The organism is Aeromonas sp. R4-2, assembly GCF_040908295.1.
In the GTDB taxonomy this organism is placed as follows: Bacteria; Pseudomonadota; Gammaproteobacteria; order Enterobacterales; family Aeromonadaceae; genus Aeromonas; species Aeromonas veronii.
Map to the genome: position 1 here is coordinate 114,716 of NZ_JBFODL010000015.1, position 51,040 is coordinate 165,755.

Below are 51,040 nucleotides of genomic sequence, written 5' to 3' on the forward strand. Positions count from 1 at the left end.
GCGATGGGCACCTCTTTGAGCGCCGGAAAGAAGCGGCGCAGGGTGCGGGTGAGGGGGGCAAGATAACGGCTCGGCGCATCGAACTCGGCCAGATGGCGGTTGGCAAAGGCGAAGGTGTTGCCCCCCTTGCCCAGCATCAGCCGCCCTTGCGGGGTGGAGCGGTAGTAGTGGACGAAGGTGCGGCCATCCACCACGGAGCGGCCGTGCTCAAGCTGCTGGGCGGCAAGGGCATCCGGCGCGGGGTCGGTGATCACCATATCGGAGGAGACCAGCACGATACTGCGGCGAAACTCGCGAAAGTGCTGCACCATGGCGCTGTTGAGTGCCAGCACCACCTTGCTGGCACGCACCTCACCCTGCGGTGTTTGCACCCGCACAGGCTGACCCGCCTCAAGGCGCTGCATGGGGGAGTGCTCATAGACCTCGACCCCCAGCTCCCGCGCCACCCGCAGCAGGCCACGCACCAACAGTGCCGGTTGTACCGAACCGGCGTGGGGGCTGTAGAGCCCCTCCAGATGAACGTGGGAGCCGCTCTGGCTCGCCAGTTTATCCTCTTCAATCACTTGCCACTGGTTAAGGTCTGCGCGTTTGAGTTCCTGCAATACCGGCTCCATCAGGCCGCGCTGGGCCTCGCTGGTGGCGGTGTAGCAGGTGCCCTCGACCCTCAGCTGTGCTTCTATGTTGTGCGTTTCGCAGAAGTGGGCGATCTCGTGTACCGCCTGCTCGGATCTTTGTACCAGCCAGGCGGCCTGCTCTTCGCCAAACAGGCGCTTTAAGGTCAGGTATTTGGCCGACCAGGTGAGCAGGCAGCCGCCGTTGCGCCCGGAGGCACCGCTGCCGCAGCGATCTTTTTCCAGCACTATGACGTGCAGGTGGGGCTCGGCCTGTTTAAGGGCGATGGCGCTCCACAGCCCGGTAAAGCCGCCACCGACGATGCAGACATCGGCCTCGTGGTTGCCGACTAGGGGCGTAGGCGGCGCGGGTTGTTCGGCGGCGAGCGCTTCGGCCAGCCAGAAGGGAAGAGTGGACATGATGGCTCCTCGATAAGGTTATGGGTGGCGCCAGCGCTGGGTGCGATCCAGCAGGGCGCGGCTCAAAAAGAGCTGGAGCAGCTTGACGGTAGCGGCGGCCAGCAGGATCAGGGTGGCCATGGCGGCGGCCGCGGCGGTATCGCCGGAATCCTCCATATTGAGCACGGCGATGGAGGCGAGCACGCTGTCGCTCGAATAGAGGAAGATCACCGCCGAGGTGGTGGTCATGGCGTTGACGAACAGATAGATAAAGATCTCCAAGAGCGCTGGCAGGGAGGCGGGCAGGGTGACTCGCCAGAACGCCTTCCAGAGCGGAATGCGCAGAGAAATGGCCACCAGCTCCAGCTCCTTGGGCAATTGCTTGAGGCTGGTCAGCGCCGTCATATGACCCACGGTGTAGTAGTGGATGACGCAGGAGAGCACCATTAATGGCAGGGTGCCGTAGAGGCTGCCAAAGAGCGGATTGCCGTTGAAAAAGAAGATATAGCCGAGACCCAGCACCATGCCGGGTACCGCCAGCGACAGCATGGCGAGCAGATGCAGCAGCTGGCGCAGCGGCGCGAAGTGGCGTCCCTTCTCCTGCGCCCAGGCCAGCACCATCACCAGCACGGTGCCGATCAGCGCGGTATAGAGGGCCAGCTGCAAGGTGTTGGTAAAGGGCTGCCAGCCATAGACGCTGTTGCTGTCAAAGGCATAGTGATCCAGCGTCAGAGCGAGGTTGTAGGGCCAGAACTGTACCAGCGAGCCGTAAACCGCCATCCCCACCAGTGCCAGAAACAGCAGGGCCCAGAGCGTGCACCAACCGAGTGCCAGCAGATCCCGCAGCCGATGGGGTTTGGGTTGATAGGGCACCGCCTTGGTGCTGCTCTGCTCCTGCATCTTGCTGCGCACTCTGTGCTCCAGGGCAAAGCTCAAGAGCGCCGGCAGCAGCAGGGTGACGCTGGCAACGGCGCCCAGCGAGAAGTTCTGCATCCCGATCACCTGTCGATAGATGTCGGTGGCCAGCACGCTGTATTGGCCGCCAATCACCTTGGCCACCCCGAAGTCGCAGATGGTGAGGGTGAAGACAGCGATGGCGGCGCTGAGCAGGCCATAACGGGCGGTAGGCAGGGTGACGGTGACAAAGGTGCGCCAGCCGCTGCTGCCCAGCACTCGGGAGGCTTCATAGAGGCGGGCATCGCTCTGACCCAGTGCCGTGATAAGGATCATCAGGGCGTGGGGGAAGCACCAGAAGCCCAGACCAATGACGATGCCGATGGGGCCGTAGATGCTCTCGCCGCCGAGCAGCCCCTTGGCGATCCCCTGATTGCCAAACCAGTAGACCAGACTGATGGCGGGCAACAGGGAGGGCATCAACAGCGGGATCAAACCGATGAGGCGAAACAGGGGCTTGCCCGGCATACAGGTGCGGGTGAGGGCGTAGGCGTAGCCAAAGGCGATGGTCACCACCAGCGCGGTGATTAGCACCCCGAGCCAGAGGGTGTTGCCGATGGTGCGCCCCAGATGAGGGGAGCCGAAGTAGGCGTTGAAGTTGGCAAGGCCCACCCAGAGGCCGTTCTCATCCTGCAGGCTCTTTTGCAACATGGTGAGCAGCGGCAGCAGCAAGCCGCCGGTGAGCAGGGCGATGCCGAGCACCAGCAGGATCAGTTGCAGCAGCTGATCCCGGCTCCAGCCGCGACAGAGCCGCTGCCAGCGAGAGTCTTGGCGGGCTGTCACTGGTGGCAGCAGGGAGGAGGTCGCGAAGGGGGCTGTCATGGGCGCTCTCCTTCAAACAGCTGCATCGCCCCGGCGGGCCAGTGCAGCGAGCAGCGCATGCCGCTGCGCCAGCCACCCTGTTCGTTGCGGGGCAGCTCATGGGTCGGGCGCTCCACCAGAATTTGCTGTGGGCCCAGATAGGTGTCGGCGGTGCAGATAAGGCACTGGGCGGCGCCGAGAAACTCCACCTGATCGATGGTTGCTTCAACGCCATGTTGGCCAAGATACGGCTCGCTCGGCGCACTCAGGGTGATTGCCTCGGGGCGGATCGCCACCTGCAATTTGCTGCCGGCCGCGGCCTGGTTGGCGAGTTGCAGCGGTTGTTCGTTGAGGCGCACCTGAGTGGGGCTCAGCACCAGGGTGTCGAGGAAGTTCATGGTACCGACAAAGCTTGCCACGAAACGGCTGGCAGGCTGGTGGTAGATCTCCTGCGGGGTGCCCACCTGTACGATGCGGCCGCCCTCCATCACTACGATGCGATCGGCCATGGTCAGCGCCTCTTCCTGATCGTGGGTCACCATGATGGTGGTGATGCCAAGGCGCTGCTGCAGGGCGCGGATCTCGCTGCGAAGGTGGGTGCGCACCAGCGCATCCAGCGCGCTGAGCGGTTCGTCCAGCAACAGCAGGCCGGGGGAGAGGGCGAGCGCCCGGGCCAGCGCCACCCGCTGCTGCTGGCCGCCGGAGATCTGGCTCGGGTATTTGTGGGACTGGGCAGTGAGATCCACCAGCCCCAGCCAGTGGTCCACCCGCTCCTTGATGAGATCCCGCGCCAACCCCTGATTCTCAAGGCCGAAGGCGATGTTCTGGGCCACCGTCAAGTTGGGGAAGAGGGCATAGGACTGAAACACGATGCCAAAATCGCGCTCCTGGGGCGGCAGGCGGGAGATATTGCGCCCCCCTTGCCAGATCTCGCCGCTGTCCGGCAGATCCAGCCCGGCGATGGCTCTGAGCAGGGTGGTTTTGCCGCAGCCGGAGGGGCCGAGAAAGCAGATAAACTCCCCCGGCTCAATGGTCAGAGAGATCCCCTTGAGGGCCTGAAAAGCACCGAACTGCTTGTTGAGATGTTGAATGTCCAGATAGGGCTGGGTCATGGTTCGACTCGCTACTGATTTGGTATATACCAGTTTGCGGGTGAAGTGTGACGGTCAGGTGATCGGGGGATGACAGCTTGATGACAGTCAAATGACATCGGGTCGCCAGCAAGTGGCTGGGCACTGTGCGAATGGACTAAGCATCGCTAATAGAAGGCAATACAAACTCGGGAAGTTAAAACCAAAAAGCGAAGGCCAACAGCTGTTGGCCTTCGACTGGCAGTTTATTGGCGGCGGTGTGTCTGGCGTGAACAAACCGCCGCCCTTCACGCTTACTGTTTGGCTTCGGTCTTGCCGTCGAAGCTGGCGCTCCACTGGGCCAGGATGGCGTTGCGCTCGCGGGCGGCCCAGCTAAAGTCGTTGTCGATCATCTGGCCTTTGATATCTGCCGGATAGCCCGCTCTCGGTTGGGCCACATCGGGAATGGCGACCACGGCGAACGACTTGTTGTAGAGGGCGTTGGCCTGTTCGGTGGCGGCAAAGTCGAGCAGCTGTTTGGCGGCTTCCAGCTTGGGGGTGCCCTTGATGATGGCGGCAGCTTCCATATCCCAGCCCGACCCCTCTTTCGGGAACACCACCTCGATGGGGGCACCCTTGGCCTTGAGGCTGGTAGCCGGGAAGTCGAAGGAGATACCGATCACCGTTTCACCGCTGGCGGCCAGCTTGCAGGGGGCTGAGCCCGAGTGGGTGTAACGGTCGATGTTCTGGTGCAGGCCGTTCATAAATTGCCAGCCCTGCTGCTCGCCCATGGTCTGCAGCCAGCCAGCAACGCTCAGGTAACCGGTGCCGGAGGAGCTGGGGTTGGGCATGATCACCTTGCCCTTGTAGATGGGCTTGGTGAGGTCGGCCCAGCTGGTGGGGGCCGGGATCCCCTGTTTTTCCGCCTCTACCTTGTTGAAGCAGATGGCGCTGAAGAAGGCGTCCAGACCGATCCAGTGCGGCTCGGCCTTGCTGTCGCGAAAGCGGCTGTCGAGTTTATCCAGCCCTTTCGGTGCATAGGCATTGAGCATCTGCTGCTGATCGAGCTGCATCAGGCTGGTGGCGGCCAGTCCCCATACCACATCCGCTTTGGGCTGGGCTTTTTCTGCCAGCAAGCGGGCGGTGACAACGCCGGTGGAGTCACGCACCCACTTGATGTTGATGTCCGGATGCTGGCGTTCGAACGCGGTTTTCAGCTCGTTGAGCTGCTCCGGTTCGAAGGCGGTGTAGACGGTGAGATCGGTCGCGGCCAGTGCCGGGGCGGTCATGGCAGCCAGCACGGCGGCGGCCAGCAGATGGGTTCCCTGTTTCATCCTCTTCTCCAGTTAAATTGGTTTGGTATAAACCAGATTGGTCGAGAGAGAGGCTAGGGGATCATTATGACGTGACCGTGACAGCCCCGTGACGTTTTGCCGTTCCTGATTTATCCGTGACTAATCCTGGGTATCCACTTCGATCTCCAGACTGTCGTGGCGCCAGTACTCCAGATCGAAGTCGAGCACCCGTCCGTGCTGATCGAAGTTGAGTCGCTCGAGGCGCAGGGCGGGCAGACCGGCAGTGGCCCCCAGCGTCTTGGCCACTTCGTCCGGCAGGGCGGTGGGGAAGAAGCGCACCTGCATGCGGGCGTAGTGGAGATCGTAATGGGCCTGGTAGATCTCGGTCAGACTGCCGTTGAGATCCAGTGCCAGCAGGCCGGGCACCCGCTCTGGCAGGCAGTGGTTCTCGCAGTAGCAGATGGCGCGCCCGTTGGCGTAGCGCAGACGTTTTAGCAGAAACAGGCTGTCAAACGGCTTGAGCTGCAGCTGCGCCATCAACGCGGGCGGTACCGCCTGACGGCTTTTCTCCAGTAGTTCGGTGCGCGGCTCGCCCCCTTGCTCCCGGACTATCTGGTGAAAGTTGGAGGTGCGTCTGGGGTTCAAGCGAAAGCGTGGCGGGGTGACGAACCAGCCGCGGCGATCCTCCCGATAGATAAGGCCGTTGGCCTCCAGCTGAACCAGTGCCTCGCGGATGGTAACCCTTGTGGTGCCATAGAGTTCCCCCAGCAGCCGCTCGGAGGGGAGCTTGTCGTTGGGGGCCAGCCCCCCCGCCAGGATCTGGTTGGCGAGGGCATCCTTGATCTGCAGATATTGCGGTTTGCTCATGAAAATCCCTGATTGTGCAATAAGTTGTGCAATGAGTTGGGCAATGGGCTGGGCACAGGGCAGGACACCTGCCCGGTCGTTAAAGGGCAACATCAACATGCATTGGTAGATACCAGCATCGCCCCTGTTGTTCAGGCTTCCTAGATTATCGCGATCCCGGCGCTGAAAATGAATTTTTTGTTGCACGTAGCGCCACCCCTTTGACCTTGGCGGGGGAGTTACCCACAATGCGCTCATTCTGGTATATACCAATAGGAGCGAGATCATGACCCATATTCCTGCGGCCCCCGCCGCCGTCGATTACCTGCTGCTGACCCCTGGCCCCCTCTCGACCACAGCCACGGTGCGCGCCGCCATGCTGCAAGACAGCTGTACCTGGGATGCGGACTACAACCAAGGCGTTGTGGAGCCCATCCGCCGCGAGCTGGTGCGCCTCGCCACCGGCCCTGAATATCAAAGTGACTACAGTGCCGTCTTGCTGCAGGGGAGCGGCAGCTATGTGGTGGAGAGCGTGCTGGGCTCGGCGATAGGCGTCGATGAGTGTCTGCTGATCATCAACAACGGCGCCTACGGTGCCCGCATGGGGGAGATGGCCCGATGCCTTGGCTTGCGTCACCACGAGCTCGACTGCGGCGAGACAACCCGCCCGGAGCCCGCCGCCATCGAGGCGATGCTGGCGCGCCACCCCGAGATCACCCATCTGGCCATGGTGCACTGCGAGACCACCACCGGCATGCTCAATCCGCTCGATGAGGTAGCTGAGCTCTGCCAGCGCCGCGGCATCCGCCTGATCGTCGATGCCATGAGCAGCTTTGGCGGTATACCCATCGACATGGGACACCTTGGCATCGAGTTTCTCATCAGCTCGGCCAACAAGTGCATTCAGGGGGTGCCGGGTTTTGGCTTCGTCATCGCTCGCCGCGCCGCGCTGGCGGCCTGTGCCGGTCGTGCTCGCTCGGTCTCCCTCGACCTGCATGCCCAGTGGCAGACCATGGAGCAGCAGGGGGGCAAGTGGCGCTTTACTTCGCCCACCCATACCGTGCTAGCCTTTGCCCAGGCCCTGCGCGAGCTGGACGAGGAGGGGGGCATTGAAGCCCGTCATCAGCGCTACAGCGAGAATCAGCGCACGCTGGTGGCGGGGATGGCCGCTCTCGGCTTTGCGCCGCTGCTGCCAGAAAAATGGCAATCCCCCATCATCACCGCCTTCTACTCTCCGACCCATCCTGATTACCGCTTCGCCGACTTCTACCAGCGGCTCAAGGCGCAGGGCTTTGTCATCTACCCGGGCAAGGTCTCACAGGCCGACTGCTTCCGTATCGGCAATATCGGCGATGTGACCCCTGAGCGGGTGCGGGATCTGCTCGCCGCCATGGCCAGCGCCTGCTACTGGCAAGGGGATGCGCGATGACCAGCATGGCGCCTCAGGGTTGCGATCTGCGTGGCCGCGATTTGTATGACCATAAGCTGCACGGCAGTGGCCGCGCCGACAGCGAAGGGGATATCAACCTCGGCGAGGGGCGGGCGAGCTGGTGGGCGGGCCAGAGCGAAGATGTACAGGCCGGATTGGTGGAGGATAGCCGCTACTTTCTCCATCAGGCACTCTCCACCCCCTGTCTGGATCTGATTGAGGGGGCGCAGGGGAGCTGGTTGACCAGCGTATCGGGCAAGCGTTACCTCGATTTTCACGGCAACAGCGTCCATCAGCTGGGCCACGGTCACCCCAGGGTGGTGGCCGCGGTGCAGCAGCAACTCGCCGATCTGCCGTTTGCCCCCCGCCGCTACACCCATCAGGTTGCCATCGACTGCGCCCGCACCCTGGCCGAACTGGCTCCCAGCGATCTCAACCGGGTGCTGTTCGCCCCCGGCGGCAGCGAGGTAGTGGGGATTGCCCTGAAGCTCGCCCGTTTCATCACCGGCAACAGCAAGGTTGTGTCCCTGTGGGATGCCTTTCATGGCGCCTCCCTCGATGCCATCTCGGTCGGCGGCGAGGCCTGCTTTCGCGCCGGTATGGGCCCGCTGATGGCCGGAGTGGAGCGCATCCCGCCGCCCACCCGTTATCGCGGCGTCTGGTATCGCGGGGAGGGGGATGATCTGCACTACGCCGATTATCTGGAGTACGTCATCGAGAAGGAGGGAGGGATCGGCGCCTTTATCGCCGAACCTATCCGCAACACCGATGTGCAGGTGCCCTCGAAAGCCTACTGGCAGCGGGTGCGGGAGATCTGCGATCGCCACAAGGTGCTGCTGATTGTCGACGAGATCCCCAATGCCCTGGGGCGCACCGGCCACTGGTTCAGCTTTGAAGAGTTCGGCATCGAGCCCGACATCATCTGCTTGGGCAAGGGGTTGGGGGGCGGGGTGGTGCCGTTTGCGGCGCTCATCACCCGCGACCGTTTCAATCAGGCGGCAGCTATTTCGCTCGGTCACTACACCCACGAGAAGAGCCCTATCGGCTGCGCGGCGGCCCTCGCGAGCATCGCTACCATCCGTGAAGAGGGATTGCTGGCAAAAGCGCAGGAGGATGGCCGCTTTATGGCGGCTGAGCTCGGCAAGTTGGCTAAGCGTCACCCGCTGATCGGGCAGGTGCGCGGTATCGGTATGCTTTGGGCGCTCGATCTGGTGGTCGATCATCAGAGTCGCACCCGCAATAGCCAGGCCGCCGAGCGGCTGCTCTACCGCTGTCTGGAGCTGGGGCTCAGCTTCAAGGTCTCCCAGGGCAACGTTATCCAGCTCTCGCCGCCGCTCAATATCGCCCGCGCCGATCTGGTGCGCGCCATCACCATTCTCGATCGCGCCCTTGGCGAGATCGCACTTTCACCGAAACAGGAACACCACCATGACTGACTTGCAGATTGCTGTAGATCCGATCACCGACGTAGAGGCACTGATCCTCGACTGGGCTGGCACCGTCGTCGATTTCGGCTCCTTCGCCCCCACCTCCATCTTCGTCGAGGCCTTCGCCCGCGCCTATGACTTTGCTGTGACCCTGGACGAAGCGCGCCAGCCCATGGGCCTTGGCAAGTGGGATCATATCGCCGCGCTGGGCCGTCTGCCCTCGGTGGATGCGCGCTGGCAGGCCCGCTTTGGCCACCCCATGAGCCACGCCGAGGTGGACCACATTTATCACACCTTTATGCCGCTGCAGATTGCCGCGGTGACCCGCTTTGCCGCCCCCATCCCCGGTGTGCTGCCGGTGCTGGATGCTCTGCGGGTGCAGGGGATGAAAATCGGCTCCTGCTCCGGTTATCCCCGTCCGGTGATGGAGGCGCTGGTACCTGCTGCGGCCGATCACGGCTATCGCCCGGATCACTGGGTCGCCACCGATGACCTCAAGGCTGGTGGTCGCCCCGGTCCCTGGATGGCGCTGGCCAACGTAATTGAGCTCGGAGTGAGCGCCGTGCATCGCTGCATCAAGGTGGATGACGCCGTGCCGGGTATCAGCGAAGGGCTTAACGCGGGCATGTGGACGGTGGGATTGTCGGTTTCCGGCAACGAATTTGGTGCCACTTGGGAAGAGTTTGCCGCTATGGGCGAGGTGGAGATCGCCGCCCGGCGCGCACCGGCCGAGGCCAAACTGCGGGCGGCGGGGGCACACTATGTGATTGATACCCTGGCCGACATCACCCCGGTTATCGCGGATATCAACCGCCGTCTGGCCGCTGGCGAGCGGCCGTAGGCCATCTGCTTGGTCTAACAAAAGCGCTTGGCTGGCTTTAGATACAACACGCCCCCATCCGGGGGCGTGTTGTATCTACAGGGGGAAGTTGTGCGCGGTCAGCGGATATCGACCCGCATCAGGGGAGAGGGGGCGTTGTCGACAAAGTGGTGCCAGATATGGTCGTAGAGCGCCTTCTGGCCGGGGAAACTCACCAGCGCCTTGGCCTCGGCCAGGGAACACCAGCGATAGTCTGTGTGCTCATCGTTGAGGGTCACCGCCTGATTGGGCGGGCAATAGACCACAAAGACCGGTACCACCTCCACCGTATTCAAGGCGGCATCGTAAAACTGTTCCAGATACTGGCCGTTGTAGAGTTCGGTGACCCTGATCCCCGTCTCTTCGCCAAACTCCCGAATAATGGTCTGCCAGCCGGTTTCACCCGCCTCCACCGTGCCTGCCACATGACACCAGAAGCCCCCCTTGACCCGTTTCATCACCAGCAATCTGGTTTCGCCATCGACAGTGGTGAGGGCAACGCCAGAGACGGCCTTGCAGCGAATGGGGATCATGATCTTCTCTCCGGGTTTGGGCTCTGTGATAGCCATGAACAGTGTGAAGGCGTGTTAATTGAAATACGCCTCGGCGGGTAGGCCCATGACCTCTATTTCATTCAGGCCATTTTTGGCCAGATAGTTGGCCACCAGATTGAACCCCACCCAGTAACCGGCATATTTGGGAAATGGCCGGTTATCACGGCAGTAGAAAAAGTCTAAAAAGTTGAACTGCTTGCTGGATAGATGGGGTGTCATATCTGCCAGGAGCGATTGCCAGTCATGGTGATGAGACTCCTTGAACAGCGAGGGGAGAGTGCCACCATTGAACCTCTGCTCAAAGTAGCAGGCCAGCCCTTCAAAAATCAGGTTTTCGGCCAGTGTTTCTGCTTCCACCTTGTTCTTCTTTTGCACGATATGGTGGACTTCGTGGGCCAGCACGGCAGGCAATTCGGTGATGATCACCTCTTTGATATCAGGCCGTTCCAGATCAAGCTGGAGTTCTATTCGATACATGTTGATGGCCCAGCCACCGATACCCGAGTCGGGAGCATCCCCCTCGGCAAAAGGGCTGAAGGTGACATCCAGTTGGGAGAGATTGAACAAGGCATTCAGTTTGTGCGCCGTCTCGGCAAAAACGTGCCTAATGGTGTCGTCGAGCCCATCGAATTTGCCCGAGTCGTTTAACAGGGTGAGTTGCATCCAGACATCCTTGTCTATTGGAAGAGAGTGCTGAGCCACTTGCGTGGTCGCGGCGCCATATCACCACGATTACCCTCCTTCAATCAAGGGGTTACCCGCCCATTATGCTTGCCGTCTGGATCGCCTCGATCAGCGCGGCCCGATTGATGCGAGGGCGCTCGCCATCGAGCAGTTGCTGCCACAGCGCAATGGCCTGACTGTAGCGACCATGCAGGAAGTGATCGGAGGCGAGCAGCATCAGGGCGCTCACTTCCCCCGCGTCCTGCTTGAGGGCGCTCTCCAGCAGGCGGGTTGCCTCGGGAGTCAGCTGCTGGCCCGCCTGATAGTAGAGCACGGTGGCTTGGGCGGCCTGGGTCGCTGCACTGGCTCCCCCCTCCAACAGGGCGATACGCTGATAGGCGAGCAGGGCGTTGTCATATTCACCCCGATAGAGATAGAGCTGGCCGAGCGCCGCCCAGCTGTCGAGATCGGCGGGGCTGCGTTGAAGCTTCTGATGCAGACTCCCCAGCTCCTTGTCCTGCAGATCCCGCGGGCTCAACCCCGCCAGCGGATCGGGACGGGATGCATAATCCTGCCATGCCTGATAGCGGCCGCTGCCGAGATACACAGCGGCAACGGCCGCGATGGCCAGGAGGCCAAGCAGCAACAAGGCCCGCCCGTGCCGGTTATTGCGGCCGCGATTGTCACGCAGGCTGGCCAGTTGCGCACGCAGGGTCAGCTCAGCCGCCGGGATGACGTTGGCCAGGCGGGCGGCACTCAGCTCCCTGTAGAGTGGCTGGTCGGGGGAGAGGCCTGCTTGCTCCCCTTGCATGATCAGCAAATTCAATTCGCTGCGCGGATCGGCCGCAGGTTGATGAATGGGTTCAATCATTGCTCTAACGACAGGGATGGCTTGTACCTTTGTGCGTGTCAGGCGGCGAAACAGGGTCAACAGCGCCAGCCCCAACAGCAGCAGGGGACCGCCCCACAGCAGCGCCGTGCTGCTCTTGAAGGGGGGATTGTAGCGGACGAAATCGCCGAAGCGCTCCGTCATGCGGGCGATCACCTGCTCATCAGACAGCCCCTCGTCCACCCAGCGGTAGACCTCTAGCCGCAGATCCCGGGCGATGGGGGAGTTGGACTCCGCCAGGTTCTGGTTCTGGCACTGGGGGCAGCGCAGGGCGCGGGCCAGCTCTTGCGCCCGATTTTGCAGCTCGGGGTGGCGAAACTGATAGGTGTCGACCCCGCTGGAGTATGCAGTGGCACTCAGCAGCATGCCGAGGGCCAGCAGGGCGCAAGCAAGAGAACGGCACATCATGGCTGTGTCTCCAGAGCTGATATTGCAATAGACGGCGCAATTGCGGGTGCCGTTGTGGCGGCCTTCATTTGCGCATCCGCTCGCGCCTTGTCGAGCAGAGGGGCAAACTGGCGTTGCCAGATCCCTTTAGTAAGCTCGCCGGTATGGCGGGCTAGCAGGGTGCCATCGGCATCAAACAGATAGGTTTCCGGCGTGCCGTAGACGCCGAGCTCAAGGGCCAGTTTGCCGTTGGGGTCGGCCAGCACGGCGCGATAGGGGTTGCCCGCCTGGATAAGCCAGGCGCGGGCCGCATCCCCCTTGTCCCGGTAGTTGAGACCGTAGAGGGGCACTGTTGCCGCGAGCTCGCTGAGCAGCGGATGTTCAGCGCGGCAGTTGGCGCACCAGCTGGCCCAGACGTTAAGGACAAAGGGCTCCCCCTTGAGGCTGGCGGTCTGGATCCGACTCCCATCCAGCAGATTGTCGCTCTGCCACGCAGGCAGGGTACGCCCGAGCGTTGCCTCATCCTGGCTGTAGGGATTGTTGCCAAGGCCGAGCCAGAGCAGGGTGCCGAGGCTCAGGGTCAGCAGCAGTGGAACAAAGAGGCTCAGGCGGGATCTCATAACGCCTCCTGTTCGAGCGGGTGATGGGAGGCGCTAACCGCAACGGGGCGGGAGGCAAGCAAGGGGCGATGGGCGAGCAGACGCAGGGTGCCGCCCGCCATCATCAACAGGCCGCCGAACCAGATCCAGCGTACCAGCGGCTTGTAGTGCAGCCGCATGGCATAGGCATCTGGTCCCATCTTCTCACCCAGCACCACGTAGAGATCGCCAAAAAGTCCCCACGCGATGCCGGGTTCATTCATGTTCATGGTGCGCACGCTGTAGTGGCGCCGCTCCGGCGTCAGCCGAGCCACCTCTTTACCGTTCTTGCGCACGCTAAGCGTGATGCGCTCCGCGGTATAGTTGGGGCCGATCACAGGCTCGCGCCCCTCATAGCGAAACTCGAAGGCACCGAGCTGGTAGGGTTGGTTGGCACTTAGCACAGTGCCTCCTTCCTGACTTTGGTGACTCACCTGCGCGATGCCAAGGGCGCACACCGCCACCCCGAGGTGGGCCAGCAAACTGCCGAACCGATTGAGGGTGAACTCGCGCAGCGACGTCGGTTGCAAGAGCGGGAGCAGCAGGCTGGCCATCAGCCAGAGGCTCACCATATTGGCGAGGATGCCAATCCAGCTACCGGAAAACGATCCCTGTTCCAAATAGGCAAGGCTAAGCAGCCCGCCGCCAAGCAGGCCAAACAGCGGTGGCAACAGCGCGTTTAGTCTGGAATATGCCGCAAGCTGCTGCCAGCGCAGGCGCGGCAGTTGGGTCATCAGCCCCATCAGGCAGAGGGCCAGCGGCACGAAGATGGTATTGAAATAGGGGGCCCCCACCGAGAGCGAGCCCAGATGGAGCGACTGGAACACCATGGGGTAGAAGGTGCCGAGCAGCACGCTGGCGCAGGCCACGCAGAGCAGCAGGATGGCGGCGCCGAGCAGCCCCTCTTTTGACAGCAAGCCAAAGCGGGCATAGGGGGCGCGAATGTCCGCCCGCAGGGCAAACAGGGTGAGGGCGCAGGTCAATAGCAAGCCGAGCAGTAACAAGAGGGTGAGGCCGCGGCTGGGGTCGACTGCAAAGGCGTGCACCGAGGTGAGCACTCCGGAGCGCACCACGAAGGTGCCGAGCAGGCTCAAGGCAAAGGTAAAGATGGAGAGCAGCAGCACGGCGTGGCCGTAAGCGCCGCGCTTCTCGCAGACAATCAGGGCGTGCAGCAGAGCGGTGCCGAGCAGCCAGGGCAAGAGGGAGGCATTTTCCACCGGATCCCAGAACCACCAGCCGCCCCAGCCCAGTTCGTAATAGGCCCACCAGGAGCCCAGCACGATGCCGGCGGTGAGAAAGACCCAGGAGCCGAGCGCCCAAGGGCGACTCCAGTGGGCCACGGCGCCATCCAGTCTACCTGAATGGAGCGCAGCCATGGCGAAGGCGAAGTTGACCGCAAAGCCGACGTAGCCGAGATAGAGCAGGGGCGGGTGGATGATGAGGCCGATGTCCTGCAGCATGGGGTTGAGATCGCGCCCCTCCAGTGGCCCCGGGAATTGGCGGTCAAACGGGCTGGAGAAGATCAGGGTATAGAGACCGAACAGCCCGACGATCAGCCCCATGATGGCCAATACCCGGGTGCGGATGAGCGGATCGACCCGCTGGGAGCAAAGAGCCACCAGGGCTCCCCACAGCCCCAGCGCAAAGACGAAGAACAGCATGGAGCCCTCGTGGCCGCCCCACACGGCCGCCAGCTTGAAGCCCAGCGGCAGGGCACTGTTGGCGTGCTGGGCCACATAGCTGATGGTGAAATCATCCTGGCCAAAGCAGCTGGCGAGCAGCAGCAGGGAGGCCAACAGCAGGATGGCATTGATCAGCGCCAGCGGCGTGGCGCAGCGCAGCAGGGTCGGGGAGGCGAGCCGTAATCCCAGCCAAGGCAGTGTGCCCTGCAGCAAGGAGAGTGCCGCCGCCAGCAACAGTGAGAGATAGCCGAGCTCCGCCAGCACACAACCTCCAGTCAATCATTCGTCTATGTTATCCCCCAGCACCGTACCGGCGCTGGGGGATAACATCCACATTCTTGGCAACAACTCATCGCAACAAATAAGCGCCAGTCACCCGAAGGGCGGCTGGTGCTTATCCCCAGCTTTCAATAACCGGTTCACGATCCGTCGTGAGAGGTCGTCAGCAAGGTAAAGAGCAGCGCAGGAACCGCAATGTATGTGAATACATGAGGATTCCGAGCAGCACATGAGCCTTGATCACGGCCTCGCAACAGGAGCGTGAACCGGTTTTTAAACTACCGTCATCTGGCCGGCATAAAGCACGAAGTAGCGCAGCAGCAAGATCCCCACCAGGGTCAGGCTGCAGACCAGCACCAGATGGCCGTTTCGCTCCCGCAGGGGCGCCGGGGTCAGCAGGGCCAGCAGCTGGGGCAGCAGCATGCCGACCCCCACCACGCCGACCCAGAACACCTGAGCCCAGAAGCCGCTGCCGATGGCCGCCCACATCGCCACCTCTTTCTGGCCGCCACCGAAGTAGAGGCCGGTAAAGAAGCAGACCAGCAGCAACACCTCCATCACCAGCACTGGCCGTTCGAAGCGGTGAACAAAGCTCACCCCCTGGCTGTGATGGTTCTCCTTGAAGAGCGTCACCGCCAGCAAGATGGTGGAGGCGATGCCGGAGCTGATGCCCGAGACCAGAAACAGCACCGGCAGCACCGGGTTGTTCAACAGCGGATAGGTCTTGAGCGCGGAAAGCAGAAAGCCGGTGTAGGCCCCCAGCAGCACGGCGAGCAGCAGCAACAGCGGGGCCAGCAGCCGCTCGATGCGGGCAAGCCAGCCAATCAGCCCATCCACAAAAGCGAACTTCTCTTTCAGCAACCGGCTGCGCATTGTCTCGATCTCGGCCCGAAACACCACCGCCAGCCAGGCGAACAACACCGCCATATAGAACTGAAACAGCATGACCCCCATCGACATCACGGAGTCGAACTGGTAGTGGAACATCAGCTTCCAGAAGGTCCAGGGGCGGGCCAGATGGAAGATAAGGATCAGTAACCCCAGCACCACGCTCACCGGCGCCAGAATGGCGGTCGCCTTGATGATGCCGCTCTCGCTGCCTGCTCCCTTGCGGCGCAACAGCACCGAGAGGGTGGTGGCTCCGGCGGAGATGCCGAGCAGGAACAGGTAGATGGCGATCGGCCAGTCCCAGACAAGTGAAGGGAAGTGAAATGCGTCATGCAACATGATCCATTCCTCCTTCTGTTGCTTCGGTAGATGGCGATCGGACAAATCCCCAGACAAGGGAGAGGAATTGAAATGCCGCTTGCATGGTCATGACGTTATCTCCCCTTTGGGCACTCGGTACATCTTGGGCGAGGTGCCGAGTGCCTGCTTGTAGCGATAGGTGGTCTCCTTCACCAGCCGTTGGGCGATGGGGCTATCCGGATCATCCAGATTACCGAACACCAGCGCCTTGGTGGGGCAGGATTCCACGCACGCCGGCTCTTTGCCCGCCGCCAGGTTGGTCTTGCGGCAAAAGTCGCATTTGTCCGCCACTCGGGTGACCGGGTTGATAAAGCGCACCTGATAGGGGCAGGCAGCGAGGCAATACATGCAGCCGATGCAGAGATCCGCGTCGACATCGACGATGCCATCCTCCTTGCGAATATGGGAGGCGCCGGTCGGGCAGACGTGCACGCAGGGGGCGTTGTCGCAGTGCTGGCAGGACTTGCGAAAGAAGCGGTACTCGGCGTCGGGAAATTCCCCGATGGGGCCTGAGCGGATGATCTCGAGGCGCGAGACCCCTTCCGGCACTTTGTTCACTTCTCGGCAGGCATCCATGCAAGCGGTGCAGCCGATGCAGGCCGTCTCATCGTGGATCATGCCATAGCGTATCCCATCGATGGTCTGGCTGTGGGCGAGGGTGGTGGCAAGGGAGCGGGTGTTGGCACGAGCAGCCCCCGTCATCATGATAAGGGCCCCTGCGCCCATGCCCGCCATAAAGTCACGGCGAGAGCAGCTCATGATGCCTCCTTGCCGGTAGCCGGTTTGGACTGCTCCTGCCGGGCCTTGCTGGCCTCATGCTGCTTGCTGTGGCAGTCGACGCAGAGCTTGATGCGGGATTTTTCCGGGATCCCCACCATGGGCTCCTTGGCCGGATGCAACTGGTGACAGCTGGTGCAGGTGAGCTTGGTGGCGTGCACGTCGTGGGCCCAGAGCGCCTCGCGCAGTGGTTTGGGCTCGTGGCAGCTCATGCAGACCCCGTTCTGCTCACTGATGGGATAAAGCTTGATGCTCTCTTTATCCTTCAGGCTGTGGCTGAAGCGCATCACATCCTTGACCCCTTCCCGGTGCTGGGGGGAGGGCTGGCCGTGGCAGTTGGTGCAGGTGACAGGTGCCAGGTTGTTGGGATTGGTCGCCTGACCATGCTTGCCGTGCATCCCCTCGCTCTGCTCCTTGTGACAGTCGGTGCAGGCCTTGTCGGGATTGCGTAAAAATTCCACCTCATGTGTAGCTGGAACAGGGGCGGAAACCGATTCGGCCGCCTGACCCTGCAGGCTGGTGAGCAGCATGGCTGCCATCAGCATCAGTCGTAAGAAATCCATCGTTAAATCACCCATAGGAAGCCTCCATCCGCTGCGGGCCTGGTCTGACCGAGCCCGCAGGCGCCGTTACTGTGCCAGCCGTCCGGCCGCTTTGGCCTCGGCATCCCAGGCGGGGACCGTGGTCTTGAGGAACTGGGCCTTGTCGTTGTTGAACTGCTTCATATCCATGCCAAGGGCCGCTTGCGCTTTCTCCTTGGTGGAGATGTCGGGGATGGCGATTTCGTGGCTGATCCCCTTGCTGGCCAACAGGCGCGCCAGCTTGGTGCGGGCGTCAGCGGCTTTATCCAGCGCGCTGCCAAGTACCTTGAGGGCCACTTCGGGGGCGTGCATCTGCACCCCGTGGGAGGCGATGGCGTAGTCCCAGCGCCACTGGGCGTGACGGATGTCCTGCAGAATATCCTTCATCTCTGCCTCGGTGGCGCCGGCATCCCAGGCCGCCTTGGCTTCAAAGTGGGTGTGTACCAGCTGCTTCTCGACCTTCAGCTTGGTTTCGATCACCGCCTCTTTGCGCTGCTTGACGATCCCTTGCAGCATCTCCTTGCTCTGGGTGTGGCAGTTGCGGCAGGTCTGCTCGAAACGATCGAAGGGGTTCCCCACCTTGTGATCGGTGTAGACCTTGCCCTGCTCGTTCTGCACCTTGGGCATGTGGCAATCGACACAGGCGACGTTGTTCTGGCCGTGAATGCCGGCGCGCCAGGTTTCGTACTCGGGGTGCTGGGCTTTCAGCATGGGGGTTTTGGAGAGGGCATGGGTCCAGTCGGCAAAGCCGATTTCATCGTAATAGGCCTCCATCTGCTCCACAGTGGTGCCCTTGTCCCAGGGGAATTTGACCGCCTTGGTGGGGCCGCTGAAGTAGTACTCCACGTGGCACTGGCCGCACACCTGGGACTGCTGATCAAAGCGCCCCTGCTCCTTGAACGGCTTGCCGATGGCGGTCATGGCCCGATCGGCATAGGGACGGGAGAGGTGCAGGGCAGGTTTGCCCTCCTTGAACTCCTTCGAGGCGGTGTCGTGGCAGTCGGCGCAGCCGATGGTGTTGACTACTTCCGGCCCACCTTTTGCCCACATCCCCTTGAAGTAGCCATCCTCACCCTTCTCGTCGATGACGCGGGCCACGTCCGGGCCTTTGCAGCTCCAGCAGGCCATGGGCAGGGGGCCATCTTCGGCGGTCTTGGGGGCGCCGGTGCGCAGGGTTTCCCGCACGTCGGTCAGCGCATAGAAGTGACCGCGCGGCTTGTTGTAATCCTTGGAAAAGGGGTAACCGCCCCACAGCACCACCATGTTGGGATCTTCCGCCAGCGCGTCGGTGCGTTCCTTGCTTTCGCTGGTGGCTTGCCAGCTGGTGAACTGATCGGCGTGATCCTTGGCGAACAGCTCGCTGCGCGCCTCGATCTTGCCTTTGGGTTGCGTGTCATCGGCTGCCTGCGCCCAGCCGCTGGTGCCGAGGCTGGTAGTCAGCAGCAGGGCGGCGAGGCCCAGTTTGATATGCCTGTGTTGTGAACCCACGTTTATCACTCCCAGATAAATGTTTTGGTCTCGTCTGACCCGTTCCATCTTGGTGTGGATCTTCCCCCCGTCGGGCGGGGTGGGCAGACATTCGCTTGCGGGTGAATAAAACCGCGCAATATATGATTGCTCGAGGGTTACCCTAACAAATAGGTAAATTTAATGATGATTTATCGGAGGGAGAGTTGTGCCAGATCAATTGGTGCACAGGATTGATCGCTGAAATGAGATCTGGATTAAATTTTATGGAAACTCAACTTCTTGTTAACTGCCGAGCATTCGATGGCAGGAGTTTGAACGGTACAGTTGCGTACTGGCACTTTTTGCTGCTGATCCTGATTGCTGCCGTATTGTTCACATATTCTGGCAATCTCTTATGCTAACAATTGACTGAATATGCAAATTTGCGGTGTTGTGCTGTGCGCTTTTTACCTTCGGATTATGATCCATTTATTGAAGCTGCAGTGGATTTATCGTCAAACGACAGAAATGGTCACGTGAAGTCTGATAGACCTATTAATAAAGGTGATGGGATTGGGTTCATCCAAATCTCTTTTTATTAAAAAGGGCCTGTTAGATGCACAATCTTGTAAGTTATGGCCATTTTATGGCAATCATTGTCGAAAATAGCGAAAAGACCCACTTAGTCTGGTGCGGTATGATTATTGAACAGACAAGTACTCTGTAGGTACTGATGTTGGTGGTTAAGGTTTTGCTGGAGGTTGTATGGCTGAGTTGCAAATTGAAAAGTCCACGGTGATCTCCCAACTCGAGGGCTCCGTGTTTGTCATCAGTGCAGATGGATCTGTCATACGAGCAAAGGTGGGGATGGCATTGCAGCCGGGGGATCGCCTGCAAACTGCCCAAGGGGGCCACTTTCAACTAGCCGAGCCGGGCAGTGAGCCTGCTGGTGAGCAAGATATGGCCGCCCAACCTGAGCCCGCCACACCTGCTGCTGATGGGCAACCGGCCGATCCGGAACTGGCCTCGTTGCAGGAGGCGATCCGTCAGGGTATTGACCCGACAGAGCAGTTTCAAGCGGCGGCCGCCGGTAACGCAGCCGCTGCGGGCAATATCGGTGGTGTAGCCGGTTCCAGCTCGGGTGGATTTGTGGTGGTCGATCGTACCAACGATTCCACCCTGGCCGAGGCCGGTTTTGATACCGATTATGCTGTGCAACCGGTGGGCGATGAGCTGCTGTTTTCCGAAGAGCGCGATTTCTTTGCCGCCATCACCATCACCGAGCCCCAAACCAGCGACAACATTATCAACGCCGATGAAGCGGCTGGCGTCATCATTCGTGGTGTGGTGGATGATGTGGAGGTAGGCCAGCCAGTCACTGTGACCCTTATCGATCAGGCGGGAAATTCACTGACGGTGACGACAGTGGTGCTGCCCGGCCTGGTGTGGGAAGCCAATTTTGGCGATGTGACCGGCAAGCTGGTGGATGGTCCGTTGCAGATTGTGGCCAATACCCAGGATCAGGCTGGCAACAACGCCAGCGATACCGGACAGACCCTGCTCGATACCATCACCACCATTACCCTCGATCTCGCCGATGAGAGCGACACCGGCGCCAGCCAGACCGATGATCTGACCCGCGACAATACCCCGCTGCTGCAAGGGAAGGGGGAGCCCGGTGCCACCGTAACCCTGAGCCTTGGCGGTAGCGTGCTCACCGTCCTGACGGTGGATGCCGCCGGTAACTGGCAATATCAGCTGCCGCAGACCCTGGCCGATGGCCAGTACCAGTTTCAGGTCAATTCCGTGGATATTGCCGGCAACCGTGCCAGCGATACCCTCGTTATCAATGTCGATACTCAGGCATCTATCGACATCGATGATCTCGATACCACTGCCCTGTTTGGCAACAGCAGCGCCACCCTGAGCGGCTCCACCAGCAATGTGGAAGCGGGTCAGAGTGTCATCATCACTTTGGTCGACAGCAATGGCCAGCCGCTGTTGACCACCTCGGCACTGGTGGGGGCCGATGGCCGCTGGCAGGTATCAGGTCTTGATCTCTCCGGTATCAATCAATCCTTTGAAGTGCGTGCCAGTGTCACCGATCTGGCGGGCAACAGCGCCAGCGATGGTGCACCGCTGATCGGTCAGAGCGAAACCCTGACGCTCTCCGAAGCCGGATTGGCCGGTGGCCCGATCTCCGCGACCGGTAGCCTCAATACCGGTGCCGGTCAGGATGGCAATCTGCAAGTCCAGTTCGCCGCTGATCAGAGTGCCTTGGAAGGGCTGGGGCTCGTCAGCCATGGCGCGCCCCTTGGCTACATCATCAACGGTCAGACCCTGACCGCCAGTGCTGGTGGGGCGACTGTCTTCACCCTGACCCTCAACAGTGATGGCAGTTACCGTATCGTCTGGAGTCAAAGCCTGAATCACGGTCAGGACGTGTTGCGCCTGCCGTTCAACCTCGAATATCGAGACAGCGACGGCGATCTGGTGAAGGCGCCGCTGGTGATCAATCTGGTGGACAGCAATCCGCCCAACTTTGACGTTGATCTCCCGCCCATTACCCTGACCGAAGATGCCTTTATCAACGGTGCTGCCGTAGTGGGTGAGAGCAGCTTTGTAGTCAAACACGGTGTCGATCCTTTGTTGGTGGATTCGCTGGTGTTCAGTAATCAGAACAGTACCCTGACTACCCTCAACGGCTCGGGTCTTGCCAGCGATGGTCATCCGCTGACCTTTGAATTTGCCGATGATCGCACCTTGGTGGGTTACTACCTGGATGGCAGTGGCCAACGGGTGGAGGTGCTACGCACCGAATTGAATGCGCAGCAGCAGGGCAGCGATCTGGCTGGGCGGGTGGTGGTCACCCTCACCGGCCCGCTCGATCATCAGGGCAGCGACATGCTTTCCCTTGATTTGCAGGTAAACGCCAATGAGATCGATGGCGACAGCACCAGTGCCAACCTGACGTTGACTGTCAATGATGGCAGTGATCCCGCATTGGGCATCGACAAGGGGGTCGCCCTGCAAGAGGGGGGCAACCAGAGCATCGATGGTCAGCTGCCGGTGACGGTGGGGAGCGATCGTCTTGTCTCCCTCAACTTTGAGGCTAGCCAGCCGGCTTTGGCGGGGCTCACCAGCCAGGGCAAGGCGACGAGTTACGAGGTTAAAGACAATCAACTGATCGTCAAGGATTGGCAGGGCAAGGCAATCCTCACTGTTACCATTGGTCTGGATGGCAAATACAACGTCTCCCTGACCGGCGTGTTTGACGAACCGGAAGCGACCAACAGCCTCAACCTTGGCCTGAAGGTACAGGGCTCAGATTATGACGGTGACAAGAGCAACCTCGGCACCCTCAATATCACCGTTACCGACGGTGCCTTGCCGCAGGTTAATCCTGTCTCCCTCACGCTCACCGAAGATAGCAACTGGCAGCAGGAGCAGACCCTTAACGGTGATTTGACTATCACGGCGGGCAGCGATCCGCTGGCCAGCATCACCTTCGACGCCAATCAGCCGGGGCTGCAAGGGTTCACCTCGGGCAAGCAGGCCGTGACCATCATGGTGGCCGATCATCGTATCGAGGGACGTACCCCAGATGGCAAGCTGGTGTTTGAGCTGACCCTCGGTAACGATGGCAAATACAGCTTCACCCTCCATCAACCGCTGGATCAGGGCAGTGCCGACAGCCTGCTCAAGGCGGGCTTTACCCTGCTCGACAGCGATGGTGACAAGGTCTCCTCCACTATTACCGTGGCGGTGGGTGATGGTGCCAATCCGACCATCTCCGCCGTGACCGGCACCACCATCACCGAGATGGCGCAAGGGGAGACGGCTGCTGTCAGCACTATGAGTTTCTCGGTCGCGCACGGCAGCGATGCCCTTGACCCCAACTCTCTTGGTTTTGACATCGCAGCTATCCAGAGCACCCTGACCGGACTCACCAGCCATGGTAACCCGGTCACTTTCGCCGTTGATCCCGCAACCGGTCAGCTGGTCGGAACCGCCGGTGGCCAGGTGGTGCTGCGCGTCGAGCTGAGCCTGGTCGATAACAACGGCAACTGGAGCGTCACCGCCAAGGTCACTCTGAGCGGCGAGCTGGATCACAAGGGGAGTGAATCGCTCAACCTGCCCCTTGCCGTCACCCTGGCCGACAAGGATGGCGATCGCATCGGTACCACGCTGCCGCTCACCATCGTGGATGGCAAGGCACCGAGCTTTATTCCGAGTGCTGGTGTGACCCTGGATGAGGGGAACCTCACCGGCAGCAACAGCCTGAGCCAAACCGGCCACTTCGATGTGCAAGCCGGGTCGGATCGGGTGGTCGAGGTGGCCTTTGCCGATGGCAGCCAGCAACCGGCGCTCACAGCCCTCGGCCAGCCCGTCAAATACGAGCTGGTTGATGGGGACCCCGCCATCCTCGGTAGCCAGCTGATCAAGGGTTATGTGATGGTGGATGGCCAGCGGGTCGAGGTGTTCGAGGTCAAGCTGATTGGCAGCCTCGATCAGGCTGGCAAGAACGGGTTTGACTATCAGGTCACCCTCTATCAGGGGCTTCATCAGGGCGGCAACGCCGTGACCGAGCTGCCCATCAAGGTGATCGTCAACGATTACGACAAGGCGGGTGGTAACAACGACAGCACCAGCGGCACCCTCAATATCCAGATTGGGGAAGGGGAGAAACCAACCCTGACCCTGACCGATGTAACCCTCAATGAAGGGCGCTTCGATGGCGCTAACTCGACCACTGATGACCAGCAGACGAGCGGCAAGATCACCATCAAGGCTGACTCGGATCCGGTGACCGATGTGCGACTGACCCTCTTCGGTCAGGTTATGGATGCCAGCGGCAAGGCCATCACCCATAACGGCGAAACCCTGACCTGGAAAGCGGTTGGCACCGATGGCCACACCTTCCAGGCGGTGACCAGTGGTGGTCTGGTAGTGATGACGGTCTCCATCCCTACCGTCCCTGCCACCATCGCCGCTCACACCAGCGCAGAGATCGGTTATCAGGTAACGGTGCATACCAACCTGGATCACGGGGCAGACAACAAGCTGGAACTGACCCTTCCGGTAGAAGTCACCGACAGTGACGGCAGCAAAAATCAGGGAACCGCTACCATCACGGTGAGTGATAGCGCAGACCCTGTGCTCGGTCTCGATAGAGGCGTCTCCCTGCAAGAGGGGGGCAACCAGAGCATCGATGGTCAGCTGCCGGTGACGGTGGGGAGCGATCGTCTGGTCTCCCTCAACTTTGAGGCGAGCCAGCCGGCTTTGGCGGGGCTCACCAGCCAGGGCAAGGCGACGACTTACGAGGTTAAAGACAACCAACTGATCGTCAAGGATTGGCAGGGCAAGGCAATCCTCACCGTTACCATTGGTCTGGATGGCAAATACAATGTCTCCCTGACCGGGGTGTTTGACGAGCCGGAAGCGACCAACAGCCTCAATCTTGGCCTGAAGGTACAGGGTTCAGATTTTGACGGCGACAAGAGCAATCTCGGCACCCTCAATATCACCATTACCGATGGTGTCTTGCCGCAGGTCGATCCTGTCTCCCTCACGCTCACCGAAGATAGCAACTGGCAGCAAGGCCAGACCCTTAACGGTGATCTGACTATCACCGCGGGCAGCGATCCGCTGGCCAGCATCACCTTCGATGCCAATCAGCCGGGGCTGCAAGGGTTCACCTCGGGCAAGCAGGCCGTGACTATCACGGTGGCAGACCATCTTATAGAGGGGCGTACCCCCGATGGCAAGCTGGTGTTTGAGCTGACCCTCGGCAACGATGGCAAATACAGCTTTACCCTCCATCAACCGCTGGATCAGGGCAGTGCCGACAGCCTGCTCAAGGCGGGCTTTACCCTGCTCGACAGCGATGGTGACAAGGTATCCTCCACCATTACCCTGGCGGTGGGTGATGGTGCCACTCCGGTCATCTCCGCCGTGACCGGCACCACCATCACCGAGATGGCGCAAGGTGAGGAAGCCGCGGTCAGCACCATGAGTTTCTCGGTCGCGCACGGCAGTGATGCCCTTGACCCCAACTCCCTCGGCTTTGATATCGCCGCTATTCAGAGCACCCTGACCGGACTCACCAGCCACGGCAACCCGGTCACTTTCATCATCGATCCCGCAACCGGCCAACTGGTAGGAACCGCCGGTGGGCTGGTGGTGCTGCGCGCCGAGCTGAGCCTGGTCGATAACAACGGTAACTGGAGCGTCACCGCCAAGGTCACCCTGAGCGGCGAGCTGGATCACAAGGGGAGTGAATCCCTCAACCTGCCGCTTGCCGTCACCCTGGCCGACAAGGATGGCGATCGCATCGGTACCACGCTGCCGCTCACCATCGCGGATGGCAGGGCCCCGAGCTTTATCCCGGGCGCTGGTGTGACCCTGGATGAGGGGGGCCTCACCGGCAGCAACAGCCTGAGTCAAACCGGTCACTTCGATGTGCAAGCCGGGTCGGATCGGGTGATCGAGGTGGCGTTTGCCGATGGCAGCCAGCAACCGGCGCTCACTGCACTTGGCCAGCCCATCAAATACGAGCTGGTTGATGGGGACTCCGCCATCCCCGGTAGCCAGCTGATCAAGGGTTATGTGATGGTGGATGGCCAGCGGGTCGAGGTGTTCGAGGTCAAGCTGGTTGGCAGCCTCGAGCAGGCGGGCAAGAACGGGTTTGACTATCAGGTCACCCTTTATCAGGGGCTTCATCAGGGCGGCAACGCCGTGACCGAGTTGCCCATCAAGGTGATCATCAACGACTACGACAAGGCGGGCGGCAACAACGACAGCGCCAGCGGCACCCTCAATATCCAGATTGGGGAAGGGGAGAAACCGACCCTGACCCTGACCGATGTAACCCTCAATGAAGGGCGCTTCGATGGTGCCAATTCTGCCACTGATGACCAGCAGACGAGCGGCAAGATCACCATCAAGGCTGACTCGGATCCGGTGACCGATGTGCGACTGACCCTCTCCGGTCAGGTTATGGATGCCAGCGGCAAGCCCATCACCCATAACGGCGAAACCCTGACCTGGAAAGCGGTTGGCACCGATGGTCACACCTTCCAGGCGGTGACCAGTGGTGGTCTGGTAGTGATGACGGTCTCCATCCCCACAGTGCCCGCCACCATCGCCGCTCACACCAGTGCAGAGATAGGTTATCAGGTGACGGTGCATACCAACCTGGATCACGGTGCAGACAACAAGCTGGAACTGAATCTGCCGGTCGAAGTCACCGACAGCGACGGCAGCAAAAATCAGGGAACCGCCACTGTCACGGTGACTGATGGCATCGACCCGATCATATCCGCCATTGAACCGGTTCGGGTCGAGGAGTCTGATCTCGATGCAGTGAACGGTCAGCATCCGGGGACCACACCTGCAGAGAGTGGAGAAACCGATAGTGGCAAGGTGACCATCACAGCCGGTTCGGATCGGGTTGCCTCCCTTGAGCTGGATGTGGCTGCATTCAATCAGGCCAATCACCTCACGTCGGGTGGCAAAGCGGTTACGCTGGCTGCACACAGCACCGGCTGGTATCTGGCTACGGCCGAGGGGGGCAAGCCCGTTTTCTGGGTTCACCTCGATGTTAACGGCAGTTACAGCGTCCATCTGGTTGGCCAGCTTGATCACGGTGCACAGGGCAAGGATGAGTTGACCATCGAAGTACCGCTGTTTGTCACCGATCATGATGGCGATCGCAGTCCGAACGTCAGCGTGACCGTGACGGTACAAGATGACATGCCTATCGGCACTGTGCTGGCACATACCCTGAGCGAGGGGAGCAGTACCGTGACCGGCGATCTGCTTCCTACTGCCAATGAAGGTGCGGATGGTGCCCGCGTCGAGTCGATTACCATCAATGGCCAGACGTACGCCATCAATGGCTCTTTGATACAAGATGTGATGAGCCCCGATGGCAAGCAGGTGATGGGAACCCTGACCATCTCTGCCGATGGGTCCTACTCCTTCAATCCTGCGGCCGGTTTCAATCACGACGCAAGTCAGCTCAGTCAGGTGGTGACAGCGCATCTGGTCGATGGCGATGGCGATCGTGCAAACAGCACACTGACCCTCAATCTGCAGGATGAAGCGGTGCGCTTTACCGTTAGCGCAGCCATTGGTAACGAAGATCAGGGGGCGCAAGACCCGAGGCTGGGTATCCCTATCAACATGCAGCTCGATATTGGCGATTTCGATCGCGGTGAGCATGTGGATCAGTTGCTTATCCAGACGCCTGCTAGTGCCGCCCATGGCACCTTCTATTACAACGGCGTAGCGCTTACCACTACGGCTGATGGCAAGTGGTTTATCGTGCCGCCAGCGGCCATGGTGACCAGTGATAATGTTCACTACACCACTCAGGGGGTGACCTTTGTGCCTTCAAGCAACTGGTCGAGCTGGAACAATGGCGGTCAGCCGCTGCACTTTCAGGTGCAACTGCAGGTCGGTGTCACCGAAGGGGCGGCACCTGCGGCCGTAACGGGGGATCTGGCTGTGACGGTGCGCGGTGTGGCCGACAAGCCGTTGTGGGATACAGCCAACACCACTCGCCACTATGACACCAATGAAGACAGCACGGGTATCAAGCTGGACGTCAAGGCGAGCCTGACTGATACCGACAGCTCCGAGACGTTGACCTATCAGATCAAGCTGGAAGCGGGCAAGGGAACCCTGATGCTCAACGGAGTCGAGCTCAAGCCAAATAGCAGTGGCATCTACACCGTTTCGGCCGGCAACATCAACAAGGTGACTGTGGTTCCCGGCAAGGATTTCAGTGGTGACATCAAGCTGTCGGTGACGCCGATCAGCACCGAGAAGAACCCGATCGCTCAGGGTCAGGGTACGGCGCAGGGAGACAAAATTGATCTGGTGATCAACGTCAATCCGGTGGCCGATGACGCCAAGCTCACTGTGCGTGACATTCAGGGCAAGGAAGACACCCTGCTCGATCTGGGCAGCAAGATTGCCCTTGCTCATCTGGGTGACAAACTCGATGGCTCCGAGCAGATGTTTGTCCGCATCAGTGGCCTGCCTGACGGTGCAACCTTGTTGCTGGGTGGTTCCGCCGTTGCACAGAACATAGCCGGTTACTATGAGGTTCCTTTTGATCGGATTGGCGAACTCAAGCTGCAACCGCCGAAAAACAGCAACGTCGATTTCGATCTGACCATCAAGGGGGTGGTGAAAGACACGGCGATATTGACCGATGCGAACGGCCAGACCCATACCGTGGTGAACGAAAAGGAGACGGGCTCCCAGACCCTTCATGTGGATCTGGTGGGGGTGGTGGATCAGCCCCATTTCGAGCTTGGCAATACCGGCTGGGAGGCCGAAGGGACAGGCTATGCCACCACAGTGGGCGAGGATGGGCGGGCGCCGCTTAACTTTACCCTCACCTCGGGCGAGTGGGTCGATACCCCGCACGACACCTCCGAGAGCCTCAACGTGGTGCTGCAAGGGCTGCCGGAAGGTGCCCGGGTCTTTGATGCCAATGGCAAGGAGCTGACCCTCACCTTTGCCGGACTCGATGCTCATGGCAAGCCGACCTATCAAGTCGATGTCTCCGATTTTGGCAACCTGCTTATTCAGCCGCCCCATAACAGCACGGCGGATTTGAACCTGATCGCCAAGGTGGTGGTGACCGAGAACGATGGCGACCACAAGAGCTTCGATGTGCCGCTGCATATCAAGGTGGAACCCGAGATTGACGCCACCGACTACAGCAAGTCCAGTCATGGCCTGGAAGATCAGTTCACCGTGCTGGACTGGCATCCGACCCTTACTGACGGCGCCGAGAAAGTCACGGCGCTGAGTCTCTCCGGGGTGGAGGATGGCTACCAGATCTGGCTGCGAGTCGGCGGTGTCGAGAGCCAGCTGACCGTGGTCAGTGGCAAGGTCACCCTGACTGCCGCCCAGCTCGATAGCCTGCTCAACGGGGGGCAACTGCTGGTGAAGGCGCCGGAGGATAGCGATCGGGATACCACTATCCAGAGCCATGTTACCGTGACCCAGCATGATGTGGATTCTGGCGCGGTGGCCGAGAAGGTGATCGATGGCAATCTGCATGTCGATATCCAGGCCGTGGTGGAGCCCGATGGCGTGCTGACCCAGAGCGGTGGAGCTCTCGTGGGGCAGAGTGGGGCTGATATAGACCTGAGTGGACGCTTCATCTTTACCGACCTCGATCCCTCGAGCGTGGAGGAGATCGACTATCTGGTGATCAACCTGCCGGTATTGAACGGTGGTGCAGGCGATCAGTTCGTGGTGGTTGGCGGTATCAACAACGGTAACGGCAGCTGGATCGTGCCGGCGGGTAATCTCGGTAGCTTCAAGCTGCATGCGCCGGACGGGTTTGTCGGCAAGGTCGAACCGATCCGCATCGATGCCATGGTGATCGACCGGGGCGATGATGGCGATGCCAGCGCCCATGTCAAAGTGAGCCTGGAAACCAGTGCCGAATTTGAAAACAAGCCAGTGACGCCCAAGACGCCGGCGGCGACTGTCGATATCGACGACAACGCCGTGCTGGTGGGCAAGGAGGATATCCGGGTTGATTTTGGTCAGCAGCTCAAAGGCGTGATCCATATCGGCGCCGCCGACCAGGCCAGCGACGAGGTGACCATTGTCCTCAAGGGATTGCCAGCAGGCGTCACCATCAGCGGGGCCGAGTACAACATCTCGACCGGTGAATACGTCATCAAGGTGCCACCGTCACTGGCTGGCCTGGAAGGGTTGACCCTTGGCTTGCCACAGGACTTTGCCGGTTCGCTCAATATCGAGGTGAAGGTGGTGAATACCGATACCGCCAGTGGCGACATCAAGGTTGACAGCAGCACGGTACGGGTCGATGTGGCCCCCGTGGTCGATGTGAATGGTGGCCGTGGCGAGCATCCGGAACTGACACTGACCGTGCAGGACACCAACCAGGACGGGCAGCCGGACAATCTGGAAGATAGCAAGATCCACCTCGATCTCTCGGTGAAACTGGCCGATATCAGCCCCTCCATCGCGGGCGGCGGTCTCGAAACCGTTGAGCGGGTCACCATCACGGTGGATGCGAAATATGGTTACTTCCTCGATGGCAGTGGCAAGCCGGTCAACACCTTGGTGGTCAACGATGTGGCAGCCCTCAAGGATTTGGTGTTTGTGCCCAAAGAGCACTTCAGCGGTCAGGTACCGCTCGACATCAAGGTCGATATCGTCGATACCGCGCTGGTCGGTGGCCAGCAGGTGACCGACAGCGGCAGCTGGAGCGGCCAGGTCAGCTTTAAGGTGAGACCGGTTAACGATCCGGCCCAGCTTTCGGTGCATAGCGTCACGGGGAGCGAAGATGGCACGGTTAACCTTGCCGGATTTGGCGCAACCCTAATCGATAACGATGGCTCGGAGCAGATCGTCGCGCTGCAGATCAAGGGGGTACCGGATGGCTTCACCCTGTCGGCTCCGGCGGTCAACAATGGTGGCGGCGTCTGGCAGATCCCGGTGGGGACCGATTTCTCCAAGCTGACCCTGATCACGCCAGCTGATTTCAGCGGCACCGTGGAGCTGTCGCTGAGCGCCTTTACCCTCGACAAGGGGCTCACCATTCCGCTCGAAACCAGTGGCAGCTTTACCGTCACCGTCAATCCGGTGGGGGATGCCCTTATCGCTGACATTCAGGGTCAGGCGAGCGGTACCGAAGGGGATGTGATTACTCTGGATCTGGGGCTGGAGACCCGGGATAACCAGCCAACCGGCGGCAGTGCGGGTAATGTGCATGAGAACAAGCCCGAGCAGGTGCGGGTCACCATCGAAGGGGTGCCTGATGGCGCCGAGATCCGCTTGCCAAATGGCGTGGCGGGGACGGTTGTTGATCTGGGGGGCGGTCGCTGGCAGGTCACTACCGAGGGCGGCAAGCTGGGTGCTGTCGAGCTGGTGACCAATGATGCCAACGGTGCACTGGATCTCAAGATCACTGCCCAGAGCCTCGACAACGGCGCCCTTGGCCCCGAGGTCAATGGCACCATCCATGTGGATGTAAGCCCGGTCAACGATGCGCCAATCAACGTAATGCCAACAACCCCTCAGGTCGAGCAGGAAGATCAGCCCTTCGTCATCCACGGTTTGCAGGTGAAAGATGTGGATGCGGGCAACAGCCCCATCAAGATCACCCTGTCGGTGGAGCATGGCACCCTGACGCTGCCTGCTGGCAGCGGCGTGACGGTGGTCGGCAACGGCACCGGTTCGCTGGTGCTGACCGGCACGCTGGCCGATCTCAATGCCTTGCTCTCTGGCGGGGTCACCTATCAGGGCAACAGTGATTTCTACGGCAATGACGCCCTGACCATGGTCACCAACGATCAGGGGAACACGGGTAGTGGCGGGGCACTCAGCGATACCGATGTGCTGCCCATCGAGGTGCAGCCGGTCAACGATGCGCCGGTCAATCAGCTGCCTGGCAGCATGACGGTGAAGGAAGATGGCTCCCTGTCGCTCTCCGGTGTCAGCGTGAAGGATGTGGATGCAGGCAGTGCGCCTGTCTCCATGGTGCTGCGGGTCGAGCATGGTGTACTGACCTTGATGGGTGCAACCGGTGCCGTGATGGTGCAGGGGGCGGGTACCAGCGAGATCACCCTGGTGGGGTCGCTGGCCGATCTCAACCAGTTGCTGGCAAGTAACCTGCACTATGAACCGGCCAAAGATTTCTGGGGAGAAGATACCCTTACCGTCACTACCTCCGATCAGGGCAACAGCGGTGCGGGCGGTTCTCTGAGCGACACCGATCAGGTGACCATCACTGTCACTCCCGAGCCGGATATGCCGGGTCTGACGGTGGATCAGCATGCGTTCCATGCCTTGCAGGGGGCCGTTATCCCCCTTGGCATCAATGCCAGCGTGGTCAATCCGGCAACGGGTGAGCTCTCCATCCGCATCAGCGGTCTGGATGGGGCGCAGGTGCAGGACGAGCATGGTCAGATCGTTGGTCATGCCGATGGCAATGGCGACTGGCTGATCCCGGCCGATCACTCGGTTCCGCTCTACTTCAGCGGTTTTGGCGACGGTGACCATGTGCTGGGGATCAGTGCCGAGTCGAGTGTCGGCGGCTCAACCGTCAGCACGCCCCTTGAGACCATTACGGTGCACGGCCAGAGTGGTCATGAGCTGGTCGGTTCCGATCAGGGGGATTGGCTGTTTGGTTCCTCCGGCGATGACCGTCTATTGGGGGGGCATGGCAACGACATCCTCACCGGCGGGGCTGGCCGCGATCTCTTCGTTTGGCAGCACGGGGACGAAGGGAGTCAGGCGCAGCCCGCCATCGATACCATCACCGACTTCCATCCGGAGCAAGGGGACAAGATCGATCTGGCTGATATGCTGCAAGGGGTCACTGGCAATGGTGTCGATGATCTGCTCAAGCATCTCTCAGCCTCGGTGACCACGGGGAGCAATGGCCTGAGCGATGTTAACCTCTCGGTGGCGCCAGCCGGGGATGGTCATGTGACCCAGCAGATCACCCTGAAGGATGTGGATTTGACCAGCTGGAACCTCACCAGCACCTCGTCCCACGATATCCTGCAGAGCATGCTGGAAGATCAACATAGCCTGATCATCCAGCACCCCTGATAGCGAGCGTGAAGCGTAAAAAGAAGAGCCGGCAATTGTCGGCTCTTTGTTTATCTCTGCGTGGATTGTTTTTTTATACGGCCGCAAGGGCCGGAGTAGTCAGGCCAACGCCTGGGCCAGCAGGTGGATCGGATGCTCACAGCGGAAGCTGGTGCTCATCTCGATCTGCCATTTGCAGGTCTCGCAATCGGTGATCACCAGATCGGGGGAGAGGCGGTTGATTTGATCGAACAGCCCCTCGCCGATGGTCTGGCTGGTCTGGTAGTTCTCCGACTTGAAGCCGTAGGTACCGGCGATGCCGCAGCACTGGGACTCCAGTACCGTCACCTTGACCCCGGGAATGGCGCGCAGCAATTCGAGGGTGTAGATGACGCCCCCCATTTTTTCCATGTGGCAGGGGGTGTGGTAGGCGATGTGCAGATTGAGCGGCTTCATCGCCGGTTTGTTGCCCTTGTAGAACTCGTTCCACAGGAAGCGGGTCACCAGCGAGATGCGATCCCGCACCTTATGGTTGTCCTGCTCCAGCAGGTGGGGATATTCATCGCGCAGGGTAAAGCCGCAGGTGGAGGAGGTAGCCAGCAGTGGCATCTCGTTACCCAGCAGGGAGTTCTCCATCTGCTTGATGTTGAAGGCCGCCTGTTGCTTGGCCTTGTCCATGAAGCCGTTGGCAATCAGCGGCACGCCGCAGCACTTCTCCCGCTCCAGCAGCTGCACACCGATGTTCATGGCGTTGAGCACCTGCACCAGCTCCTTGCCAAGCTGCGGGTGGTTGTAGTTGACGTAGCAGCCGTGGAAGTAGGCGATTTGGCGCTCATAACGGGCCTGCGCTTCTTTTTGCTTCTTGTACCAGCCGCGGAAGGTGCCCTGAGAGTATTTGGGCAGGTCGCGGTGGGATGAGACCCCCAGCGCCTTGTCCAGCACCAGTTTCATCGGCTTGAGGCCGGTGGTGAAGTTGACCACCGGCGCCATCAGGGTAGACATGCTGCCCATCAGATCGGTGTGGGAGAGCACGAACTCGCGGATCCCCGGTTTGAAGCCGCTGTATTGGTGCTTGGCCTTGGCGATGATGTCGCCGATGCGCACCCCGCTAGGGCAGGCCACTTCACAGCGTTTGCAGTTGGTGCAGTGCTTGAGGGCGCTGTCAAAGAGCTCGGGGCTCTTGATCCGCAGCCGCTCCCCATCCGGGCCAGCCTGTTTCGGGCCGGGGTAGGCAGGGTTGGCCTTGGCCACCGGACAGTAGGCGGTACAGACGGTGCATTTGATGCACTGATCGAAAGTTTGATTGGCGTGATCCAGTAGCATGTCAGTTCTCCTCCCGGCGATGATGAAGACACGGGATATGGGACGTAGTAATCATTGGGCCGCGCCCAGAATATGGCCGGCAGCCTGCCAGCCGGTGGCAACGGCAACGCCGGAGCCGGAACCTTCACGAATTGGGTCGTAATGGGCCAAGACACTGCCCGCGCCATAGAGGTTGGTGAGCGGCTTGCCGCCACGCAGCACTCTGAGCTTGTCGTCGGTCTTGACCCCGAAGCCCATGAAAGGGTGATGGTCGAACAGGCGGCGACCGGCCCAGGCATCACGCTCCTCCAGACTCAACACATCGGCATCGAAGATGGGTTCGCGAATGCCACGCAGACGGGACTCCAACCCACGGCTGAAGAAGCTGCCGGAGGCAAGCACGAAGTTGTCCGCCTCGAACAGCTGATCATCGCCATTCTGGGTATGTACGCCGACCACCCGGTCACCATCGTAACGGGCACCCAGCACCCGCTCGCTGGTGAGGAAGGTGCCACCAAGGGCCATAAAGCGGCGCTTGAGCGCCTCCTGCATCCGCATCCCGATCAGTGATGGCGGCATGGTCGCCACCTCCTTGATGGTGCAGCCGGTACGCTGCTCCAGCTCCGCCAGACGCGGGCCAACCAGCCCCAGCGACAGGCAGGCGGGCAGCACGATATGGCGGCAGCCGGGTACGCCGCTCTCCTGCACCATGCGGCTGATCTCGCGGGCCAGATCGGCCACCAGATGATGCTTGTCACACAGGCGCGCGATGTCGGCTGAGCGAAACTCGTGGGGATTGCGGCTGAATTCCGCCAGCTGGGGCAGGCGGATTTCGCCGGTCAGAATGCGGCAGTGGGCAAAGCGCGGATGGGTCGCCAGATTGGCGGCCGCCAGTGCCGGATGAAAGTCGCGAAAGCCCTCGAGGGTGGCCAGCAGCAGTACATCCGGGATCGGCGCATCGGTCACGCAGGCACAGGTATCGGGGGAGAGCCAGGTACGCTTGAGGGTACCGATGGGAGTCAGGCGCTGGTGATTGGTCTCGTGGCGAACCAGCGGCAATCCCTGCTCGGCGCAGTGGCGCTGCAGATCGGCCAGGCTCGCTTCGATATTCTGCATTCCCACCTTGCTGTAGGGGTGATCCGGATGGGCTGCCATAAATGCAGGCAGCGCCGCGCGGGGATCTCCCTCGCTTTCGAGCAGATCGACCGAGCCGGAGGAGAAGTGCAGCGCGCTCTGGCCGGAGGCCATCAGCAGGGTCTTCTGGCCCGCCTCCACCAGCCGCAGGGCAGCCGAGAGTCCCGCCATGCCACCGCCGATAACGATATTGTCAAACTTCATGACGGCTCTCCTTGTGAGTGGTCTCGCTTGTTGGGCCGCGTGGGGTATCGGCAACCAGCTGCGGCGCCGTCCATTCTCCCAGGCCAAACAGCCCTTCGTAGATCCAGTAGGTGAACTCGGCCTCGCGCAGGGCATCGCCCCACAGCACCGGGCGGGTTCCCTTGTAACGCTCCTCGAGGAACTGGCGCAGCATGACGCAGGCCTGACGGCCGTCGGCCTTGCCGTACTCCTGCATCAGGCCGGCGGCGCGGTAGGCGCAGAGCTCGCCCTGACAGGGCCCCATGCCCAGACGGGTGCGGCGGCGCAGGTCGATGAGGTTGTCCACATCCAGCTCGCGCAGGGCGTATTCGATTTCGCCTGCGGTGACCATTTCGCACTCGCAGATGAGGGCGTTGGCCTTGGGGTTGTCACGGAAGAAGGCGATGACCCGCTCGCCGTGGCGGTATTGGGCAGAGCCTTCGACCGGCACCGAGAGGCCGGGAGCGGAGACCTTTTCCGGATCCCGCGAACCGGGCAGGCTCAGCTCGGCGGTCTGGCAGGGTTTGCTGTTACCGAGCTTCTTGGCCAGCAGATCGGTGGCCCACTCCGCCATCAGGCGGTAGGTCATCAGCTTGCCGCCGGTGATGGTGTTGAACCCCTTGAGGCCGTCACGCTCGGCGTGATCCAGCAGCACGATACCGCGGCTGATGTTGCGGCCGGTGTCGTCACCGTCCACCGCCACCAGCGGGCGTACCCCGGCGTAGGCGCGCAGCAGACGGGTGCGGGCCATGATGGGGGCGAGCTTGATCCCTTCTCGCAGCAGCACCTCCACCTCTTCCGGTTCGACGGTGAGCTGGTCAATCTTGTTGTAATCGATGCGACTGGAGGTGGTGCCGATGAGGGAGATGGTATCGCCCGGCACCAGAATGTCCGCATCCGCCGGTTTGCGGGCGCGGTTGAGCACCAACTGGTTGATGCGGTAATCCATGATGAGCAGGGAGCCTTTGGCCGGGAACATGCGGATGCCGAGATCGGCGTATTCGCAAATTTGCTGGCCCCAGATGCCTGCGGCGTTGATCACCTCCTGACACTCCACCTCGAACGCTTCGCCGGTGCGAGTGTTGATCGCCTTGACGCCGTGTACCCGATCCTGAGTGCGCAAGAGTCCCAGCACCTTGCTGTGGGTGAAGATGCGCGCGCCATGCTCTTTGGCGTCCAGCACGTTGGCGGCGGCGAGGCGGAACGGGTCGACCGTACCGTCCGGTACATGGATGGCGCCGATCATCGCCGGGTTGGCGTTGGGCTCCATACGCAAGGCTTCGCGCGGATCGAGCTGGCGGGTTTCGATACCGGCCAGGGCACAGGCATCCATAAAGGTGGTTTGGAAATTGATGTCATCTTCCGGCAGGGTGAGGAAGAGGCCGCCCGTGTCTTCGACACAGTGGCTGGCAATCCGCTTGAGGATGCGGTTTTCTTGGATGCATTCGCGGGCGGACTCCTGATCCGTCACCGCGTAGCGGGCACCGGAGTGAAGCAGGCCGTGGTTGCGGCCGGTGGTGCCGGCGGCGATATCATCGCGCTCGAGCAGGATGCAGTCGATGCCGCGCAGTGCGCAATCGCGCATGATGCCGGCCCCTGTGGCACCGCCGCCTATGATGACGACTTGTGTAGTTATTCTTTTCATTGTTGCCCGTCTCATCTCTTCCAGATGAGGCCAGTGTGGCCTACTTCTGAGTGGAAATGTTTGATATGGGCCAAATTTGCGCTCGCAAACGCTCATTTGCTCGCGCGTTAATGAGCATTATGTGACATTTGTCACGCTTGTTATCACAGCGGTTAATGGGCTGGTGGCGAATAACAGGCACAAAAAAGGGCATCGGATGCCCCTTGTCACTGTTTGATGAGTCTGATGGGTGTGTGATGCGTCAGCCGCAGCACTTCTTGTGCTTTTTGCCGCTGCCACAGGGGCAGGGATCGTTGCGCCCCGCCTTGAGGGGCGCCGGATCCTGCTCTCCCTCGGTGTAGACCCAGCGCCCCTGATAACGCACGAAGCGAGAACGCTCATGGAGGCAGTGACGCTCATCCCCTTCCAGAAACCAGGCTTTGAACTCCACCATCCCGGTTTCATCCTCCGGGCCGCCCTGGCTGGCGATAATCTCGAGACCATCCCAGCGGGTGTCGATGCGTGAAAGCTCTTCGGCGGTGAGACCGCCAAGGTGGGCCGGGTGCCAGCTATGGACCAGATACTCTCCCAGACCGAGCACAAAAGCGCTGTAGCGCGAGCGCATCAGCTGCTCCGGGGTGTCAGCCACTGCGCCACTGTGACGTGAGCCACAGCACAATTCGAGAGAAAGGGTTGAGCCGCAAGGACAAAGATTCATGATTTTCACGTTCAGGCCGATTTGTTTAAGGGAATTGTAACGAAAGCTGGGCTCGCCCTGCCAGCACCTATACTGACGAGTAAGCAAGGAATTCCAATAAAAACAGCTGCAAGGATGTGAAAGATGACGCTAAAGCAGAAAATCCTGTTACTGGGTGCAGTCCCCGTACTGTTGATGGCCCTGGTGGTCAATCTCAGTAACTACATGGTCTCCAAGAGTGATCTGGAGTCTGATCTGGTGGTGGCGAGGGAAAATGCCATCAAGGAGCGTAAAGCGCTGCTCAGCAGTTACATCATGATGGCCAAAACCGCCGTCGATGCCGTGTATTCCCTGCCGGATTCACCGGAAAATCGTCAAAAGGTCAAAGAGTTGCTCAGGCCGCTGCGTTACAGCAGTGATGGCTACTTCTTTGTCTATGACTTCGAGGGCAACACCATACTGCTGCCGGTGCGTACCGAGCTGGAGGGGAAAAACCGCTGGAACGACAAGGATGCCAAGGGCAAGTTGCTGATCCAGGAGATCCTCAAGTCGGCCCGCCAGGGGGATGGTTTTACCGAATACTGGACGGCCAAGCCCTCTATCGGTCGCGATGCTCCCAAACTGGCCTTTACTCTGGTGCTGGACAAATACCAGTGGGCCATTGGCACCGGTTTTTATATCGATGATATCGACAACGAGCTGGCGGCCTTGCGGGCAGAGCGCGAGAGCAACATGCATGCCTCGTTGCAGAGCAGTGTGCTGGTGATCCTGCTGATCCTGGGTATTACCCTGGCGGCGACCATCATTGTGGGCAACCGGGTCACCAAGCCGCTGGCGGATGCGGTGCTGGCATTGAACGATATCGCCAACGGCGACGGGGATCTGACTCAGCGCCTCAAGGTGCAGAGTCAGGACGAGATTGGCCAGCTGGCCAGCGCCTTCAACCGCTTTGTCGAGCGGATCCAGTCGGTGGTGAGTCAGGTGGGCGAGACCAGCAACCACCTCTTCAGCGCGGTCGACAAGTTGCACCATCTGAGCGAGCACTATGACCATCAGATGCAGGGTCACAGTCGCGAGACCGATCAGGTGGTCACCGCGGTGACCGAAATGAGCTCCACCGCGCAGGAGGTGGCGGCCAGTGCCTCCAATGCCGCGACAGCAACCAGCGATGCGGCCCGTGAATCGGACGCCGCCCGGGGGGTGGTGAGCGGGGCCATCAACAGTATCAATCGGCTGGTGGGGGAGGTACATACTGCCTCCGGCGTTATCGAACAATTGGCGCAAGAGACCGCCAAGATTGGCTCGGTGGTGGAGGTCATTCGCGGCATTGCCGAGCAGACCAACCTACTGGCGCTGAACGCTGCCATCGAGGCGGCCCGCGCCGGTGAGCAGGGGCGGGGCTTTGCGGTGGTGGCGGACGAAGTGCGTTCGCTGGCCGGTCGTACCCAACAGAGTACCAAGGAGATCAACGAGATGCTGCAACGTCTGCAGGGCGGGGTGAAGCAGGCGGTGGAGGTGATGCAGGCGAGCGAGGATCGCAGCCAGGAGACGGTGCAGGAGGCGAGCCATATCGCCAGCTCCCTCGACAGCATGGTGATGGCGGTCAGTACCATCAACGACATGAACATCCAGATCGCCACCGCCGCCGAGGAGCAGCACGCAGTCTCCGAGGAGATCAACAAGAACCTGGTGGCCATTCAGCAGATTGTCAGCGAGCTGACCAGCGCGGCGGTGGAATCCAACAGCACCACCCGCGATCTGGCCAGTACCGGCGACAAATTGCGCAAACTGGTCTCGCAATTCCGTTATTGATCTTGTAATGGTCCGTGACGGCAACCACAAGATGCGGCCTGACCCCTTGTTCAGGCCGCACTTTATTTGGGGATTGACCAATAATGTGTGAAAATTGCCAGCCTCTTTTTTTCAGCCTTTGCCCCATACCCTATGAATGAGATCGTGAAAGGTAGTATCGATTTGATCCGGCAGCTCAACTACGGCCTGGTCTATGCCAGCCTGGAAGAGCACAAGGAGCTGTCGCGCACCGATCTCTCCCGCCTGACCGGTCTCTCGCCAGCCAGTATCACCAAGATCACCCGGGAACTGCTCGATGGGGGGCTGGTGGTCACCTGTGGTGAAAGTTCAGTGGGGCGCGGCCGTCGTCAGACCTTGCTGCGCATTAACGAGCGCCGCTTCCAGTTTCTCTCCATGCGTCTCGGCCGTGGCTACGTGGATATGGCGCTGTTTGACTTTTCCGGCCGTTCGCTGGCCCGCCAGCGCCACCTCTTTACCGAGGAGGAGCGCGCCGATCTGCTGGGCAGTCTGGTGCATGCCATCAAGGTGTTTTTGCCGAGAAAGTCCCTCAGTCTGGCCTGCATTGCCCTCTGTCTGCCGGGTCAGGTAGAGCGCCACTCCGGCATGGTCAAGCACTTCCCCTTCTACGATCTGCGCAACTGGCCCCTTGGCCCGACTCTGCAACAGGCGTTCTCGGTACCTGTGCTGGTAAGCGGTGACGTGCGCACCTGGATCCAGGCTGAGCGGGAGTGGGGGGCCGCCAAAAATTGTGCCGATGCGGTGCTGGTGTTTGTCCACAACGACATCGGGGTCGGCATGGTGGTCAATGGTCAGCTCATCGAGAGCGAGAATGCGCTGCTCGGCGATCTCAGCCACCTGCAGCTCGAGCCCTATGGCCAGCGCTGCTACTGCGGCGGTTTTGGCTGCGCCTGCACCCTGGTGACCAATCAGGCGCTGGAGGCGCAATACCGGGATCTGCGCGAGCGGATGCAGGAGCACGACTTGCCCGAGAGCGTCACCATCCGCGAGCTGTGCGAGCTGGCGCTGGCGGGCAACGGCCTCTGTCAGGATATTCTCCATCAGGCGGCGGGTCGTCTCTCCAAGGTACTCTCCAATCTCATCTGCCTGCTCAATCCGGGCAAGCTGCTGCTGGGGGGCGAGATCACCCGTGCCGATCGGCTGCTGTTCCCCATGTTGCACCAGTCGCTGGCCAGCCAGCTGCCCGCCGAATATCTGGTGCGGCTGCAGATTGAATCCACCCACTTCTACGAAGATCCCACCAAGCCCACCTCGGTGCAGGTGCACAAGGCACTGCGCGATGGCAGCCTGTTGCTGGAGCTGCTGCGCAGCTGTCAGGATTCGTAAGGCAAGAGGTGTTGGCTCTGTGTCTGGCGAAAGGGGCACGGATTGCTGTTCCGCCAGCGCGTAACTCGGTACAATCTTGCGCTTTTCCGGCAGCCCCCTGTTATCGTGCTCTGTGGCGCCATGACATGTTGGCACCGCTGCCGTTCCTGTTTTGACTCCAGTTGTGAACCTAGATGAAGCCTGTTCCTGATCACGCCGTCAACCGCCTGCGGGCTTGGCGCAAGAGTATCTCTACCCGACCGTTTCTTGCCCGTGGCGGCACCCTGGCTCGCTGTCCGGCCTGTCAGCTGCGCGAGGACTGGTGTGCCTGCGAGTGGCGCCCCGAGCTCAAAGCCGAGGCCGGTTTTTGCCTGCTGATGTATGACAGCGAGCCGATGAAGCCCTCCAACACCGGTCGCCTGATCGCCGATGTGTTGCCGGATACCACCTGGGCGTTTCTCTGGTCGCGCACCCAGCCCCATCCCGAGCTGCTGGCCCTGCTGGCCGATCCGGCCTGGCAGCCCTATGTAGTCTTTCCCGCTTGCGAGAAGGCGCCTGCCCGCCTGACCGGCGAGGTGACGCTGGCACCGGGTAAAAAACCGCTCTTTATCCTGCTTGATGGCACCTGGCCGGAGGCGCGCAAGATGTTCAACAAGAGCCCCTATCTGGACGGTTATCCGGTGCTCGCCATCAAACCCGATACGCTCTCCACCTACGGTATGCGGGTCGCCAACTGCGATGAGCACCTCTGCACCGCCGAAGTGGCGGCCTGCGTGCTGGAAGTGGCGGGGGAGCTCAAGGCGGGGCAGGCACTGCAGCACTGGTTCAACTTGTTCAGCAGCCGCTACATGGCCGGTCGGGTCAGCCGTTTCCCCAGTGCCGATGAGGATCATCTCTGTGAGGCGCTGGCGGCCATCAAGGAAGCGAACGTCGCTTCACCGGCTTGCTAACGGGCCCTCTGAGCTCAAATAAATGAAAATCAGGAATCAATTGGCTGCCACTGTTTCGTTAGATTCATGGGCAGTGGCCCGTTAGGATAGCGGACAGCCTGTGCAGCCCCCCGCACAACGTCGTTTTGGTTATCTCCGGTTGCTCGACCCTTCGGGCAACCCACTCTCGTGAGGTCTATGGATGGAATTGGAACTGGTTACTCTGTTTGCCCTGTTCGGTGTAGCGCTTGTCGCCGGCTTTATCGATGCCATCGCCGGTGGCGGCGGCCTGTTGACGGTGCCTGCACTGCTGGCCACCGGTATGCCGCCCGCGCTGGTGCTTGGCACCAACAAGCTGCAGAGCAGTTTTGGCTCCTTCTCCGCCACCTGGTTCTATGCCCGCAAGGGGCTGCTGGAGTGGGCCATGATCTGGCCAGCGGTGATCTGCACCTTTATCGGTGCGGCTATCGGCACGCTGGCGGTGCAGACCATAGACGCGGCCATTCTCGAGCGCCTGCTCCCTTTCCTGCTGATGGCCTTTGCCTGCTACTTCTACTTCTCGCCGCGGGTAAGCGATGCCGAGAGCTCCCGCCGTCTGACTCCCATGCTGTTTGCGCTGCTGGTGGGGGGCGGTGTCGGCTTTTATGACGGGTTTTTCGGGCCGGGCACAGGTTCGTTTTTTGCCATTGGTTTCGTGGCGCTGGCGGGCTTTGGCATGGCGCGCGCCACCGCCCATACCAAGCTGCTCAACTTCACCTCGAATATCGCTTCCCTGCTGTTCTTTGCGCTCGGTGGCAAGGTGGTGTGGAGTGTCGGTTTTTGCATGGCGCTGGGGCAGTTCATTGGGGCCCGCTTCGGCTCCAAGATGGTGCTGAAAAAAGGGGTGAAGCTTATCAAGCCGCTGCTGGTGACCGTCTCCTTGCTGATGTCTGCCAAGCTGGTGTGGAGCCAGTATCCGGGGCTGTTTGCCTGGATCTGAGCCGCGGCGAGTGTGCGATAAATCGGATGTTTACGGGGCCCAAGGGTCCCGTTGTCATATCTGGTGTTTTACATGGCTAGCGCGGTGTGTCGCTGCGGTGGCGAAAGTGTTGGTGCAGGGCGCTCACCAGCCTGGCGATCCGCTCTCGTTTTAGGCTGTTTGGCCGGTAGACCAGATGAAGGGGGCGGCCCAGTCCGGGCAGTGGGCGCGCCATCTCCCCCTGTTCTCCCACCAGCCCCAGCAGGCCAGCGGGGAGCAGCACAGGGCCAATGCCTGCCTTGGCGAGTTCGATGAGCGCCAGATAGGAGTCGAGCTCCATGGTGGGCTCCAATCCCATATCTGCCAGCGGTTCGCGCAGGTAGCGGTTGGAGGGGTTCTCCAGATCCATGGTGAGGATCTTGCGCCTGCTTTCTGCGCTGGCTGGTGGCAGGCTCTGCTGCGTTTCGCCCACCAGATAAAAGGGCTCCTCAAGCAGCAGATCGGCGCCGAGGCCATGGCCGGGTGGGAGCCGACCGGCGCAGATGCCGAGCAGGGCATCACCGCTGCGCACCCGCGCCAGAATGACCGGGGTGTGGTGGGTAGAGAGGGCAAGGTGGGGATCGCGCTCCAGATAGTCGCGCATAAAGTGGGCGAGATAACCGGCCAGCAGGGTTTCGGAGCAGGCGATGGGGAGGGGGCTCTGATCCGCCAGATCCTGACTATCGGCAAGCACCCCCTTCATCTCTGCCAGACTCGGGGCCACTCGCTCCAGCAGCTCCTGCGCCTGCGGGGTGAGGCGGATCTGGCGCCCCTCCGGCTCGATCAGCTTCTTGCCAAGGCGCAGCTCCAGTTGGGCAATCCGCTTGCTCACCGCCGACTGGCTGATATAGAGGCGGCTGGCCACCTTGGCCATGGTCCCTTCGCTCGCCAGCAGGCCCAGCGTCTCCAGCCCTTCCAGTAACATCTCGCCCCCTTGTTTATCGCCATCAGCACCGTCACAGATTGATCAGCGCTACCTTAGGGGCTGACTGGTTCAGGAGCAAGGGTCGTTTGCTGCCTTGGCCGATCGAATGCGCCATTCACTTAAGGGCGGCGCGAAGATCACCAGATTGCCGATGAGGCTGATCACCACTCCGGCCACCGAGACCGGCTGCCAGACAAAGCCTTCATAGAAGGTAGATAGGGTAAGCGCCACCAACGGAAAGAGCACGGTGGCGTAGGAGGCCTTGCTGGCACCGATGCGCCCCACCAGGGTCAGGTAGGCGGTAAAGGCGATCACCGAGCCAAACAGGGCAAGGTAGACCATGGCCGCCAGATAGTGGCCATCGGTCGGCACCACCAGTTGCTGCCCGAGCAATGTGACCCAGCCCAGCAACAGCACCACGCCGTAAACCATGCCCCAGGGCACCAGTTGCAGTACGTGGTAGCCGTGGCGTTGGCCCCGGGCCGAGACCAGATTGCCCAGCGAAAAGCAGAGGGTGCCGCCGCAGGCGAGCAGCAGCCCCTTCCAGCCGTTTGCACCCAGTTGCGCATTCGCCAGCACCGGCCAGAACAGTAACAGGGTGCCAAAGAGTCCCAGCAAGGAGCCTTGCAACCAGCGCAGGGTGGGGCGCTTGCGCTCGAACAGCCAGAGGTTGAGGCCGTTGAAGATGCTGGCACTGGCGAAGATCACCGCCGACATGCCGCTCGGGATATAACGGGTGGCGTGGTAGAAGCAGAGAAAGTTGGTGGAAAAGAGCAGGGCACCGAGCAGTGCGGCATAGCGCTGGCCATGCCAGGGGAGGCGCGGAAAGCGGCTGCTGGCGGTGAGCAGTGCAAACAGTGCAACCGCCGCCAGCAGGAAGCGGTAGAGCACCGACACCTCGATGGGGATGGGGCCAAGTTGCCAGGCGATGGCAATCCAGGTGCTGCCCCAGATAAGCACGGTGGCAAGATAGAGCATCAGATTCATCACAGTTCCGGTGAGTCAGGGAGAGATGACCCACTATGGGGCGAGCCCTGATGGCTGGATTGCACCATCTTGCGGTTTTTCATCGTCACGCGCTGTCATCTGCGGGCGCGGTCGGTAAGATGGATGGCAGCGGGATAACCCGTACACATAACCGGAACAGGCGGCAGGGGCGAATGAAAACAGCAGGGGTATTTGATGCACTGGTCAGCACCGGCGCCCGGCTGGAGGACGCTTGCTGGCTCGAACCCGGGCTTGGCGTCGCCAGTTGGCGCAACTGCTATGACCAGACCCGCTATCACAAGCCGGGCCACCACACCCTGAGCGTCTATCTGCAAGGAGGCGAGCAGACCGAGCGACTCGATGGGCCGGGTGGCCACGGCGGCACCGGCAAGGTGTGCATCATGCCGGATCACCACAGATCCGAGTGGCTGGTGCGCGAAGAGTTTCGCTTCTTTCATCTCTACTTCACCCCGGCTCACCTCACCCGTATCGCCGAGGAGGCGTGTGACAAGGAGGGGCGCCACCTGCAACTGGTGGACAAGACCTTTATCGACGATCCGCAGGCGGCCGGGCTTGTGCAGCGCCAGTTGATGCAACTGCAGTGGCAGCACGGGGTCGATCGGTTGGCACTCTCCCACGGCGCCTGGATGTTGATCCTCCACGCCTATCGCCACCACACCGAGGAGGCTCCCGGCCTGCCGCCTCTGCGCGGCGGGCTGGCGCCCGTGGTGATCAAGCGGATGCAGGAGTATCTACAGGCCCATCTGGCCGATTCGGTCACGCTGGCAGAGCTGGCCCAGCAGGCGGGGCTGAGCGAGTATCACTTTGCCCGCATGTTCGGCCAGAGTCTCGGCTGCCCGCCCCATCGTTATCTGCTTGGGCTGCGGCTCAAACGGGCCAAGCAGCTGTTGGCTGGCCCCGAGCCGCTGGCCAGCATCGCCAGTCAGTGTGGCTTTTCTTCCCAGGCCCATTTCGGTAATCGTTTTCGCGAGGCGTTTGGTTTGACGCCGGGGCAGTGGCGGGCGCAATTGTCATCTTCTCGTCACAGATAACCCTGAGACTTTGGGCAAAAGAGGTGTACTCTCTACCACTTATCCATTGAAAGGAATGCCCATTGAATTATCGCAAACGTCAAATCCGTACCCGTCATCTCTGGTTCAGCCACTGGAATGCCCCGCAAGATCGCACCGCTGTCGTTACCCCTCCCGAACCTGCAGTGCCTCACAGTTCACGTTGAAAAAGCCCCGCCTGCGATAGGATTTTTCCGGTAACTTTGCCACTATTGCCCCATCACAATGATGTGGACATGGCTGGATGTTTCTGGAACGTATTGAAGTCAAAGGTTTTCGCGGTATAAATCGCCTGTCGCTCGGGCTGGATCAGACCACAGTGTTGATCGGCGAGAATACCTGGGGTAAATCGAGCCTGCTGCGCGCCCTCTGGTGTCTGCTGGGGCAGGATGCCGAGCCCTATCAGTTCACCGCCGAGGATTTTCACCAACCGGAAGATCCTGAATTGGCCCCGGCGCGCCACCTGCAACTGGTGCTCACCTTCAGTGAGCACAGACCCCAGATGTGTCAGCACTCCCGTCGGCTGGCCCGTCTTTGCCCCTCCTGGGTGCTGCACAAGGACAAATTCCACCGCATTCACTATCGCGCCAGCGCCGAGCTGCAGGCGGATGGCTCTGTGCTAACCATTCACGACTTTCTCGACGGGGTAGGCAAGAGCTTGCCCATCGCCAACACCCACGAGCTTGTCTGCCTGCTCATCACCATGAACCCGGTGTTCCGGCTGCGGGACGCCCGTACCGCTCGCAACGGGGTGGAGACATTGCAGTGGGGAGATCTCTCCGAGCATCGCTTGAGCGAGCTGGCGGACAAGCTGATCGACGAACCCCAGCGGATCGGCGAGCCGGAGCTCAAAGAGGCGCTGCAGGCGGTGCGCCAGCTGATGGATCACTACTTCAACGCTCTGGCCCCCATCAAGAACAAGCCGCGCAGTCAGCGCGACATCATCAATCGCCCCATGACATTGCGAAACCCGGGCAACCTGCATACCCTGCTGCGCCGCGCCGATAACCGCGCGCTGCAGCTGGCGATGGCGGGGATGGCGGCTACCTTGTTGCAGGCGCGGGGCAACCGCGAGCTGGAGGAGGGGGCCCGTCCCATCATGATCCTGGAGGATCCTGAGAGCCGGCTGCACCCGACCATGCTGGCGCTGGCGTGGGGGCTGCTGGAACAACTGCCGGGCCAGAAGCTGCTCACCACCAACTCGGGAGACTTGCTCTCTTCCCTGCCGCTCAATCAGGTGCGGCGGCTGGTGCGCCGTCAGCAGGATATCCTCTGTCACCAGCTGGGGGGCGAGCGTTACAGTAGCGACGATCTGCGCAAGATCGCCTTCCACGTGCGGATCAACCGCCCCATGTCGCTGTTTGCCCGTTGCTGGCTGCTGGTGGAGGGTGAGACCGAGATCTGGCTGCTCTCCGAGTTGGCGCAGATCTGCGGTTACAGTCTGCGGGCCGAGGGGGTACGGATCATCGAGTTTGCCCAGTGCGGCCAGTCGCCGCTCATCAAGGTGGCGCGGGATTTTGGCATCGAGTGGCATTTGCTGACCGATGGCGACGAGGCGGGGCTCAAGTATGCCACCTCGGCCCGGGGCCAGCTCAAGGGAGAGCGGGAGCGGGACCGACTGACCCAGCTCCCTGCCGCCGACATCGAGCACTACCTCTATCACAACGGTTTTGAAGCTGTGTTTCGCCGCGAGGCCGGGGTGGGAGGGCGCGCCATGTGGAGCGCCAGTCACATCATCAACAAGGCGATCCATCACCGCAGCAAGCCGGGAATGGCGCTGGCGGTGGTGGAAGAGGCGGAGCGGCTCGGCGCCGAGCATATTCCGCCGGTGATCCGCCAGATGTTTGCCCGGGTGGTGGCGCTGGCCCGTGGTCAGGGCTAAAACCAGCGCCGCATCCCGTCACTATGGACATGGCTGCCAGCAGGGCGCCCTTCAAGGTGGGCCCTGCTGGCGGCAAATTGCCCCGGATTGTTTGCCCACGATTGTTTGTCGCGATTGGGGATAGCCCTCGGTTTGGGTATACTCGCCCCTCTCTGGCGCCCCGGTGGCGCACCTCGAATCTTTACTGCTGGAGGCGTCGTGTTCGTCCAACTCCCTTTTTGGCTCTTTCCCCTTACCGGATTGATGGCGCTTGGCGCCCTGATCGCCCTCGGTATCGTGCTGTGGCGCGGTGATATCTGCCCTGGCCAGCGCTCGCGCATCAGTCAGCAGCTCTTCTCCATCTGGGTTATTACCGCTCTCTCTCTGATGTTGGCGGTAGAGGCCAAGGCGGCCAGCTGGCTCATCTGGAGTGGTGGGGCCGCACTGGTGCTCGGGGTTGGCTTGTCGCTGGCCCAGTCACGGCTGGAGGGCAAGCGTTCAGTCCCCTCGACACTGCTCTGGCTACCGGCGTTGCCGCTCGCTCTCTATGGCATCGGGCTGCTGCAACTGCAGGGCTGGGTAAGCGGTCTGCTGCAGATGGCGATGCTGGGGGCGGCCTTTGCCCACCTGATGCTGCTGCGGGCCCGTCATCGTCTCAAGGCATTCAACACCCTGTTGCCGCTGGCCGGTCTGGTGGGGGCGATGGCCAGCCTTGTCTGGCTGGCAGTGCTGGTGGGCTGGCAAGGGGGTGAGGCCAATCTTGATGCCCTGATCCCGGCGGTGGTGACCCAGGCAGCGCTGCTGGTGGCCTCTCTGCTGCTCTGGTTCAGCCCGCTATATTTGCAGCGTGATACTGCGCCAGTGGTGGTCTCCACCTCCCTGTGTGGCCTGCTGATCGCCCAGATTGCCGCTACCAGTGTGTTGCACCAGCTGATCTGACACTGGCGCTGAAAAGAGAAAGCCCCGAGCCAACACTCGGGGCTTTTGCATATCTGGCTTGCAGGAATCGCAGCAATCCATTCGCAGCAATCAAGCAGCTATCGATCAATAGAAATCGTCTGCCCCGCAGATAAAGAGGCAGCTGCTGCGCGGTTGGGCGAGATACTCCCGGGTCAATCCCTCCAGCGGCATGCCGAAGGTGCAGATATCCTGCGGCGAGGGGAGGGCGGTATCGAGGATCCGTCGCCAGTAGCCGCCGACCCCCTTTGGCGGGCTCGGCAGGTTGAAGGTGAGGGGCTCCCAGTAGGCGTTGAACAGCACATAGAGCGCCAGCTTGGTTTCGCTCGACAGCGCCGACATGGCGATGGCGTGGGAGTGGGGGCTGAAATCCGGTTGTCCGGCGTTGACCCCGTGCCAGCAGATCTCGCTGTGGCGCAGGATCTCGGTTAGCGATAGCGGCATGCTCTCCTGCTCCGGACGCTGAAACAGGTGTTTGCGGTACTGGATCAGCTCTTTCATAAAGCGGAACATCTCCTGACTGCGGGCATTGGGCAGCCAGTTCATCCAGCAGGTGGCATTGTCCTGGCAGTAGCCGTTGTTGTTGCCCCGCTGGGTGCGCAGCAGCTCGTCTCCCATCAGCAGCATGGGGGAGCCCACCGAGAGCAGGGTCGCCACCATCATGTTTTTGGCCTGGCGCATCCGCAGGGCGTTGATCTGGGGATCTTCCGTTACCCCTTCGTGGCCGTGGTTCCAGCTGAAATTGTGATCGCAGCCGTCACGGTTCTCCTCCCCGTTGGCCTCGTTGTGCTTGCTGTTGTAACTGGCCCAGTCCCACAGGGTAAAACCGTCGTGGCAGGTAACGAAGTTGATGCTTTTCTCGGGATCGGCGTGGTGGTAGTGGTAGATGTCGGGGCTGCCGCACAGCCGCTCGACAAAGGCAGTGACGCTGTTGTCATCCCCGCGTAGGAAGCGGCGCACATCATCCCGGAACTGGCCGTTCCACTCACGCCAGCGGGCGCCGGCCAGTGACCCCACCTGATAGAGCCCCCCCGCGTCCCAGGCTTCGGCAATCAGCTTGATGTCGGCGATGTTGGGGTCGGTATCTATAGTGCGCAGGGTCGGCGCATTGGCCTGCGGCTGACCCGACTCGTCCCGCGACAGAATGGCCGCCAGATCAAACCGAAAGCCATCGACGTGCATCTCCTGACGCCAGAAGTGGAGGCTGTCCATGATCATCCGCAGCACCACCGGATGGGCGCCGTTGAAGGTGTTGCCACAGCCCGAATAGTTGGTGTCCTTCTGGTTGTTGTCGAGGATGTAGTAGGCCTCGTTGTCGATGCCACGAAACGAGAAGGTGGGGCCATCATCTCCCCCTTCGGCGGTGTGGTTGTAAACCACGTCCAGGATCACCTCGATATTGGCCTTGTGCAGCGCCTTGACCATGTCGCGAAATTCGGTCAGCGGATCATCGCCGCAGGCGTATTGGGCGTGGGGGGCGAAAAAGGACATGGGGCTATAACCCCAGTAGTTGGAGAGTCCTTTGGGCGCATCCTGAGGATCGAACTGGAACACCGGCAGCAGCTCGACGGCGGTGACACCGAGAGATTGCAGGTAGGGGATCTTCTCAATCAGCCCGAGATAGGTGCCACGCAGCGCCGGATCGACCCCGGAGCTCGGGGACTTGGTAAAGCCCCCCAGATGCAGCTCGTAGATCACCGAGCGGGAGAGGGAGTGAGCGGGCAGTTTGTCTCCTTCCCAGTCGTAGTGGCGAGTATCGACCACCTTGTTCTTGGCGCAACAAGCCAGATTGCTGCCTGGACGGGCCGCCGCCCATCGATCGTAATTGGCGCCAAGCTCGATGCTGCGGCCGTAAGGGTCGAGCAACACCTTCTCGGCATCGAAGCGGGTGCCGCCATATGGGCGCCACGGGCCCTGAATGCGATAGGCGTAACGTTGCCCGACCGAGATCCCCTCCACATGGATATGCCAGTAGTAGGCGGTGCGGTTTAGGCGCGGGGAGAGGGGGAGCACCTCGGGGGTCGCATCTTCTGCGCTTGCGAAGAGCAGCAGTTCGACCCGGCTGGCGAGGCGTGCCCAGATCGCGAAGTTGACGCCGTTACTGTCGGGTGTGGCCCCCAACTGACGGCAGTGACCGGCGGAGATGCGCATATTCTACCTACCCAAAATGAGGAGTGTTCACCTTATTGAGTGTAGTGCCGGATGCCTGGCAAGGACTCGATTGCCTGAAAAAACAGCATGATGCTGCTAATGACCGCACTATTTGTCCGATTAATCTACGAATAAACTTTTTTTGAGATATTTACTTGCAATCTGTGCGCTGGCGCCTATTATTGGCGACCTCAGACGCGGGGTGGAGCAGCCCGGTAGCTCGTCGGGCTCATAACCCGAAGGTCGTCAGTTCAAATCTGGCCCCCGCAACCATCTGAGATCCTGACTAGTCAAACCGGTGTAACCGGTTGGTGGAAAAGGAGAAATCGAACTGGCTACTGCTCGGCCATTTCGAGAAAAATTCGGACGCGGGGTGGAGCAGCTCGGTAGCTCGTCGGGCTCATAACCCGAAGGTCGTCGGTTCAAATCCGGCCCCCGCAACCAACTTTTTCGTCAGCCTGCGATTGTGTAAACAGTCGAAAGCAGACAAACGCCAACAAGCTACTGCTCGGCTTGGGGGTGACAATTCGGACGCGGGGTGGAGCAGCTCGGTAGCTCGTCGGGCTCATAACCCGAAGGTCGTCGGTTCAAATCCGGCCCCCGCAACCAACT

32 protein-coding genes and 3 tRNA genes (1 of these 35 only partly in view) are annotated in these 51,040 nt (G+C 61.0%); 14 read left to right on the plus strand and 21 right to left on the minus strand.

The window, feature by feature from the left end:
• From AB5Y99_RS14590 to phnR, 5 genes are all read right to left on the minus strand, one after another.
• A protein-coding gene (locus tag AB5Y99_RS14590; RefSeq protein WP_368209999.1) for an FAD-dependent oxidoreductase crosses the window boundary here: on the minus strand, positions 1–1,031 show its 5' portion. It extends 376 nt beyond the left edge of the window; only the first 1,031 of its 1,407 coding nucleotides appear in the window; it begins with the start codon at positions 1,029–1,031; its stop codon lies off the left edge, out of view.
• 18 nt (positions 1,032–1,049) lie between these two features.
• Positions 1,050–2,786, minus strand: coding sequence for a putative 2-aminoethylphosphonate ABC transporter permease subunit (locus AB5Y99_RS14595; RefSeq protein WP_368210001.1), 1,737 nt, complete (start codon positions 2,784–2,786; stop codon positions 1,050–1,052).
• Complete coding sequence (locus AB5Y99_RS14600) at positions 2,783–3,877, minus strand: putative 2-aminoethylphosphonate ABC transporter ATP-binding protein (protein WP_368210002.1); 1,095 nt, start codon at positions 3,875–3,877, stop codon at positions 2,783–2,785. Before AB5Y99_RS14600 ends, AB5Y99_RS14595 begins: the two co-directional genes overlap by 4 nt.
• A 272-nt stretch (positions 3,878–4,149) precedes the next feature.
• On the minus strand, positions 4,150–5,169 hold the full coding sequence (locus tag AB5Y99_RS14605; RefSeq protein ID WP_005352506.1) for a putative 2-aminoethylphosphonate ABC transporter substrate-binding protein: 1,020 nt from the start codon (positions 5,167–5,169) through the stop codon (positions 4,150–4,152).
• A gap of 120 nt (positions 5,170–5,289) precedes the next feature.
• On the minus strand, positions 5,290–5,997 hold the full coding sequence (gene phnR, locus AB5Y99_RS14610; protein ID WP_185900051.1) for a phosphonate utilization transcriptional regulator PhnR: 708 nt from the start codon (positions 5,995–5,997) through the stop codon (positions 5,290–5,292).
• Between the two features lie 265 nt (positions 5,998–6,262).
• On the opposite strand from phnR, the gene phnW reads away from it, so the two are divergent.
• The 3 genes from phnW to phnX are packed head-to-tail and all read left to right on the plus strand — an operon-like array spanning position 6,263 to position 9,673.
• Positions 6,263–7,405 (plus strand): 2-aminoethylphosphonate--pyruvate transaminase, encoded by a 1,143-nt coding sequence (gene phnW / locus AB5Y99_RS14615; protein WP_368210004.1) that lies wholly within the window; start codon positions 6,263–6,265, stop codon positions 7,403–7,405.
• Positions 7,402–8,841, plus strand: coding sequence for an aspartate aminotransferase family protein (locus AB5Y99_RS14620; RefSeq protein WP_368210006.1), 1,440 nt, complete (start codon positions 7,402–7,404; stop codon positions 8,839–8,841). Before phnW ends, AB5Y99_RS14620 begins: the two co-directional genes overlap by 4 nt.
• Positions 8,834–9,673, plus strand: a complete 840-nt coding sequence (gene phnX / locus AB5Y99_RS14625) for a phosphonoacetaldehyde hydrolase (protein WP_368210007.1) — start codon at positions 8,834–8,836, stop codon at positions 9,671–9,673. Before AB5Y99_RS14620 ends, phnX begins: the two co-directional genes overlap by 8 nt.
• A 98-nt stretch (positions 9,674–9,771) precedes the next feature.
• Here the strand turns inward: phnX and AB5Y99_RS14630 are convergent, their stop codons facing one another.
• The 9 genes from AB5Y99_RS14630 to nrfA form a co-directional block, all read right to left on the minus strand.
• Positions 9,772–10,224: an NUDIX pyrophosphatase gene (locus AB5Y99_RS14630; protein ID WP_042080957.1), complete on the minus strand. Its 453-nt coding sequence runs from the start codon at positions 10,222–10,224 to the stop codon at positions 9,772–9,774.
• A 54-nt stretch (positions 10,225–10,278) separates the two neighbouring features.
• Positions 10,279–10,908 carry a DUF2268 domain-containing putative Zn-dependent protease gene (locus AB5Y99_RS14635; RefSeq protein WP_368210010.1) on the minus strand — a complete coding sequence of 210 codons (630 nt, stop codon included), beginning with the start codon at positions 10,906–10,908 and terminating at the stop codon, positions 10,279–10,281.
• Between the two features lie 91 nt (positions 10,909–10,999).
• Positions 11,000–12,205 (minus strand): heme lyase NrfEFG subunit NrfF, encoded by a 1,206-nt coding sequence (gene nrfF / locus AB5Y99_RS14640; RefSeq protein WP_368210011.1) that lies wholly within the window; start codon positions 12,203–12,205, stop codon positions 11,000–11,002.
• A complete protein-coding gene (locus tag AB5Y99_RS14645) occupies positions 12,202–12,804 on the minus strand; it encodes a DsbE family thiol:disulfide interchange protein (RefSeq protein ID WP_368210013.1) in 603 nt (200 codons plus the stop codon). Before AB5Y99_RS14645 ends, nrfF begins: the two co-directional genes overlap by 4 nt.
• Positions 12,801–14,768, minus strand: coding sequence for a heme lyase NrfEFG subunit NrfE (gene nrfE / locus AB5Y99_RS14650; protein ID WP_368210014.1), 1,968 nt, complete (start codon positions 14,766–14,768; stop codon positions 12,801–12,803). Before nrfE ends, AB5Y99_RS14645 begins: the two co-directional genes overlap by 4 nt.
• Before the next feature lie 288 nt (positions 14,769–15,056).
• Positions 15,057–16,010 (minus strand): cytochrome c nitrite reductase subunit NrfD, encoded by a 954-nt coding sequence (gene nrfD, locus AB5Y99_RS14655; RefSeq protein WP_279487556.1) that lies wholly within the window; start codon positions 16,008–16,010, stop codon positions 15,057–15,059.
• Positions 16,011–16,097: 87 nt separating this feature from the next.
• The gene (gene nrfC / locus AB5Y99_RS14660) at positions 16,098–16,790 is read right to left on the minus strand and encodes a cytochrome c nitrite reductase Fe-S protein (RefSeq protein WP_123173180.1); all 693 of its coding nucleotides are present in this window, start codon (positions 16,788–16,790) and stop codon (positions 16,098–16,100) included.
• Entirely contained in the window at positions 16,787–17,386 is a 600-nt protein-coding gene (gene nrfB, locus AB5Y99_RS14665; protein ID WP_127006539.1) for a cytochrome c nitrite reductase pentaheme subunit, read from the minus strand. Before nrfB ends, nrfC begins: the two co-directional genes overlap by 4 nt.
• Positions 17,387–17,437: 51 nt before the next feature.
• Positions 17,438–18,883 carry an ammonia-forming nitrite reductase cytochrome c552 subunit gene (gene nrfA / locus AB5Y99_RS14670; protein ID WP_323892487.1) on the minus strand — a complete coding sequence of 482 codons (1,446 nt, stop codon included), beginning with the start codon at positions 18,881–18,883 and terminating at the stop codon, positions 17,438–17,440.
• A gap of 720 nt (positions 18,884–19,603) precedes the next feature.
• Between nrfA and AB5Y99_RS14675 the strand changes: the two genes are divergently transcribed.
• On the plus strand, positions 19,604–32,458 hold the full coding sequence (locus AB5Y99_RS14675; RefSeq protein ID WP_368210016.1) for a retention module-containing protein: 12,855 nt from the start codon (positions 19,604–19,606) through the stop codon (positions 32,456–32,458).
• 99 nt (positions 32,459–32,557) lie between these two features.
• On the opposite strand, the gene glpC is transcribed toward AB5Y99_RS14675, so the two are convergent.
• The 4 genes from glpC to AB5Y99_RS14695 form a co-directional block, all read right to left on the minus strand.
• Positions 32,558–33,760: an anaerobic glycerol-3-phosphate dehydrogenase subunit GlpC gene (gene glpC, locus AB5Y99_RS14680; RefSeq protein WP_040069181.1), complete on the minus strand. Its 1,203-nt coding sequence runs from the start codon at positions 33,758–33,760 to the stop codon at positions 32,558–32,560.
• Positions 33,761–33,811: 51 nt separating this feature from the next.
• Complete coding sequence (glpB, locus tag AB5Y99_RS14685) at positions 33,812–35,077, minus strand: glycerol-3-phosphate dehydrogenase subunit GlpB (protein ID WP_368210017.1); 1,266 nt, start codon at positions 35,075–35,077, stop codon at positions 33,812–33,814.
• A complete protein-coding gene (gene glpA, locus AB5Y99_RS14690; protein WP_368210018.1) occupies positions 35,067–36,740 on the minus strand; it encodes an anaerobic glycerol-3-phosphate dehydrogenase subunit A in 1,674 nt (557 codons plus the stop codon). The genes glpB and glpA overlap by 11 nt, the downstream gene beginning before the upstream one ends.
• Before the next feature lie 241 nt (positions 36,741–36,981).
• Positions 36,982–37,437 carry a YchJ family protein gene (locus tag AB5Y99_RS14695; protein ID WP_075115082.1) on the minus strand — a complete coding sequence of 152 codons (456 nt, stop codon included), beginning with the start codon at positions 37,435–37,437 and terminating at the stop codon, positions 36,982–36,984.
• A 123-nt stretch (positions 37,438–37,560) separates the two neighbouring features.
• On the opposite strand from AB5Y99_RS14695, the gene AB5Y99_RS14700 reads away from it, so the two are divergent.
• The 4 genes from AB5Y99_RS14700 (at position 37,561) to AB5Y99_RS14715 (ending at position 42,459) form a co-directional block, all read left to right on the plus strand.
• The gene (locus tag AB5Y99_RS14700; protein WP_150996364.1) at positions 37,561–39,228 is read left to right on the plus strand and encodes a methyl-accepting chemotaxis protein; all 1,668 of its coding nucleotides are present in this window, start codon (positions 37,561–37,563) and stop codon (positions 39,226–39,228) included.
• Positions 39,229–39,360: 132 nt separating this feature from the next.
• Entirely contained in the window at positions 39,361–40,572 is a 1,212-nt protein-coding gene (locus tag AB5Y99_RS14705) for an ROK family transcriptional regulator (protein ID WP_257697290.1), read from the plus strand.
• 173 nt (positions 40,573–40,745) lie between these two features.
• Positions 40,746–41,501, plus strand: a complete 756-nt coding sequence (locus AB5Y99_RS14710; RefSeq protein ID WP_069555953.1) for a tRNA-uridine aminocarboxypropyltransferase — start codon at positions 40,746–40,748, stop codon at positions 41,499–41,501.
• A gap of 181 nt (positions 41,502–41,682) precedes the next feature.
• Entirely contained in the window at positions 41,683–42,459 is a 777-nt protein-coding gene (locus tag AB5Y99_RS14715; RefSeq protein ID WP_257697291.1) for a TSUP family transporter, read from the plus strand.
• 76 nt (positions 42,460–42,535) lie between these two features.
• Here AB5Y99_RS14715 and AB5Y99_RS14720 read toward each other — a convergent pair whose 3' ends face one another.
• A complete protein-coding gene (locus tag AB5Y99_RS14720) occupies positions 42,536–43,402 on the minus strand; it encodes a LysR family transcriptional regulator (protein ID WP_236376847.1) in 867 nt (288 codons plus the stop codon).
• 69 nt (positions 43,403–43,471) lie between these two features.
• On the minus strand, positions 43,472–44,389 hold the full coding sequence (locus AB5Y99_RS14725) for a DMT family transporter (protein WP_257697292.1): 918 nt from the start codon (positions 44,387–44,389) through the stop codon (positions 43,472–43,474).
• Between the two features lie 173 nt (positions 44,390–44,562).
• Here AB5Y99_RS14725 and AB5Y99_RS14730 point away from each other — a divergent pair, with 173 nt between their 5' ends.
• The 3 genes from AB5Y99_RS14730 to AB5Y99_RS14740 all read left to right on the plus strand — a co-directional run bounded on the left by AB5Y99_RS14730 (position 44,563) and on the right by AB5Y99_RS14740 (position 48,259).
• Entirely contained in the window at positions 44,563–45,441 is an 879-nt protein-coding gene (locus tag AB5Y99_RS14730) for a helix-turn-helix domain-containing protein (protein ID WP_257697293.1), read from the plus strand.
• A 262-nt stretch (positions 45,442–45,703) separates the two neighbouring features.
• Positions 45,704–47,341 (plus strand): ATP-dependent endonuclease, encoded by a 1,638-nt coding sequence (locus AB5Y99_RS14735; protein WP_069555949.1) that lies wholly within the window; start codon positions 45,704–45,706, stop codon positions 47,339–47,341.
• Positions 47,342–47,539: 198 nt separating this feature from the next.
• Positions 47,540–48,259 carry a hypothetical protein gene (locus tag AB5Y99_RS14740; RefSeq protein WP_088868835.1) on the plus strand — a complete coding sequence of 240 codons (720 nt, stop codon included), beginning with the start codon at positions 47,540–47,542 and terminating at the stop codon, positions 48,257–48,259.
• Between the two features lie 105 nt (positions 48,260–48,364).
• On the opposite strand, the gene glgX is transcribed toward AB5Y99_RS14740, so the two are convergent.
• Positions 48,365–50,428, minus strand: a complete 2,064-nt coding sequence (glgX, locus tag AB5Y99_RS14745; RefSeq protein WP_368210020.1) for a glycogen debranching protein GlgX — start codon at positions 50,426–50,428, stop codon at positions 48,365–48,367.
• A gap of 196 nt (positions 50,429–50,624) precedes the next feature.
• On the opposite strand from glgX, the gene AB5Y99_RS14750 reads away from it, so the two are divergent.
• The 3 genes from AB5Y99_RS14750 (at position 50,625) to AB5Y99_RS14760 (ending at position 51,037) form a co-directional block, all read left to right on the plus strand.
• Positions 50,625–50,701: transfer RNA gene (locus AB5Y99_RS14750), tRNA-Met, on the plus strand.
• 94 nt (positions 50,702–50,795) lie between these two features.
• Positions 50,796–50,872: transfer RNA gene (locus AB5Y99_RS14755), tRNA-Met, on the plus strand.
• An 88-nt stretch (positions 50,873–50,960) separates the two neighbouring features.
• A tRNA-Met gene (locus AB5Y99_RS14760) sits at positions 50,961–51,037 on the plus strand.
• The last annotated feature ends 3 nt before the right edge of the window (positions 51,038–51,040 follow it).

Bases quoted from the DNA above. Each gene is read 5' to 3' on its own strand.
- nrfC (WP_123173180.1), bottom strand. From the start codon at position 16,790: ATGAGCTGCTCTCGCCGTGACTTTATGGCGGGCATGGGCGCAGGGGCC.
- nrfF (WP_368210011.1), bottom strand. From the start codon at position 12,205: ATGATGTGCCGTTCTCTTGCTTGCGCCCTGCTGGCCCTCGGCATGCTG.
- AB5Y99_RS14710 (WP_069555953.1), top strand. From the start codon at position 40,746: ATGAAGCCTGTTCCTGATCACGCCGTCAACCGCCTGCGGGCTTGGCGC.
- AB5Y99_RS14700 (WP_150996364.1), top strand. From the start codon at position 37,561: ATGACGCTAAAGCAGAAAATCCTGTTACTGGGTGCAGTCCCCGTACTG.
- AB5Y99_RS14675 (WP_368210016.1), top strand. From the start codon at position 19,604: ATGGCTGAGTTGCAAATTGAAAAGTCCACGGTGATCTCCCAACTCGAG.
- glgX (WP_368210020.1), bottom strand. From the start codon at position 50,428: ATGCGCATCTCCGCCGGTCACTGCCGTCAGTTGGGGGCCACACCCGAC.
- glpC (WP_040069181.1), bottom strand. From the start codon at position 33,760: ATGCTACTGGATCACGCCAATCAAACTTTCGATCAGTGCATCAAATGC.
- AB5Y99_RS14725 (WP_257697292.1), bottom strand. From the start codon at position 44,389: ATGAATCTGATGCTCTATCTTGCCACCGTGCTTATCTGGGGCAGCACC.
- AB5Y99_RS14730 (WP_257697293.1), top strand. From the start codon at position 44,563: ATGAAAACAGCAGGGGTATTTGATGCACTGGTCAGCACCGGCGCCCGG.
- AB5Y99_RS14635 (WP_368210010.1), bottom strand. From the start codon at position 10,908: ATGCAACTCACCCTGTTAAACGACTCGGGCAAATTCGATGGGCTCGAC.
- AB5Y99_RS14715 (WP_257697291.1), top strand. From the start codon at position 41,683: ATGGAATTGGAACTGGTTACTCTGTTTGCCCTGTTCGGTGTAGCGCTT.
- AB5Y99_RS14595 (WP_368210001.1), bottom strand. From the start codon at position 2,786: ATGACAGCCCCCTTCGCGACCTCCTCCCTGCTGCCACCAGTGACAGCC.
- AB5Y99_RS14605 (WP_005352506.1), bottom strand. From the start codon at position 5,169: ATGAAACAGGGAACCCATCTGCTGGCCGCCGCCGTGCTGGCTGCCATG.
- AB5Y99_RS14630 (WP_042080957.1), bottom strand. From the start codon at position 10,224: ATGATCCCCATTCGCTGCAAGGCCGTCTCTGGCGTTGCCCTCACCACT.
- glpA (WP_368210018.1), bottom strand. From the start codon at position 36,740: ATGAAAAGAATAACTACACAAGTCGTCATCATAGGCGGCGGTGCCACA.
- glpB (WP_368210017.1), bottom strand. From the start codon at position 35,077: ATGAAGTTTGACAATATCGTTATCGGCGGTGGCATGGCGGGACTCTCG.
- AB5Y99_RS14620 (WP_368210006.1), top strand. From the start codon at position 7,402: ATGACCAGCATGGCGCCTCAGGGTTGCGATCTGCGTGGCCGCGATTTG.
- AB5Y99_RS14695 (WP_075115082.1), bottom strand. From the start codon at position 37,437: ATGAATCTTTGTCCTTGCGGCTCAACCCTTTCTCTCGAATTGTGCTGT.
- phnR (WP_185900051.1), bottom strand. From the start codon at position 5,997: ATGAGCAAACCGCAATATCTGCAGATCAAGGATGCCCTCGCCAACCAG.
- nrfD (WP_279487556.1), bottom strand. From the start codon at position 16,010: ATGTTGCATGACGCATTTCACTTCCCTTCACTTGTCTGGGACTGGCCG.
- AB5Y99_RS14645 (WP_368210013.1), bottom strand. From the start codon at position 12,804: ATGAGATCCCGCCTGAGCCTCTTTGTTCCACTGCTGCTGACCCTGAGC.
- phnW (WP_368210004.1), top strand. From the start codon at position 6,263: ATGACCCATATTCCTGCGGCCCCCGCCGCCGTCGATTACCTGCTGCTG.
- AB5Y99_RS14705 (WP_257697290.1), top strand. From the start codon at position 39,361: ATGAATGAGATCGTGAAAGGTAGTATCGATTTGATCCGGCAGCTCAAC.
- nrfB (WP_127006539.1), bottom strand. From the start codon at position 17,386: ATGGGTGATTTAACGATGGATTTCTTACGACTGATGCTGATGGCAGCC.
- AB5Y99_RS14600 (WP_368210002.1), bottom strand. From the start codon at position 3,877: ATGACCCAGCCCTATCTGGACATTCAACATCTCAACAAGCAGTTCGGT.
- phnX (WP_368210007.1), top strand. From the start codon at position 8,834: ATGACTGACTTGCAGATTGCTGTAGATCCGATCACCGACGTAGAGGCA.
- AB5Y99_RS14735 (WP_069555949.1), top strand. From the start codon at position 45,704: ATGTTTCTGGAACGTATTGAAGTCAAAGGTTTTCGCGGTATAAATCGC.
- AB5Y99_RS14720 (WP_236376847.1), bottom strand. From the start codon at position 43,402: ATGTTACTGGAAGGGCTGGAGACGCTGGGCCTGCTGGCGAGCGAAGGG.